This window comes from Staphylococcus sp. HMSC069E10, from assembly GCF_001809205.1.
GTDB classification, from domain to species: Bacteria; Bacillota; Bacilli; order Staphylococcales; family Staphylococcaceae; genus Staphylococcus; species Staphylococcus hominis.
On sequence record NZ_KV796474.1, the window covers coordinates 57,672 to 103,474 of the forward strand.

A 45,803-nucleotide genomic window follows, 5' to 3' on the forward strand; every position below is an offset into this window, starting at 1 on the left:
GAAGTTTTAACTAAATAATTCATATTTTAATTTCTATATAATAAGGCTGAGATAGTAAGTTACTTAACTCTCAGCCTTTTTTAATTTATTTTAATCATTCATTCAAATGTTTTAACCTTGGATACATTTAACTAAAATCATATAATCAATCACACTATAACGCTATTGGGATTGACTGTACAGGAGGTACTACAATTGAATTTAATAGAAAAACAATTTCAAGAAAGTAAACAGTTTTTTAAAACACATCAAACTAAAGATATCAAATTTCGTAAACAACAATTAAAACAATTAAGTAAAAGTATTAAAAACCATGAAACAGAATTATTAGAATCGTTAAAAATAGACTTAGGGAAAGGTTCAGTAGAAGCGTATGCTACTGAAATTGGTATACTTTTAAAAAGTATAAAAACAGCTCGTAAAGAATTAAAAAGCTGGGCTAAAACTAAGCAAGTAGATACACCCCTATTTATGTTTCCATCAAAGAGTTATATTAAACCTGAGCCCTATGGGACAGTATTAATTATCGGTCCCTTTAATTATCCTGTACAACTTTTATTCGAACCTCTTATTGGTGCTATAGCAGCTGGTAATAATGCAATCATTAAACCTTCTGAACTTACTCCTCATGTTGCACAAGTAGTGCGAAAAGTGATTGAGGATGTATTTGCAAGCGATTTTGTAGCTGTCGTTGAAGGTGGCGTTGAAGAAACTCAAACATTAATCAATCTTCCATTTGATTATATATTCTTTACTGGTAGCGAAAATATAGGTCGAATTGTTTACGAAGCAGCAAGTAAAAATTTAGTTCCTGTCACACTTGAACTTGGTGGTAAATCACCAGTGATTGTAGATGAAACTGCTAATATTAAAGTAGCAAGTGATCGTATTAGCTTTGGTAAATTCACCAATGCTGGTCAAACTTGTGTAGCACCAGATTACATTTTAGTGAATAGAAAAGTTAAAAATGAATTAATTCAAGCATTTAAACAATCTATTGAAGAATTCTATGGCAAAAATATTCAAAATAGTCCTGATTTTGGACGTATTGTTAATAAAAAACATTTCAATCGACTTTCTGAATTATTAGCAATACATCGTAACGAAGTTATTTTTGGGGGACATACTGATGAAAATGAACAATATATTGAACCTACAATTTTAGACGGTATTACCCCACAATCTAAAATTATGGAAGAAGAAATATTTGGTCCATTATTACCCATCATCGTCTACGATGATTTTAATGAAGCGATTGATATTATTCAGAGCAAATCTAAACCTCTAAGCTTATATTTATTTAGTGAAGATGAAAATACAACGAACTGTGTGCTAGAAGAATTGTCATTTGGTGGCGGTGCAATCAATGACACTTTAATGCATTTAGCTAACCCAAATTTACCTTTTGGTGGCGTAGGTGCTTCAGGAATTGGCGCATATCATGGCAAATATTCATTTGATACATTTAGTCATATGAAATCATATATTTTTAAATCTACTCGACTAGATTCGAGTATTATCTATCCACCTTATAAAGGTAAATTCAAATATATTAGAACATTTTTCAAAAACTTATAAAAAACCCCCTATAATGGCTTACTTTACAAGTGTTTACATTATAGGGGTATTTTTTATCTATAACGATGAATTCGAGAAATCAACAAATACACCTTCAGGTGCAGTATACTGATTGTCAGTAGCAATCAACATACCACTATTTGTATCACGTCTAAATACCGTTAACGCGTAATTTCCTTCTTGATGTGCACATACAAGGTATTCATCTGACTCAGTAATATTAAAATCTCTTGGAAATTCTCCCCCACTTTTTACTATTTCAACCGGGTTAATTCCTTTTCCATCATCAACTACTGTAAATATCGCTATACTATCATGTCCACGATTGCTAATATATAGATTTTGTTCATCATGAGATAGTCTCACAGCTGCTAATTTAGTTTCTCCAGTAAAATCTTCAGGAATCGTTAAATGACGTTCAATTTCTTCAAATTTTCCATCATGATATTGTACGACGCTTACTCTATTAGATAATTCATGAACAACATATGCGTATTTCCCATTATTATGGAACTCAATATGACGCGGTCCATCTTCAGTATGGAATTCTGATACCGCATGTTCTTTAAATCCTTCAACTCCGAATGTATATGTTACAATTCTATCTGCACCTAAATCAGTCACAGCTACATATTTATGGTCAGGAGTTTCTCTAATGAAATGAACATGGTTATGATCTTGACGTTCATGTGTTCCAGTTGGATAACTATGTTCTAACTCTTCAATTAAATTTACCACTTCGCCTGTGTCAGGATTAAGTTGATATATACGTGCTATTCCAGCAGTATAAACCGCTTCGAATAAGAAGTTATGATCACTAGAAACGGAAATGTAACACCCTGTTCCATTCTCTGAAGCTAAACATTTGTTAATGAGTGTAAGCTGACCACGCTCATCTTTTTTAAATGCAGCTACACCACATGCCTCATTTTCTTTAGTAATTGCATATAAAAATTGTTCAGTTTGAGCAAGATAAGTTGATGCTTCGATATCATATCCTGTATCTACTGATTGTATTTCTCCATTATCTTCATTAAGTTCGAATATATAAATACCCTTACCTTCTTTTTTTGTATAAGAACCCACATAACCTTTAGTTGTCATTTTAATACCTCCATTATATTCAATATCATTAACATGTATACTAGCCAATTGTATTTATTTAAGAGTAATAAAAAAAACCAGTAACTTCAAATGAAATTACTGGTATATAGTACATCGTTGCATTAAGCATTATTGCTTTCAATATCAGATACGATTTCTTTTGTTTTTCTTTCGATATCTTCAAAGTCTTTTTTGAAAATAAAGCCAAATACTACTACTACTACACCAATAACTAGTGCTGTAATAGCTGTAAAGCTTAATAAGAATTTAAATAAACCTTTAATGAAATCCCACATTTATGTTTCACCCCTGTACTTAAAATAAATACGTTTACATTAAATCATTTTAACATAGTTAACGTTATGATTAAATACATACCTTTTTATATATTATTTCAAACCTAAAATTAAAGATTTTTAAAAAATCAAATATTTTTTCTTTATTTATAATGAATGACATTTGTCTTATTTACACAGTGAATTACTATCATATATAAATAAACATTATAAGGCTTTAAATTTAATATAAATTATTGTTCAATATAAATAATAAAACAAATGATAGGAGGATTTTTCATGCAAGAAGTTAAGTCAGATATTATGACCTTTCGCGGATCACATTTTGATTTAGGTATCAAAACTGCTCAGTGGTTAAAACAGACGCCCTTACTAGAAAATAGAGAACGTGAATGGAAGAAGCGTATACCTCGTTTTGACATTGATGTTAATGAAACATATAGCATTTTCCAAACGTATGCACCAGAAATCTGGGAAGAATTATTAGGAATGCAAGAGATATTAAATTTACCGACTAAACAAATGATTTTAAATTTCGGTCACTATCGTTTTACTGATTTAAATGAAAGTGGATGTACAGTTTTTCAAGGTAAAGATTATATGGTTCGTAATTATGACTATCATCCTGCTACATATGATGGCAGATATCTTCTTTATCAACCAAATGATGGTGGACTCGCGCAAATAGGACCAACCTCTAGAGTAACTGGTCGTATGGATGGTATGAATGAAGCAGGTCTTGTGATGGGATATAATTTTATGCACCGTAAGCATCCTGCAAATGGATTTGTATGTTATATGGTAGGACGACTTGTCTTAGAATATTGTAAAGATGTAAAAGAAGCAATTCAATTTCTAAAAGAGTTACCCCATAGAAGTTCATTTAGTTATATTTTAATGGATAAGCATTTAAATCATGCAATTGTTGAAATTACGCCACGCTCATTTGATGTTAGATATGATAAAGTTTGTACTAATCACTTTGAAATATTAACACATGAAAATCGTAACTATACCAAAGAATCTAAAGAACGTCTTGCTCGCACAATTAGTCAAACGTCAGAAGATATAGATAAATATACTGCGTTTAAACTTTTTAATGATCCTAAATATAATATTTATAGTAAGTTATTTAAAAGTTGGTCAGGAACGATTCATACATCAATGTATGAACCTAAGCATTTAAAAGCTTGGATGACATTAGGTGAGAATAGACCCCCTCTATCTATCGACTTTCAATCATGGTTAGAGGGTCATGAACTTGATTTAATAGAATTTACTGGAAAGCTAGATACTGATTTAACATTTGCTACGTATTAATAAAAAAAGATTAGATAAACGTTTTAAAATTTAATTAATCAACGTTTTGTCTAATCTTTTTCATCCTATTTAATATTTATATCACCTTTAACGTTATAACACTCTATAATATTATAACTATTACCTACTTTGCTATCTTTAAAATAAGGATTCTTAATGTTATTGTCACCCATTCCTGGATGTAGTTTTAACAAGGTGTCTTTAGGCTTGGTTTTATAATCAATGTTTATATCACCTTTTTTACTTGAGCTCTTCATATCAATTTGACTTGGCATGTTTTTAAAGTCAAGCTTTCCTTCATTTGTAATGAACAATCCATTTTTTAAGGTACAATGATTAACCACAATATTAGAATGTATTACTTTAAATTGACTATTTTTTATATCACTATTTTTTATATTAATTGTGCCATGATCACTATAATAATCAATACGATCAAGTTTAGCTTCTTTGATATTTAAATTTTCTCCGTCTTTTCTAATTCTAGCTTTTTTGATATCTATGTTATTAATATTTAATTTTCCTAATTTAGCATCAATATTTAATTGTTTTAATTTATCAGGTGGAATGGTTATATGTATGTTGAACTTGCTTCTTTTAAAAGGGTTTAAATTAAAGCTATATCCTCTTTTAGAAGAACGTGATTCTTTTACATTTAAGCTGTCTTTTTGAGTGTTCACTTTTATACTATTGTCCCCATAATATTTCACTCTAAATGAAGAACCTTGAGTAATAGTGATATCAGAACTATAACTATCTATATTCAATTTAGAGATAGATGATTGATGAAACGTTTCATTATATTTCAGTCGTTTATAGATATCTTTATCATGAACAAACCATACTAACGTGGCTGCTAGAAAAAAAACAACAAATATAACTAATCCACTTATTGTTAATTTTTTCATCACTGGATTCTTCCTTTAATTATTTTTATATACCATGATAAATATTTTAAAACAAGTTTATATAAATTCTGAACAATTTTTATTATTGCAACGAACACTAATATACCTATACCAGCATAAGAAATACTATAAAGAAAATTACTTAAAGAGTCAGGAGTACCTTTAAGAATACTAATAATAATTAATAAGATAGGTAAACAAATAAGCACAATTGAAATGACGAAAACAAAGGCTAGAAATATTAAGAATATTATCATTGGGATAACAATTAAGAAGAAAGAAATAACGCCCAAACTTAATGATGCCATAATAGCTTTTACAATATTACGAAAGTTAGGTGTAACTTTAGCATGTGAAATTGCTTCTTTAGCTTTTATTTCTTTTCCAATAGTATAAGGATTTTTCAAATCATCTAATATTTGAGCATCTGTCTTGCCTTTTGTTTCTTGATTATAAAAGATATCTTCATATTCATTCATAACTTTATCTTTTTCTTTACGTGGTAAATCATCAAGTTCCGTTTCCAGTTCATTCAAAAAAGTAATTTTATCCATTTCTCTTTCACATACTTTCTTAAAACATAAATTTATTTTTATTAACTATCAACGACTAAAGAATTCAATTCGCTTAACAATATTATCTTTATATAAAATTGATAATTTCATGTGATGATCTTTATCAAGATACACTAAAGCATCATAACCTTTACCTACCTTATCTTTGTCATAGTTATAACCTAGATTATCTATAACAGCATCGATTTGGTCACCTATATGAACATCAAAATTTGTGTTAACAAAAGTATCTTTAACTAAGATAATTCCTTTAATTTTGTGATGTTTTTTCTTGACTTTTATTGTTAAATTTTTATATTTATTATGATTATAAAAAACATACCTATCTAATTTCACATGCTTATTTAAACTATATTCTGAGTTATCAAACGTTTCATTAAGCTTTAAATGATTAATTTCTACATCACTTAAATCAACCGTTTTTTCATTTTTATAAATTGTCAATCCTAGTACAACTAATAAAGAAATGACAATAAATAAAATTGAGATAACCCATCTATTTTGAATATGCAATAGGACCACCACTTATATACTTATTTTTTTTAATATATCATAACTATGATTATATTCAAAAAATATTAAAGTATCTTTCAATGCAAATAAAACTGGCGACAAAAATTGAACGTATCGTCGCCAGTTTTATTAAAAAGTTATTAATTTAAATGTCTCGTTTAGCAGCATAAAGTACATCAGCGATAAATAAAATAACAATAGATGCAATAGAAATGAACCATTGCCAATTCGTAAATTTAATACTACCTGATGATGATTTTTCTGTTAAGTAACTAAAAGGTATATATTTGAGTGATTTTTGAATATTATCGCCCCATTCAGGGATTAAACCTAAAAATGGTTGTAAAAATGGTACGATAAACACTAAAAAGATACCTAATGTAAAAATGACTGCTGGTTTTTGGACAATTAAAGTAATTAAGAATAATAATAGTCCAAAAAATAGTAAGAAGATAAGATAGAACCAAATATTCGTTAGGAATTTATCTCCATTTAAATTTTTACCATCTGTAAAAGTCTGAATAACTAAAAGTGTAACATACGTGATAAGTGTAAATATGAACGAAAAAATAATAATCGAAATCGTTTTCGCTATCACATAACCTACTCTATTTTTCACTTTATTCATATAAAGTTGAATCGTTCCTTGAGAGTAGTCACGTGTAATTGTTTTAATAACAACGAGTAAACCAAAGAATAGAAACATCCAATTTGCCATTGGTAATATCATTGAATAATCGACTTTATCATTATTTTTTGCTAATAGTACAGTCATTGCTGTGATGATACCCCAGATACATATAAGCGCGATATATGTTAAATAACTTTTAAAAAAACTTAATATATCATATTTAACTAATTGTAAACTCTTCATCTAATGGTCACCTCTTTGATTAATATTAAAGTACGTATCTCGAAGCGAATTTTTACGTGTTTCAATATATTTAGGATACACATTAATATGTGCGAGCGCTTTAAGCAATGTTCGATAATCTCGTTCTGCTTTAATAAGAATTTCTCCATTTTGTTTATAAGAATGAATAACATTAAAATGTTCTTGTAAATAATTTAGCGCTTGATCAAAATCATCATTGTCCAACGTAATAGAGGTACTTTCTTCTGCACTACCATCTTTCATATTGACATCTTGAACGAAATGTCCATCTCTTAAAAAGACAGCTCTATCACAAATCAATTCGATGTCTTCTAATTTATGACTTGAAATAAGAATTTTCATATTTAATTCATTTACTAAAGATTGTATCGTTTCTAGAACATCGATTGAGCCATCTGGATCCATACCATTCGTAGGTTCATCCAAAATAAGATATTTTGGTTTGTTCATTAATGATACGGCAATCGCTAATTTTTGTTTCATACCCATTGAATATTTTTTAACTTTTTTCTTAATATAAGGACGCATACCAAAAGCATCTATAATTTTATCTGAATAGGCTTTATCAAATCCTTGACCAAGCACCTGAGCAAAGAGTCTTAAATTATAAAGCCCCGTTTTATTATCATAAAGTTTTGGATGTTCAATGAGATAGCCAATATTTTCATCATCTTTTAAATTAACTTTACCTTTGTAATTAATAATATTTCCATTCATCACTTTCATCAGTGTAGTTTTACCTACACCGTTTTTACCAATGAGTCCTACAATTTTGCTATCTCCAAAATCAAAATCTATATTGTCTAAAACATTATGATTACCGTATGTTTTAGTAATATTTTCTAATTTCATAAAAGTCCTCCTTTTTTCTAGCGACGATTAATACGTGCTATTTGAATAAAATAATTTATAACTAGCCAAATCACACTTATAATAACTAATCCAATACTTAAATATTTATTAAATACATTTGGATCAAGTGCATTATGAAAGATAAATAAATTAATAGTCAAAAAGATAAATGCAATTGCCATCGGTATAGCAAGTACCATTAAAATAATATAAACAGTGTAAGAAATATATTCTCTTTTTCTTTCTGTACTTTTACTAAAGGCAATAGGAATGCTAAATAAATTTACACTTAAAAATGAAAGTGCTGTTGAATAACGCAACTCATTTACCTGAATATTTGTTGATTGAAAATTATATAATCCAATAATCAATGTTCCTAAAATCGTTAATATAATACATGTCAGATAATTTGCATTAAGCAATTCTTTCTTAGTTATTGGTAAACTTTCATAAAAAAGATACGCCTCTTTTCCACCTAACCGTCTATGTACTCTAAATAATTGTCCTGAATCTAAAATGCTTATAATCATTAATGTAATGGCAAGTGGAATATATACAACGAAACCATAGCTTGTTTTTGAAAAAAATAGTGTATAAATAGGATTAATAACAATAAGCACTAAATAAATGATAAGCGTCCAACGTCTTAACTTAAAATTTCTTATTATTAGTTGCTTCATGTCATCAACCCGTTTCTATTTTGAGTTTCAACATCATTAGTTTCTTTCATTTTCTCAAGGTAAATCATTAATTCTTCAATCGTTGGATGTTTTATTTCAACTTGTTTTCCAAATAGTTCCTTAAATGTTTGACCATGTTTTGTAAAACCAACATAACCTGTCTGCTTTTCTTCTTTATATAAAAGGAGTTGATTTAATTCATCATCTAAATCTTTGTTATCACCTTTTACGATAAAATATTTCTCTTTTATATCATCACAATAGCCTTCAAGTACAAGATTGCCTGTTTTTATATATACAAGATAATCTGCTATTTTTTCTAAGTCTGAAATAATATGAGTCGAAATAAAAACCGTTTTATTTTCATCTATTAATTCTTGCTGCAATATTTCTAGAACTTCATTTCTTACAATTGGATCTAAACCTGCTGTTGGTTCATCTAATATAAATAACTCAGCGTGATGACTTAAAGCAATGGCTAAAGATAACTTCATTTTCATTCCACTAGAGAAATGCTTAATTTTAAGATGACTTGGTATATTGAATCGCTCTAAATACTGATGGAATATATGACTATCCCACTTAGAATAAAAAGGAGAAATCATATTTTCTAGTTTTTTTATATTCCATTGTTGGTTGAAATACATTTCTGAGTAAACAAAACCAATTTTATTTTTAATCCATTTTGCTGATTCTTTCATTTGTCGTCCTAAGATTTTAATTTCTCCAGTATTAGGTTCAAGTAAATCCATCATTAATCGAATCATTGTTGTCTTGCCAGCACCATTACTCCCAATAAAGCCCGTAACAAACCCTTGAGGAATACTGAATGAAAGATCTTTGATTTGGAAAGTTTTAGTGTTATAACTTACGTGTTTAACTTCAATCGCTTTCATTCATCTTCCTCCTCGTAAATTAAAGCTAAAACTTCATTTAATTCTTTTAGAGGCATACCAATTGTTTTTGCTTCTTTTACCATGGAACGTGCAAGATGTTCAATTACAAAAAATTGTTTTTCTTTTAAAATTGAACTGTCTTGTTCTTTTACGAATGTTCCTTTACCTCTTATTGTTGTGACAAACCCTTCTTTTTCCAAATCTTCATAGGCACGCTTTGTTGTAATTAAACTGACTTGCAAATCTTTCGCCAGTTCCCTCATAGATGGTAAGTGACTTCCAGCTTCAACGTAACCTTTTAATATATTTTCTTTAATTTGTTGTTTAATTTGTTCATAAATGGGCTGTTCACTGGTGTTTTTTAGAATAACTTTCATTTATGTCCCCCTTTACAACTGTATATAAATAATATATACAGTATATACAAATTTGTAAAGTGAAATAATAAAAATAAGATAAAATCAGTATTCTTAAGACATAAGTTGTATATACACTATAAACATAGTTAAACAAAAAAACTATGATACAGTATTACAGTGGTAATTGCATCATAGTTTTCATATGTTACTTTTTATTTTTACGTCTGTCATTGCTACGATTAATAAATGCACATATCATAAACATAATGGCAGCCAATAATAACTTTATACCTTGACTTTCATGTCCAGTGGCTTGTAGATAATATCCAATGACAAACAAAACAATAGCTAAACCTACAAAAATTTTTGTTAGGTGTTTCATCATTTTTAGTCACCTCATTATAATAATTATATCAAATTTTTTATTTTATATGCATTAATCATTTATTTAATTAAAATTGAATTGTATATGTTCTATGTTAAGATAGTGTTATATCCACAAATTGCATTACACCCCCTAACTTGCCACATCAAGTTAAGGGGTTTTTGTGTAAGGTCATCTTATTTATTTTTCCACTTAGTTTCTAACCAAACTCGAAATATAATTAGCATACTCCCTGTTATAAGTGTGACTAAACCTTCTAATAACCACGACATTACACTACACCTCCACAAAGTAAAGTGTCATATCTCATGATGACCTATATATATTTTAACACACAAACAGAACATACGTTCCGTTTTCTAATAAAAACACTTCTCTGCTTTATTTTTATTAGAAAACTTTATATTTTGTTTAATTCAAGATAATATATAATGTGAATAACAATTTAAAGCGAGGTTATGAAAATGAATCCTTTAGCACAACATTTAAACGATCAACTAGGCGATGACCGTCCTGAAATATTAAGCATGTTATCGACATTAGGTCAATCTATGTTTTATCCCAAAGGTATTCTGTCTCAGTCTGCAGAAGCTAAATCAACAAAATACAATGCAACAATTGGTATGGCAACTAATGATAAAGGAAAAATGTATGCAGACACATTATTTGATGTCTACAATCATCTTTCGCCTGATGAGATTTTCCCATATGCTCCGCCACAAGGAATTGAAACTTTAAGAGATTTATGGCAACAAAAAATGTTAAAAGAAAATCCTAGTTTAAAAGCTTCATCTATAAGCCGTCCGATCGTGACGAATGCATTAACCCATGGTTTATCTTTAGTTGCTGACTTATTTGTAAATGATGAAGATACAATTTTATTACCAACACATAACTGGGGAAACTATAAACTTATTTTTAATACAAGACATAAGGCAAATATTGAAACTTATGCTATTTTCGATCAAGATGGACATTATACAACAAACTCACTTGTATCTACTTTAGATAATTTTAAACAAGATAAAGCTATTATTATCTTAAACTATCCTAATAATCCAACAGGCTATACACCTACTAAAGAAGAAGTTCTTACAATTGTCTCAGCAATTGAACGCTTAGCAGAAAAAGGAACTAAGGTGATTACAGTCGTAGATGATGCATACTATGGTTTATTTTATGAAGATGTCTATACACAATCTATTTTTACTGCAATTACTCAATTAGATTCAAAAAACATTTTACCAATACGCCTTGACGGTGCAACTAAAGAATTTTTTGCTTGGGGTTTACGTGTTGGCTTTCTTACATTTGGATTAAGTAATCAAAAAGCTAAAGACGTATTAGAGGCTAAAGTTAAAGGATTAATTAGAAGTAATATTTCAAGTGGAGCAATGCCTTCTCAAAGTGCAATTAAATATATACTAGAGAATCATGAACAATTTGATAAAGAAATTCAAGCTAATGTAAAAACATTACAAGAACGTTATGAAGTAACAAAAGAAGTGGTTTATGATGAAAAATATAAACAACATTGGCAAGCATATGATTTTAACTCTGGATACTTTATGGCACTTAAAGTAATCGGTGTTAACCCAGAAGAACTTCGTGTTCATTTAATCGATAAATACTCAATTGGTATTATTGCACTTAATGATACAGATATTCGTATTGCTTTTAGTTGTGTTGAAAAAAACGATATTCCACATGTTTTTGATTCTATTGCTAAAGCAATTGATGACTTAAAATAACATAAAAGTATAATAGCGAGAGACCTAACCAGGAAGGCTCTCGCTATTTTTTAATGACTTGTAATAAAATCTAATAATTTAAACATTACTTCTTTATTCTCTTTTGGTACTTCTTGGTTAAGAATCTGTTCTGACGTTTGATTTAATACGGAATCAACCGCGTATGAAGCATCATTCATGACAATCTCTTTTATATCATGAGCATCTGGTTCAAAATGAAATTGTAGTCCAATAATATTATTATTCAAAATAAATCCTTGATTTTTTAAATATTGACTTGAAAATAATAATTGTGCATTTTTAGGTATATAAAATGTTTCTTCATGCCAATGTAATGCCATCAATACTTTTGGAATATTAGGAATGATCGGTGACTCAAGATAAACTTTATCCCAACCGACTTCTTTTACTGGAGATTTTCCTACAGTATATCCTAGTGCTTTAGTAATTTGTTGAGCGCCAAAACATATACCAAATATTGGCTTATTTTGCTGTATTAAATTGCGAATTAATTCTCTTTCTTCAAAAATCCATTTATCCTCATTATTAGGACTCATGGGTCCTCCTAAAATAATAAGTAAATCTGTTTCTTTAACATTGGGAATGATACCGCCATTAAAATAAGGATGATAAATATATAATTCATGGTGATGCTCGGTAGCCCAATCTCTGATAACTCCAGGACCTTCATTAGGGGTATGTTGTAAAATATTAATCCTCATTGTTGATTCTCCTTTAAAAGTCAATGTTTATTTATATCTTTGATATCATTATACTTCGAAACACTTAAAATAAATATCATAAAAATTATATAATTTTTATATTTAAAAACTTTTATAAGCAATCCAATATATATAAAGAATCTAAGACAATCATTTTTTGCCATAGACTCCAATATAAAACTCATACTTTTCTATTTCCTATTAAGTCACTATAGTATTTAATAGGGTTCATTCCATCTTTCCATGTAGTATAAATCAGTGTTCCACCTTGTTTTTTGAATTTTTCATTACTAGCACCACGTTCAAATGAAGACGCTAGTTCAATATTCATATTAGGATTAACATTTAATAAATTTGCATACTATTTAGCCCACACATCACCTTTAACTGGATCATTTTGAATTAACTAATCAATATTTCAGTACAGATTCACTCTATAATCAAAACCGTCAGAAAATTAAATAACAACATAAATATAAAAAGCAAGAATTCTTTTATCACTATATTAATCTATATTATTATTTTGATTATTAAATTTAGCATTTTTATTTATTATCTTTTTCTTTTTTTCAATTTGTATATTAAATAAAATTGTTGAAAATCAAAAGATGTAAAATTTCGACAAGTTTTATGTAAAAAATATTTAAATTATATTTAAAGATATCAGTGAAGCTAAACAAATAATTAAAGAATATGTCCATTTTTTTAATATAAAAAACTAACATTAAAAATGGCTGATTTTGCATAAAACAAAACCAACCATATCTTTTAATTATTTACTTGTCTATTTGACAAAGCACACTTCAAAATGAACTTATCAGTCTTTTTATTATATTTCCTAAATTTCTATAACTAAATTATGACCAGTAAAAACACAAAACATTGATATATCAACATTTATAGGCGTTTTTACATCATACCTGGCATACCGCCCATTGCAGCATTATCATTACTTTCAGGCTCTGGGATATTTGCAACTACCGCTTCAGTAGTTAAGAACATTGCAGCAACACTTGCAGCGTGTTGTAAAGCTGAACGTGTTACCTTAGTAGGATCTACAATACCTTCTTCAAGCATATTCACCCACTCGTTTGTAGCAGCATTGAATCCGACACCTGCATCAGCATGTTTAAGTCTTTCAACAATAACTGAACCTTCTAATCCAGCATTTTCAGCAATTTGACGTACTGGTGCTGATAAAGCTTTAAGTACAATATTAACACCTGTCGCAACATCGCCTTCCGCTTCTATTTCTTCAACTTTATTATAGATATTAACTAATGCTGTACCGCCACCTGCAACAATACCTTCTTCAACTGCAGCGCGTGTAGAATTTAATGCATCTTCAATACGTAATTTACGTTCTTTTAATTCTGTTTCAGAAGCAGCTCCTACTTTTATCACTGCTACGCCACCAGCTAATTTAGCAAGACGTTCTTGTAATTTTTCTCTATCAAAGTCTGAATCAGTTTCTTCAATTTGTGCTTTGATTTGACTTACACGTGCATCAATACTGTTATCGTCTCCATCACCATCAACAACAGTTGTATTATCTTTTGTTACTTCTACTTTATTTGCAGTACCTAACATATCAATAGAAGCATCTTTTAATTCTAATCCTAAATCATCTGTAATCACTGTTGCGCCAGTCAATATTGCTAAATCTTCTAACATTGCTTTACGACGATCACCAAAGCCAGGTGCTTTAACAGCTACAGCAGTGAATGTTCCTCTCATGCGGTTTAATACAATATTTGTTAATGCATCACCTTCGACTTCATCTGCCACAATTAAGATTGGTCGACTTGATTGAACAACTTGTTCTAATAAAGGTAGTATATCTTGGAATGATGAAATTTTCTTATCTGTAACTAAAATATATGGTCTTTCTAATTCCGCAATCATTTTATCAGAATCTGTTACCATATATGGAGATTGATAACCTCTATCAAATTGCATACCTTCTACAACTTCTAGTTCCGTATCAAGTCCATTAGATTCTTCAATTGTAATAACACCATCATTACCTACTTTGTCCATTGCTTCAGAAATATATTTACCAATTTCTTCATCAGCAGCAGAAATTGCACCTACTTGTGCGATTTCATTTTTATTTTCAACTTTTTGAGAAATATCATGTAATGCTTCAACTGCTACTCTGACTGCTTTATCAATGCCTTCACGTAAACCAACTGGATTTGCACCACTTGTTACGTTTTTCAAACCTTCTTGAATCATTGCTTGTGCTAATACTGTAGCAGTTGTAGTACCATCACCAGCAATTTCATTTGTTTTATTTGCTACTTCTTGAACTAATTTAGCACCCATATTTTCATATGGATCTTCTAATTCAATTTCTTTGGCAATTGTTACACCATCGTTTGTAATTAAAGGTGCAACATATTCTTTATCTAATACAACATTTCGACCTTTAGGACCAATTGTTACTTTAACAGCGTTTGCTAGTTTATCCACACCACGTAACATCGCTTGTCGAGCATCTTCTGAAAATTTAAGATCTTTAGCCATCTATACGACCTCCATTAATATTAATCATTTTTTTGACAATTTTTATATAGTTATTTTTACTTTTCTATAATTGCTAATATATCTTCTACATTTAAAATTAAATAAGTTTCTTCTCCACGTTTAATCTCTGATCCAGCATATTCTTGAAATACTACTGAATCACCTTCTTTTACTTCGGGAGCAACTGTCTCACCATTATCAAGAAGACGTCCGCTGCCTACCGCAACTACAACACCTTCGTTAGATTTTTCTTTTGCGCTATCAGTTAAAACGATTCCACTTTTAGTTGTTTCTTCTTGTTCTTTTCTTTCGATAATCACACGGTTTCCTAATGGTTTAAGCATGATTGTTCCTCCTTAGCAGGGTCTATTTAGCACTTTAATATAATGAGTGCTAACCTAATTTTTATAATAATCAAATTTGGTCAATATTTCAAGTAAAAACATTCTCTTACTTTTGTACATCTGAGTTTTTTACGATAAAATAAGAATTATTGATATTTAATCTGGAGGTTTCAAATGGCAAGAATTTGGGTGGCAATACTAACATTATTTATATACGCTTTAGCACAATTTTTACCCTTAGTTCTAGCACAGACGCCTATATTTAATCGTTTATCAGGTATGGCTTTAGCTAGGGCTGGAGTGTATACTCAAGTTATCTTATTTATACTTGCAGCAATTTTAATCATCTTTCTTCATTTCAAAATTAAGAATCCTACAAACTTAGAGCAAGAACATAAAGAATCAAAACGTTATATTATCCCATGGGCTGTACTTGGCTTTTTCATAGTTATGTTATATCAAGTTATTGTAGGTGTGATTAACATATGGATTTTCGGTCAACCACAACAAAGTCCAAATACTCAACGAATAATGGCTGTAGCAAAACAACTCCCTATTTTTATTATATTAATTTCTGTTGTAGGCCCTATTTTAGAAGAATATGTATTTAGAAAAGTGTTCTTTGGTGAACTATATGATCGAATTAAAGGAAATAGAATCATTGCCTTCTTAATTGCTTCTATCGTAAGTTCTTTACTTTTTGCATTAGCTCATAATGATATTAAATTTATTCTTATTTATTTTGGTATGGGGATGATACTTTCATTAGCTTATACTTTAACAAAACGAATTTCTGTTCCGATACTTATTCATATGTTTCAAAATGGCTTCGTTGTAGTAATGCAAATTTTCCTTGGCGATTCATTAAATCATTTAAAACAACAAACTCAATTTATTATTCATTTGTGTAACTAGCACATAATTTATCTTAATAAATAAAAGCATCGAATGCTCTAGACATTTGATGCTTTTACTTTTTTTTCGTTTTTAACTTTTGATATACATAAATTATCATTACAGTGGAAGATATTAAAATTAAAGTAGGAATCAGTATCATATTCAAAGTTTTTATATATGATTTTGATTCTGATTTTTTATGAGAAGAAGTAATGACTTTTTTGTGTTGTTCTTCTTCCACTTCATCCTTATGAATTGTTTTTGGCTTTTTTAAATCAGGCATAGAGCCAATGTCATTTGTAATTAATGATAAAACTTGCTCATCTAAATTTTTATAATATTCTTTAGCATTAAGTGGATTAAAATATTGAAATCTAAAGTATTGAGAATCCTCTTGTAATATATTTAGATTTTGATTATCAAATTTTTGTTTCTTAATTAAACGATTAAAATCTTTATTTGTTATTTTTTCACCATTATCATCTAAATGATTAACCTTATTAATAATATATGGGTTGTACTTATAAGCACCTTTTGCATATTGATTAAACCTATTTAAGATATTTTCTGAAAATCTTGACTCTATTTGATATATACTTGGATAAGTGGATTCTTTTCTTCTATCACTTTGAAAATATAGATTACTTTGCTTTAAATGTGTTGGTTCAAAGTTATTATGATTGTTTTCAACTAGTTGTCGTGAAAACAATTGGTTAAACATTGTTTTTGAAACACTATTTTGAGACTTACCCTTTTGATAATTAGTATTTGAGTAAACATTGGATGAAGTATTATCATTATATGGTTGTATGATTTGATTTTGTTTCGACTTCATTGATTTAGACATTACATTTTGATGTTCTTCTTGCTTAAAAATAGTTGAATCATCATTTTTACTTTTTTGTGTTGTTTTATATTTATTATGATTTTTTTCTTTAGAAGATGACGTGTTATTTTTATGGATATGTTCTATTCCACTCTTTTGTTGATTCTTATCATTAACTTTTTCTTTTTTTGGTTCTTCTATGCTATCAGTTTTCTTGTCCGCTTCATGTGCTTTCTCTGTTTTTGGTTCTTCAGGGCCATTAGTTTCATTACTTTTTTGTTGTGACTCTTCTGCTATTGATTCTTTTGTACTATTAGGCTCTTCGCTTTCTTCTTGTGATCCCTCTGCTGTTGATTCTTCCTTACTGTTAGTTTCGTTGCTTTCTTGTTGTGATTCTTCTGTTTTTGATTCTTCCTTACTGTTAGTTTCGTTACTTTCTTGTTGTGATTCTTCTGTGTTGCTAGTTTCATCGTTGGTATGATTAAATTCTTTTATGTTTTGATTTTCATTACTTAGTTCAATTTTAGAATGCTGAGTGTCAGAAGTTTTTTGTAGGTTTACTTTCTGATCTACGTCTTCACTCTCTATATTAGAAGAGGTTTCAGCATAACTATAGTGACTGAATATAGTTGCACTTATAGCAAAAATAAGACTTGTTCGAATAACATTTTGTTTTATCATTCTGAGACCTCCTCTTATTTTTAACAGTTTTAGTATAAAGAATAAAAACATATCATGCATGCATATAAACAAATTGATAAAGAATATTAATATTTATGAAATTTTTTGTTATATAATAATTTACTTATTCCAGTATAAATTTTATACTGGATATATATTAAAAAAAGGAGATTATTTGATGGGACTATTTGATAAAGAAAACACAAAACCATTTTTAACTGAAGTTGAAAACAGACGTACAATTTATAAAACTAAAACATCTATTTCTATTAGTGATGAAGAATTAGAGAAAATGATTGAACATATTGTAAAATTATATGCCTTCAGCTTTTAATTCACAATCAACACGTATCGTTTTATTACTTAATGATCAACATATTAAATTCTGGGAAAATGCTAAAACTGTACTCAAAGATGTAATGGGACCAGATCGCGACTTTGAACCTACTAATCAAAGAATTAATGGTTTCGAGCATGCCTACGGAACTATTTTATATTTTGAAGATGAAGATGTTATAAAATCATTACAAGAACAAATGCCATCATATGCTGATAATTTTGCTAACTGGGCTGTTCAAACAAATGCTATGCATCAATACGCAATTTGGACTGCACTAAGTTCAAAAGGTATCGGCGCATCGTTACAACACTATAATCCACTAGTTGATCAAGTTACAACACAAACATTTGATATTCCAGCATCATGGAAACTTGTAGCACAAATGCCATTTGGTGATATTGAAGAACAAGCTGGTGAAAAAGAAATTCACCCTACTGATCAACGATTTATTATTAAAAAATAATAAATTTAAATTTATCAATGAAGCATATTACAGTTAAGTCATTTTACCTTAATTGTAATGTGCTTCATTTTGCTTTTCATAGCCAAATTTAGTAAATTGAAATTATTAAGCAGGTTGAGGAGTGGTTAAAGTGAAAATACAAATATTCCAATTTTATGTCGAATATGGAAATGTTGAGAAAAATGAACAAAAAATTTCAGAATGGTTTAATACTCAATTAGATGCTGATACTGAAGTTGTTGTGTTGCCAGAAATGTGGAACAATGGCTATGCTTTAGAAGAATTAAATGAAAAAGCAGATCAAGCATTATCACGTAGTTTTCCTTTTATTTCGAATCTTGCTCAAACATATCAAGTTGACATCGTCGCAGGATCTGTTTCAAATAAACGAAATAATAAAGTTTATAATACTGCTTTTACTGTATCTAAAGAAGGTCGTCGTATTAACAAATATGATAAAGTTCATTTAGTTCCAATGCTAAATGAACCAGAATTTTTAGAAGATGGAAAAACAGTTCCAGAACCATTTGCTTTATCATCAGGTGCTCTCGCCACTCAAATTATATGCTATGACTTAAGATTTCCTGAATTACTAAGATACCCCGCTAGAGAAGGTGCTCAAATCGCATTTTATGTCGCCGAATGGCCAACATCTCGACTTAATCATTGGAGAAGTTTACTTCAAGCTAGAGCGATAGAAAATGATATTTTCATCGTCGCATGTAATGGTACAGGTCATGATGGAAATACTGAATACGCTGGACATTCAATGGTTATCAATCCTAATGGAGATATTCTTGTTGAGTTAAACAGAGAAGAAGCTACTATTTCAGTTGATATCAACATTCAAGAAGTATCACGCCAAAGAGATGCTATTCCAATCTTTAGAAATTTAAAACCTCATTTATATAAATAAAAAAAGTCGTGAGCTTGGGAGAGACTCACGACTTTTACTTAAGGGAATGTTTTACAGTTATTTTTCAATCTTTTGGGGATGTTATTAATTATGAAAAATTACATTGCATAACAATGTTATGATAGCTTGCATATTGAAAATAATTACCTTCTATTCAGAATAGCTAAGTTAATTATTTTCTACTGAGTTAACACTTCAACGAGTATTATGCATTTTTCATCAATAAGTTGGGATAGCTTATTAATGAATAGAACTACACGAAGAAATAAATAAATGAAATATTTCACTATGAAAATCGATATTATCGAATAACCCATTGTTCTCGATCATCACAAATACATAGTCAAACTACACAAACATTCCTTACAACTCATCGATAAATCAACTTTTAATTTCGCAACTACTAACAAAATCAAAAAAAGATTTATTCGAATAAAACAAAGACTAACAATTTAAAGACTAAGATTATTAAGTTTATATCACTTTAATGTGATATGAGTATATTAAAACATAACATTCATTTAAGTTATTAAAAATTTCTTAACTTGCATCTTTTTCTACTAAACTGTTTATTTTTATATGGTAAAATATGAGTTATCGAATTACTTTTACAGTTAAGTATTAAATTTTAACAGTTAAGCATTATTTTACAGACTAATTGCACAAAATTGTATAATATAGTCAAGGAGAGTGGCACAATATTGAAAGCAATTGATGATAAAATTGAGCACTTTGCATCTTATTTACAAGAGAAAAACAACCTTGATCATATCCAATTCTTAAAAGTACGATTAGGCATGCAAGTGGTTGTTAGTAATATTGCTAAAACAATTGTGACTTATGGTGCTGCGCTCATATTCCATACATTTTTGTATACTTTAATCACACACATTAGTTATTTTTTAATTCGACACAATGCACACGGAGCGCATGCAAAGTCTACTTTGCTATGCCATATTCAAAATTTAATTTTATTTGTTGGTTTACCATGGCTCATTGCTTACTATCATATTAATATGGGTATCATGTATAGTGTTAGTGGTATTGCATTATTACTGATTATTATTTATGCACCAGCTGCCACTAAGAAACAACCCATACCCGAACGACTAAAACCTCGTAAAAAAATAAAGTCTATTATTTTAGTAGTGGTTTTAATCATTATTTCTATTATAGCAACAGAGCCATATAAACAATTAATTTTATTAGGTATGATACTTGAAAGTACAACACTATTACCATTCTTTTTTCCTAAGGAGGATTATTAATTATGACATTTATTACTCAATTATTTATTAAATTATTCTCATTCTTTTTAGAAACAATTGGCAATATAGCAACAATTAATACTTGTGGTGGATATTTTGATGAACCAGAAGTCCCACAAGAATTAACAGATTTAAAAAAATAATAATTTTTATTTAATAAGAAAGTGTGTGTCGTATGGATTTTTTATCAAACGTACCCTTAGCTTTGTTTCAAAGTTTTCTCTTTTTTTTAATTGCAAAAATTATTCTAGACATAAAATACACAGTAAGGGATTATTTAATCATTTTAGCGATTATAATCCCTTCTACTTTTTTATATTATTATTTTGGTAGTATTTCATTATTATTTTTACTCACTAGTTGTGCATTATTTTTATATTATAAGGTAAAACTATACTCTATCTTAACTGTTTTAGGTAGTGCAATACTTATGTTTTTAAGTAATTTTATTAGCTTTTTTATATTGATTTTTTTTGATAACTATATTCAAAATATCACTATAAGTAATATCGCCTATGTATTAGTTTTCTTAAGTATTTCAATTTTTTTAGGTTATTCATTTAGAAAATTATTTAGAAAATTAAAGCAATCGTATTTAGCCATTAACAAGACATATTTGACTGTTATATCAATTGTTTTAGTATCATCATTTTTAGTCCTTTCTCTTTATTCTCAAATTCCCAAAAGTGGATTTCATGCTTTAAAAGGTTATGCTTTAATTTTTATTAGTATACTTCTCTTTTTCGCCATTGTTATTATATTAATATCGATAAACACATTAAGAGAAATGCGTTATAAGCAAAGTTTGGAAGAAATTGAAACGTATTATGAATACACACTACAAATAGAATCGATTAATAATGAAATGCGTAAGTTTAGACATGATTACGTCAATATTCTTACTACAATGTCAGAATACATAAGAGAAAATGATATGGATGGTTTAAAGACATATTTTAATGACAATATTGTTCCTATGAAAGATAACCTTCAAATGAACTCAATCAAAATTAATGGTACGGATAATTTAAAAGTGCGTGCTATTAAAGGATTAGTAACAACTAAAATTTTACAAGCTCAAGAAAAAAATATACCTATTAGTATTGAAGTGCCAGAGTTAATTGATCATATTGAGATGAATACAGTTGATTTAAGCCGTATCATTGGGATTATCATTGATAACGCTATTGAGGCTTCAGAAGAATTAGAAGATGCCTTAATTAGAATTGCATTCATCAATGTCGAAACGTCAGTCATGTTTATTGTTATGAATAAATGTAAAGAAGATATGCCGAAAATCCATGAATTATTTCAAGATTCCTTTTCAACTAAAGGAGATAACAGAGGACTTGGTCTAACGACTTTAAAAGACATTACTGATACTACTGAAAACGTGTTACTTGATACTACTATAGAAAATGGCTACTTCGTTCAAAAAGTAGAAATTATAAATAATATGCCATAAGGATGTGAAAAAATGAAAATATTCATTTGTGAAGACGATGTGAAACAACGTGAAAATATGGTTTCAATTATTAATAACTATATAATGATTGAAGAAAAACCGATGGAAATAGCGTTAGCGACAGATGATCCTTATGAAATTATTGAACAGTCAAAAGAAATGAATGATGTTGGATGTTATTTTTTAGATATACAATTAGAAGCTGATATTAACGGTATTAAACTTGGAAGTGAAATTCGAAAGTATGATCCTATTGGGAATATCATCTTTGTTACAAGTCATAGTGAACTCACTTACCTAACATTTGTCTATAAGGTATCTGCAATGGATTTTATTTTTAAAGATGATCCTAATCAACTTAAAACGCGAATAATAGATTGTATTGAAACTGCTCATACACGTTTAAAATTACTTTCAAAAGAAAGTAATGTTGAGACAATTGAATTAAAGCGTGGTAGCAATTCAATATATGTACAATATGATGATGTCATGTTCTTTGAATCGTCTACAAAATCCCATCGTTTAATTGCGCATCTTGATAACCGTCAGATTGAATTCTACGGAAATCTTAAAGAATTAGCACAACTCGATGATCGTTTTTTCAGATGTCACAATAGTTTTGTTGTAAATCGCCATAATATCGATTCAGTCGATTCTAAAGAACGAATTGTAACTTTCAGAAACGGTGAGCATTGCTATGCCTCTGTACGTAATGTTAAAAAGATATAATATTAAAACCCCTTCATTTTAATATCTGAAGGGGTTTCTTAATCTCTTTTTTAAAGTTCTTCAATAACTTCTTCTAAACTTGGAATACTTTCGATAGCGCCATACTTAGTAGTTACTTTTGCAGCTACTAAATTACTAAATTTTAAAATTTCTTCTCCTTTTCCTTTAAATAGAGAAGTAATGTCTGTTAATTCTGTATTTAAAATTCTATTAATGACTGCACCAATAAACGCGTCTCCAGCACCAGTAGTGTCAACAGCTTCAACTTTATACCCTTGATGATGAATAATTGTCCCATCTTTTAAATAAGCTGTTGCTCCTTTGTCTCCTTGTGTATAGATAACTACTTCAACATTTCCTTTAAATAAAGATTGAATCGCTTTATGTTCATCACTTATTCCAGTAACAAATTCAATTTCTTCATCTGAAATTTTAATGATATTTGCTTTGGGAAGAAATGATTGAATAGTTACTTTACACGCTTCTGCGCTATCCCATAGTGGTAATCTAACATTTGGATCAAATACTATCATCCCATGAGCCGCTTCAAATTTTTCAATCATAGCAAGATGTGCATTTTTCATATCACATTCAATTAAATCAACAGAACAAAAATGTAGAACATCTTGATTAGAAACATTGATTTCATCTAAATTCGAAGCATGATAAAGCATGTCAGCTGATGGTTTACGATAAAAAGAAAAATCTCGTTCTCCATTTTCTTTTAAACTAACGAAAGCGAGTGCAGTATTAGCTGTATTTGTTCGTTTAATATATGTTGTACCAACGCCTATTTTTTCTAACGTCTCTACAATAATATCTCCAAAAGCGTCATTACCTAGTTGTGTAACCAGTTCTGTACTACTACCTAATTTTTTAGCCACACTTGCCACATTAGCAGGTGCCCCGCCAACTTGTCGACTAAATTGCGTTACATCTTTAAGTTCAATATTTGTTCTATTTGGAATAAAATCGATTAATGCTTCACCAATAGCGTATAACTTTCTCATTTATTTATCTCTCCCTAAGTCATATTTAGTAAATTTCAAATAAACTTGACCTGTTTCTGTAGATGTGCGAATTGCTGTAGCATTTTCATCAGGAAAAATTCTTGACGTCAAGACACGCTCTCCATCATTACAAAAAATTTCAATACTTGAAGTATCCACAAAAATGTGTAATTGCTTTAATGGCGAATCTAAATATGTAGATCTTGTCACACCTTCAACATTACTAGGTAATGCACCACTTTCTGATCGATCTAATGTAATCTTTTGCTCCCTAGTATTATAAGAAATTAATGTTGAATTTAACTTAGATGCTCTTAATTCAAAATATATTTCTGTTGCTTCATTTTCTAAAATATCAATAATAAGCTCATATTGCGTACCTTCATAAGGATGAAGTGTTGTATTATATTTGTTAGCATAACCTAATGCTGTTTCTTTATTTTGACGTAACGTCTCTAACGCTTTCAAAGGACGTTGGCGTAACCGTCCTTCTTCGATTGTTAACTCTCTAGGTATCGTTAAACAATGTGCCCAACCTTCTTCATCTGTAGGATATTGAGTATCTGGTAATCCCATCCACCCAATTAAAATACGCTTACCATATTCATCTATAAATGTTTGTGGCGCATAAAAATCAAAACCATTATCAAGTTCCATAAATGTATCATGTTTGAATTCTAATGTATCGAAATTTAAATGACCGATTAGATATCCAGATTGATAAATATTTCTATATTTTTCATCTTTTGCATCAATACCTTGAGGACTAAAAATAATTACATCTTGTCCATTTAAACTAAAATAGTCTGGACATTCCCACATATAGCCAAAATCTTCTAGTTCGGTTGTAATTTCTCCAATATATTCCCATTGATCAATCTGTCGATGTATCATTTTGTACAAAAGTAAACGTCCTAATTCTTGTTGGGTTTGGACACCTAATATTGCATAATATTCTTCATGATGTTTAAATACTTTTGGATCTCTAAAATGACTTGTATATCCTTCAGGTTGATGAGCAATCACAGGCTTATTTAATTTTTCGATTGAACCATCTTGTTTTACTTTTGCAATCATTTGACTCGCATATCTTTTCCATTCTTCATCTCGATGATTACCTGTATACATATAATATAAGTTTCCTTCAAATTCAAAAGCACTTCCACTGTATACCCCATGACTATCATAAATCGTATCAGGTTTTAATATGGGACCATTTGGTTCAAATGTCACTAAATCTTTACTAGTATAATTAAACCAATATTTCAGTCCATGCACGGCACCCAATGGAAACCACTGGTGAGATACATAGTATGTTCCGTTATAAAACATTAATCCATTAGGATCGTTTAATAAACCTGTTTCAGGTTGAATATGAAAGTGTTGACGATAGCTTGATTGTTCTATTCGATGCTTTAACGCTTCTAATTCATCTTTGTTCACATCTTCAATACGACGATAGCGTTGTTCTCTTGACCACTCAGTCATATTAGGCCTCCTAAATCATTAGTATTAATTTTATCATTTAATATCGTAACGGTAATTAGTCTTAAGACTTTACAATCCATGATTTAAAAAGCGGGAAATTGTATTTACAATACTCCCGCAAACTTTGCAATATCTGATATATTTTTTTAATAGACTAATCATCTAAATTAATATCAACATAATATTAATTTTATCATATCGTGATTATCTTCAAGTACTGTTTTACTAATGAAACTTCAACATTTTAAATATATATCAATACCTTTTATGTAATTTATTTAATTCTCCATAAAAATATGCCTTTTCACCATGCACAAGTTGATCTAAACCTGTCTTATCTTCTTCAACAGTCGTAGCAAGGGACATAAAAATTGATAATGTCTTTCCAATAATAAAAGTTATAATAATCGAGTAAAGTACTACTACTATAACTGCAATACATTGTATCCATATAGTATGTAAATGACCAGTATAGATTAATCCATCTAATATATCTTTATTAACTTTATGTGATTGAAATACACCAGTCAATATTGCACCAATCACACCTCCAACACCATGAATACCAAAGGCATCAAGTGTATCATTATATCTTAATTTTTCTTTTATAGAATTGACCACAAAATAACATGCTATACCACCAATCATAGAGATAATGTATGCACTTAAGTAGTTTACAAATCCAGCTGCTGGTGTAATGGTTACGAGTCCTGACAGTACACCTGATAATAAACCAAGTAAGCTTAACTTTTTATTAGAAAAGTATTCAAGAATCAACCAACTAAATGCTCCTCCACTCGCAGCAATGATAGTATTTACAAACGATATCACTGCTATATCATTTAAAGTAAACGCACTTCCTGTATTAAAACCGTACCATCCTATCCAAACAAAAATACCACCTATAAGTGTAATAAGTAAATTATTCGGCTGTAGTTTCTCTACTTTTTTTCCGTGACCTATCATTATTGCTAATACTAATCCTGATACTCCCGATGTAATATGTACTACGGTACCTCCAGCATAATCTAAAGCATCAAGTTGTTGAATCCAACCACCGCCCCATACCCAATGAGCTACAGGACTGTAAATCATAATTACCCATATAAATATAAAAATAGTAAAAGGAATAAATCTCATTCGCTCAGCAATTGAACCTGATAAAATGGAAACCGCAATAGTACAAAACATCATCTGAAATAACATAAATAAGGCAAACGGAATATGTGGACTAAATTGAACATTCGTATTAAATCCTACATGTTGCAAACCAATAAAATCAAAATTACCTATCCAATCATTTCCATGACCAAAACTCAAAGAAAATCCAATGACCACCCATGTAAACGTAACAATAATTATAGCAGCCATACTTTGCATCACTGTATTTAAAACATTTTTAGATTGAACTAAGCCTTCATAAAATAAACTCAATCCTGGTGTCATTAACCAAACTAATAAAATACATAGAAATAAAAAAATTGTGTCATCCATCTTCATTTTTACCACTTCCTTAAAAACATCATATTAATAGTTTTTAAGAATAGCAAAAACACGTAAGATTAAATGACACAATTTGTCATATTACATTACATTTATAAAAAAAACTTAAGCTTTTTGAACTGTGATTGTCCATGAAGCATCATCAAGTTGTTCATAGTTTGTTACAGGATACCCTTGTTCAGCTGCCCAGTTTGGAATGGCTTCAGTTGCTTGAGTGCAATCAAAGTCTATTTTTAATTCGTCACCATTTTTTAATGTTTCCATTTTCTTTTGTGCTTCAATAAGTGGAAATGGACATACCATTCCAACAGTTCCTAATTCGTATAACATATTCAGTCCTCCAATAATTAAGTTGTTTGAGTTTGTTTAGATATTTGAGTAGATTGAGCTGTTTGTTTTTGAATTTGTTTCATTGGTCTTACGAAAATAAAGTAACTCATAAACCATGTACCTAATATCATCGATGCTAAAGCAATCCAACCTTGCCAACTTAGTGTTGCAGTCGCCACTAATCCATTACCAATGGAACAACCGCCAGCAACTGAAGCACCAAATCCCATGCATATACCACCAATAGCACTATTTCTAATAGTAATTTTATCTGGTAAACGCCATTTAAATTCTTTTGCTCCTCTAGCAGCAATATATGATCCAATAAATATACCTAATACTAAAAAAACGCCCCAATCGATAAATTTTAAATCTCCACTCATTAAGAATTGAACAATATGTGCTGATGGAGTAGTGATACCTAATCCATCTTCACGTCCAGTAGAATAACTCATAGGCCATGCTAATAAAGCAATCAATCCTACAATAATTCCAGCTACAAATGGATGATAGCGCTTTTCAAATAAATAATGTCGTATTCCTGAATATCTTTGCTTTAATTTGGGCACAGCAATTTTGGGTTTTGGTTTACGTAATGTACGGATAACTAAGAATAATGTTACTGCTGTTAATATAATAACTAATATCCAACTTGGTATGCCTGTCGTTTGTGACATACTAGCATTTACATTCGTTGGTTTATTAATTTTATTCATTAAAGGTAATAGAATTCCAGCTTTGGTAATTGTTGCTGATAAAGCATACATAATTAAAGCAACCCAACTACCAATTAATCCTTCCCCAGCTCGATACCATGTGCCAGTTGCACATCCGCCAGCTAATACTATACCAATACCAAACACAAATGAACCAATAATCGTACCTATTACCGGAAATGTTTGATAAGAAACTGTTAATACATCAAAACCAGTTAAAACTAGTAAGCCTATACTTTGTACTGTAATTGCCACTAACAAAGCATAAAACATTTTATTATTTTTTTGGACATACATATCTCTAAATCCGCCAGTAAGACAAAAACGTGTACGTTGCATAACAAAACCTAATAATAGGCCAACGATTAATCCACTAATAATCATCCAAATCAAATAAAACACCCTTTCCCGATTGATTTACTAAGGTATTATAATTGATTAACTAACCTATTTCAATATTTTCCATTGAATTAATATATTTATAAAAAAAGCTATAATGCAAATGCATTTTAGCTTTAAAAAATAATTTAATATTAATTTGAAGAGTTTTTCATAAAGAATAATAGTGATTGTAATTCGATACCTAAATCGATATGATGAACTTGAACATCATTTGGCACATCAATTCTAGCAGGAGTAAAGTTTAAGATACCTTTTACATCAGCCTTAATAAGTCGATCTGAAACAGATTGTGCCACACTTCCTGGTGTAGTAAGAATCACTACATTAATATTTTGTTTTTGAAGTTCAGATGAAATATCATCAATATGCTTTACTGTCACTTTTCCAACTTTTGTACCAACAATATCTTTATCAATATCAAATGCAGCTGTAATTGTCATTTCATCATGTATTGAAAAATTGTAAGTAAGTAATGCACGTCCTAAATTCCCTACGCCAACAATAGCAATATGAATATTATTACTATCGCTAATCTCCGTTTTAAAGAATTCTAAAAGACTCTCAACGTTATAGCCATATCCTTTCTTACCTAACTCACCAAAATAAGAAAAATCTCTTCTTATCGTAGCTGATTCAATATCTAAAGCCTCACTAATTGTTTTAGAACTCACACGATCAATACCTTTGATTTTCAATGAATTAACAAATCGATAATATAAAGGTAAACGTTTTAATGTAGCGCGAGGTATTTTTGATTGATTTTGAGGCATATGCAATGTCCCCCTTTTGTTTGAACTTTTTAATCTATATATTCAAACTAACTAGAGTGCAATTAGTTATTTTAGTGAAATATATATAATGCCTATTATGGATACTGCAATATTATACCGTAACCTATTTCAAAAATAAATATCTTAGTTTCCTAAGCATACCTTATATTGTAAAATGATATAATAATGTCAAATTTAAAGTTAAATAAATGTGATTGTTACATAGATAGAAAGGTGAAACTTGAATGATACTTTTACAATTAAATGATATTTCAAAATCGTTTGATGGTGAAGATATATTTAATCATGTTAATTTTGAAGTTAAAACTGGAGAACGTATTGGCGTAGTAGGAAGAAATGGCGCTGGAAAATCAACGTTAATGAAGATTATTGCAGGTGTTGAAGATTATGATAGTGGCCATATTTCAAAAATCAAGAATTTACGCATTGGTTATTTAACTCAACAAATGACACTTGATTCTTCTCTGACTGTAATTGAAGAAATGTCAAAACCATTTGAACATATTAAGCATATGGAAACGCTTATTAATGATGAAACTGATTGGTTAGCCGCTCACGTTGATAGTTATGATTCAGAAGATTATAAACAACATATGGAGCGTTATGAATCATTATCTAATCAATTTGAACAACTTGAAGGTTATCAATATGAAAGTAAAATTAAAACAGTATTGCATGGTTTAAACTTTACTGAAGAAGAATTTGATAAACCCATTAATGATTTTAGTGGCGGACAAAAAACACGCTTATCTTTAGCACAAATGCTTTTAAGTGAACCCGATTTATTACTATTAGATGAGCCTACAAACCATCTTGACTTGGAAACAACTAAGTGGTTAGAAGATTATTTAAAATATTTTAAAGGTGCCATCATTATTATTAGTCATGACAGATACTTCTTAGATAAAATTGTAACTCAAATATATGACGTTGCTTTAGGAGATGTGAAGCGTTATGTAGGTAATTATGAGCAATTTATTACTCAACGTGATAAATACTATGAATTAAGAATGCAAGAATATGAAAAACAACAAGAAGAAATTAAACGCCTTGAAACTTTCGTGGAAAAAAATATTACTCGAGCTTCAACAAGCGGTATGGCTAAAAGTCGTCGAAAAACATTAGAAAAAATGGAACGTATCGATAAGCCAATGATGGATGCTAAAAGTGCTAATATCCAGTTTGGATTTGATAGAAATACTGGCAATGATGTGATGCATATCCGTAATCTAGAAGTAGGTTATCAATCCTCTATCACTGCTCCTATTAATATTGAAGTTACAAAAGGAGACCATATTGCTATTATTGGACCTAATGGAGTTGGAAAGACTACACTTATCAAAACAATTGCAAATCGTCAAAAAGCATTAGGTGGAGAAATTACTTATGGTGCTAATTTAAACATAGGATATTACGATCAAAAACAAGCAGAATTCAAATCTAATAAAACAATATTAGATTATGTTTGGGATCAATATCCTATGATGAATGAAAAAGATGTCCGCGCTATTTTAGGACGATTTTTATTCGTTCAAGATGACGTCAAAAAAGTTATTAATGATTTATCAGGGGGCGAAAAAGCACGTTTGCAATTAGCTTTACTTATGTTACAACGTGATAACGTTTTGATACTCGATGAACCTACTAACCATCTTGATATAGATTCTAAAGAAATGTTAGAACAAGCGTTAAAAGATTTTGAAGGTACAATTTTATTTGTTTCCCATGATCGATATTTTATTAATCAACTAGCAAATAAAGTATTTGATTTAAATAAAGATGGTGGTCAACTGTATTTAGGTGACTATCAATATTTTATTGAGAAAACAGAAGAAGCTTCTGTGTTAAAGGAATTTGAAGCGGAAAACAATAAAGATGAAACGCTTGATTTAGAAGACACCGATTCGTCAACAACTAATACGTATGCTTCTCAAAAACAATATAAGAGAGAATTACGAAAAATTGAGCGTCAAATTGAGCAATGTGAAGAACAAATCGAAAAATATGAAGAACAAATTACTCAAATTGATCAACAATTGACTCAGCCTGATATTTTTAATGATCCTATTAAGGCAAATGAACTTGCTGAGCAGAAATTAAGTACCGAACGACAATTAGAGAATGTTATGGCTGAATGGGAAGAATTGCAAGAAAAAATTTAATATATCTAAGAAAAACTAGTAAAAGTATCAAATTTTTACTAGTTTTTTTATTTATTTCATTCACAAATTTATAAACAACTAAAATACCGATATATCAGTTATCCACGAACTTATCCTAGTTATCCACAACACGAATGATAATAATTTACATAACTTTTACACAACATTCAAACTATATTCACACCTTTACCCCCTTTTTATCCACAAGATATTAACTATTTGTTGATAAGTACACACGTTCTCTATTGACATATATCATATATCAATACATTAATCTAATTAAATAAAAAAGTAATTGAAACTTATTTGATTTTAAGTTCAATTACTTTTTACTTTATTATTCAACTGTTACATCTTCAATATCTATATTATTTTTTCCATTTAAATCTAGAGATGAAGTTACTCCAGCTTTATAGTAATAATATCCAGCAGCCCCAATCATAGCAGCATTATCTGTACATAACTTTGAATTAGGTATTGAAAGTTTAATGTTATTTTCTTTACACAAATGATTTAATCGTTCTCTTAATCCTTTGTTACTAGCTACTCCGCCAGCTACAATAAGGTGTTCAACATGATAAGATTTACAAGCATTAATAGCCTTTGTACTTAATACATCGACAACACTATTTTGGAAACTGGTAGCAACATCTTCTTTTTTTATGTCTTCATTTTTTTGTCGTTGATTGTGTAACTTATTAATCACTGCACTTTTTAATCCACTAAAACTAAAATCATAACTATCTTTTTCAAGCCATACTCTAGGAAAATGATATGTGTCCTTTCCTTCCAAAGCAAGTGCATCTATAGCTGGGCCACCTGGATATGGTAAATCAATTGTTCTTGCTACCTTATCATAAGCCTCTCCTACAGCATCATCTCGTGTTTCACCAATGACTTCAAAATTTAAATGTGATTTCATATAAACAAGTTCTGTATGTCCACCCGAAACGATTAATGCTATTAAAGGAAAGGTTAGCGGTTCTTCAAGATGATTAGCATAAATATGTCCAGCAATATGATGAACAGGAATGATTGGCTTATTATAAGCAAATGCTAAAGCTTTTGCTGCATTAATTCCTATTAGAAGTGCCCCTATTAATCCAGGCCCTTGTGTAACAGCTACGGCATCGATATCTTCCATAGTAGCATTAGCTGAAGATAACGCTTCATCAATTGTAGTCGTAATTCCCTCTACATGGTGTCTACTTGCAACTTCAGGGACTACTCCCCCAAAACGTTTATGACTTTCTATTTGACTAAGTACAATATTAGATAAAATCGTATTTCCATTTTTTATAACACTTACACTTGTTTCGTCACAACTTGTTTCAACCGCTAATATTAATATGTCTCTATTCATTTAAATTCACCCACATCACTAATGCATCCTCGCCTTCTCCATAGTAATTTTTTCTTTTACCGCCATATTGAAACCCTAATTTTTTATATACATGTTGAGCTATCACATTCGTAATTCTCACTTCTAAACTCATCACATCACAAGTATGCCTAGCATAGTCCATCACATAATTTAGTAATAGCTGACCTAATCCATAGTCTCTGAATGATTCTTTGATTGCTATGGTTGTAATTTGAGCTTGATCAATTACTATCCATAATCCTAAATATCCAATAATTTCTTCTTTAAAAATAACAACAAAGTACTTTGCGAAGTTATTTTCATTTAATTCATGGTAAAATGCATCAATGGTCCATGAACTATCGTTGAAGCTTTCTCTCTCAATATCGAAAACACTTGGTACATCATCGACTTGCATCGCTCTAATAGTTAACTGTTCTTCTGTTGGTTTAACCAATTACGTTCCGCCTCTGACAATTTTATATAATTTGGTACAAACGTATGAATGTTCTCAGGTTGATGAATCAAATGTTTCATGACAGTTGCATTAGGCAGTTTAGTCTCAATATCTCCATGTAGTAATTCAGATAATTTTTCCGTGTCCTCTCCTACAAACACATAAGGTTGATTTAAAGCATTGAGTTTTTTATGCAACGCTTCTAAAGAAATATATTGGTCTTTTTCAATTGTATTTAATTGATTATTTTCATATTGATATAATCCTGTATATACCGCTTCACGACGAGCATCAAATATTGGTACAATAATTCTTTTATCATTCGTATCTATAGTAGCCGCTAATGCTTTTAACGATGAGACACCATATAATTTAGTATTCAAAGCATAGGCTAATGTTTTCGCTACAGTAACGCCTATTCTCACTCCTGTATAAGAGCCAGGTCCTTTTGCAACAACAATCCCATCTAATTCTTGTTTTTTTAAATTCGATTCATTAAATAAGGATTGAATACCAGGCATAAGTTGGCTCGAATGATCTTTTTTACTATTTGTTGTTTTTATTGCTAAAACCTCATCATCGTTCATCAAAGCAATTGACATGGGTTGATTTGAAGTATCAATTAACAGTAAGTTCATTGTCTATCTCTTCCTTTATTTTAGTATAATGATAGCCTTTTGCTGCTATATTAATTTGTCGTTGACTTTCATTTATAGTCGTAATATTAATCACTAAATACTCTTCTGGAAGGAACTCCTGTATAAATTGACTCCATTCAATTATTGTAACAGCGTCATCTTCAAAGTATTCATTAAATCCTAAATCTTCATCTGAATCTTCTAAGCGATAACAATCCATATGATGAAGTTTTAACTCCTTACCTTTGTATGATTTTATGATATTAAACGTAGGAGAATTAATATTACGCTTTACTCCTAGATATTTACCTATAAATTGAGTCAACGTTGTTTTACCAGCACCTAAATCTCCATTCAATAAAATGACATCTTTTGAACCAACATGCTTCATTAAAATTTTAGCAAAATGTTCCATCTCATCTAAATTTTTGATAGGTATCATGTATTGTTCTCTCTCCTCATGTTTATTTTACACTTCGTTATTTCATCTAAATTTAACTTAATAATTGTAACAAACTTTACTAAAAATTTCTCATTAATAAAACATAAATCATTCTTCTAAATTGTTAGAAAATTCTAAAAAGAGTATTGACTTTAATATCTGTTTAGTGTAAATTAAATTTATCAAATTTTTAAACAATTCTAACTATTCAAATAATCATCCATTCAAGAAAGGAGTATAATACCATGCAATCATTTACATATTCACTGTCACCACTAGAAAATTTAATTATTTTATTATACTCTTCAGGGCTGGAACTTTAGTAGCTTAATTTACTAAATGTTTAAGTCCTATTTCTCATTGAATGGGACTTAAAAACGTCCCAACTTTATTGGGGCGTTTTTTTATTTTAATAATTAGTAATTTATGGGGGAATGAATAAATGAGAAGTGACATGATAAAAAAAGGTGATCACCAAGCACCAGCAAGAAGCCTATTACACGCGACAGGAGCACTTAAAAGTCCTACTGACATGAATAAACCTTTTGTAGCAATTTGTAATTCATATATCGATATCGTTCCTGGACATGTTCATTTAAGAGAATTAGCTGATATTGCAAAAGAAGCGATTCGTGAAGCAGGTGCAATTCCTTTTGAATTTAATACAATTGGTGTCGATGATGGAATAGCAATGGGACATATTGGTATGAGGTATTCCTTACCGTCACGTGAAATTATTGCAGATGCGGCTGAAACTGTTATCAATGCTCATTGGTTTGATGGTGTATTTTATATTCCTAACTGTGACAAAATTACACCTGGCATGTTATTAGCAGCTGTTAGAACAAATGTCCCTGCTATCTTTTGTTCAGGTGGCCCAATGAAAGCTGGTTTATCTGCTCAGGGAAAAGCTTTAACTCTATCATCTATGTTCGAAGCAGTCGGAGCTTTTAAAGAAGGTTCAATTACTAAAGAAGAATTTTTAGATATGGAACAAAATGCTTGTCCAACATGTGGATCATGTGCAGGAATGTTCACAGCAAATTCTATGAACTGTTTAATGGAAGTCTTAGGATTAGCACTTCCCTACAACGGTACAGCTTTAGCAGTAAGCGATCAACGTCGTAAAATGATTAGACAAGCAGCATTCCAATTGGTAGAAAATATAAAAAATGATATTAAACCTCGTGATATTGTTACGAAAGAAGCAATTGATGATGCATTTGCTTTAGATATGGCAATGGGTGGTTCAACAAATACTGTACTTCATACATTAGCAATTGCTAATGAAGCTGGAATTGAATATGACTTAGAAAGAATTAATGAAATTGCTAAAAAAACGCCTTATTTATCTAAGATTGCACCAAGTTCTTCTTATTCTATGCACGATGTTCATGAAGCTGGCGGATGTCCAGCAATCATTAATGAATTAATGAAAAAAGAAGGAACCCTACATCCAGATCGACTCACAGTTACTGGTAAAACATTAAGAGAAAATAACCAAGGTAAAGAGATTAAAAATTTCGATGTTATTCATTCTTTAGATGCTCCATATGATAAAGAAGGTGGATTGTCCGTCTTATTCGGTAATATTGCTCCTAAAGGTGCAGTAATTAAAGTTGGTGGTGTTGATCCTTCAATCAAAGTATTTAAAGGAAAAGCAATTTGCTTTGATTCACATGATGCAGCTGTAGAAGCAATTGATAATAAAACAGTTCGTGAAGGTCACGTAGTGGTCATTCGATATGAAGGACCTAAAGGAGGTCCGGGTATGCCAGAAATGTTAGCTCCTACATCATCTATCGTCGGAAGAGGTTTAGGAAAAGATGTTGCTTTAATTACGGATGGACGTTTTTCTGGAGCTACTCGTGGTATCGCTGTAGGTCATATTTCACCAGAAGCAGCCTCAGGAGGTCCTATTGGTCTGATTAGAGATGGTGATGAAATTACTATTGACTTAGTAAATCGAACTTTAGATGTTAATCAGCCTCAAGAAGAATTGTATAAACGTAAAGAAGAACTTGAGCCTTTTAAAGCTAAAGTAAAAACAGGTTATCTTGCAAGATACACTGCTTTAGTAACCAGTGCAAATACGGGTGGTATTATGCAAGTCCCAGAAAATCTTATTTAAATTTAAGGAGCGATAAATATGTCAAAAACAAAGGAAAGTAATAAACAAACTGAAACACTTACAACTCGAAGCGGTTCTGACTTATTAGTAGAAGCACTCGTACACGAAGATGTTGATTTCATTTTTGGATATCCAGGTGGTGCAGTTTTACCATTATACGATACATTTTATGATGAAAAAATTAAACATATTCTGGCACGTCATGAACAAGGTGCTACCCATGCCGCTGAAGGATACGCACGTGTTTCTGGCAAACCAGGTGTCGTCGTCGTAACAAGTGGTCCTGGAGCTACAAATGCTATCACTGGTATTACTGATGCTTATTGTGATTCTCTACCCTTAGTCGTATTTACCGGACAAGTGGCAACCCCTGGTATTGGTAAAGATGCATTCCAAGAAGCTGATTTATTATCAATGACGACGCCAATTACAAAAGCTAATTACCAAGTTAAACATGTAGATGATATTCCTAGAATTGTTCACGAGGCATTCTATTTAGCAAATACTGGACGTAAAGGACCTGTAGTTATTGATTTCCCAAAAGATATGGGCGTTTTAACTTCTTCTGCTCCACTTGAAGAAGAAGTTCATTTACCTTCATATCAAGTAACTGAAAATCCAAATAAAGAAGATATTCAACAACTTTCTCAATATTTAAATCATGCAAAACAACCTGTTGTTTTAGCTGGAGCAGGTATCAATCACTCAAAATCAAATGATTTATTAACCGAATTTGTTACTCACCATCAAATTCCTGTTGTTACAACTTTATTAGGTCTAGGTGCTATTCCATATGAAAATCCCCTTTTCCTTGGTATGGGCGGTATGCATGGCTCTTATGCAAGTAACATGGCACTCACTGAATGTGACTTACTCATTAATTTAGGTAGTCGATTTGATGACCGTTTGGCTAGTAATCCTAACGAATTCGCACCAAATGCTAAAGTGGTACACATTGATATTGATGAATCAGAAATTAATAAAGTGATTCCTACAACACTCGGTATTGTTGCAGATTGTAAAAAAGTATTAGAAACATTAGTTACTGAACATCAAAGTCATGCTACATACAAAGAATGGGTAGACCATTGTTTAGATAATAAATCAAAACATCCATTTAAATACAAAGAAGCTAATGATACATTTTGTCGTCCACAAGAAGCGATTGAATATATTGGTAAAATCACAAATGGTGAAGCCATCATCACTACAGATGTAGGTCAGCATCAAATGTGGTCAGCACAATTTTATCCGTTTAAACATCATAGTCAATGGGTTACAAGTGGTGGATTAGGAACAATGGGATTCGGTATTCCTTCAGCAATTGGTGCACAACTCGCAGCTCCAGATAAAACAGTTATTTGTTTTGTAGGTGATGGTGGATTCCAAATGACCAATCAAGAAATGGCGTTATTACCTGAATATCATCTAAATGTAAAAATTGTTTTAATTAACAACGGTACATTAGGAATGGTAAAACAATGGCAAGATAAATTCTTTAATCAACGTTTTTCACATTCTGTTTTCAATGATCAACCAGATTTTATTAAAATGGCTGAAGCTTACGGTGTTAAAAGCTTCTTAATCGATCACCCTAATAAATTAAAAGCGCAATTAGATGAAGCTTTTAATTATGAAGGTCCTGCTTTAATTGAAGTAAGAATTTCTCCAGCGGAACCTGTAAACCCTATGATTCCTAGTGGTAAAGCTAATCATGAAATGGAGGGCCTAGAATGAACCGAACTTTAAAATTAAAAGTAGCTGACCAAGTCAGTACGTTAAATCGAATCACAAGTGCTTTTGTAAGATTACAGTACAATATCAATGAATTATATGTAAAACCTGCTAGTGAAGATGGCATATCTGATATGACAATCAAAGTTCATATTGAGGATGAAGATGTATATCGAATTTTAATTACTAAATTAAAAAAACAAGTCAGTGTTATTAATGTTGAAGATGTGAATGATTAATTCTTAGATGATGCGCTAGCATTTTACATCAATTATCATATTTAATGTCTAACATCATAAAGTTAATTATTACCTTTTTAATATTCGCAATTTTTGAAATTTTTTAACTAATGGAGGAAAGTATTATGACAAAAGTTTATTATGATCAATCAGTAGAAAAAGATGCACTACAAGGTAAAAAAATCGCTATTATCGGTTACGGTTCTCAAGGCCATGCACATGCTCAAAACCTTAAAGATAACGGTTACGACGTAAGAGTTGGTATTCGTCCAGGTAATTCATTTAATAAAGCTAAAGAAGATGGATTAGATGTTTATCCAGTGGCTGAAGCAGTTAAACAAGCAGACGTTATTATGGTATTACTTCCTGATGAAATTCAAGGTAATGTATATAAAAATGAAATTGCTCCAAATTTAGAAGCTGGTAATGCATTAGCTTTTGCACATGGATTTAATATTCATTTTAACGTCATCGAACCACCTAAAGATGTAGATGTCTTCTTAGTAGCACCTAAAGGTCCTGGTCATCTAGTAAGACGTACATTTGTTGAAGGTTCAGCTGTGCCAGCATTATTTGGCGTTCAACAAGATGCTACAGGTCATGCACGTGATATTGCTTTAAGTTATGCAAAAGGTATTGGTGCTACACGTGCTGGTGTTATTGAAACAACATTTAAAGAAGAAACTGAAACTGACTTATTCGGTGAACAAGCTGTACTTTGTGGGGGAATTCATAAACTGATTCAAAGTGGTTTCGAGACATTAGTGGAAGCTGGATATCAAAAAGAATTAGCATATTTTGAAGTACTACATGAAATGAAACTGATCGTTGATTTAATGTATGAAGGCGGTATGGAAAATGTACGTTATTCAATTTCAAATACTGCTGAATTTGGTGACTACGTATCTGGTCCACGTGTCATTACTCCAGATGTTAAAGATAATATGAAAGAAGTACTTAAAGATATTCAAAATGGTAATTTCGCTAATCGCTTTGTTAAAGATAACGAAAATGGATTTAAAGAATTTTATGAATTACGTGAACAACAACATGGTCATGAAATTGAAGCAGTGGGTCGTGAACTAAGAAAAATGATGCCATTCATTAAATCTAAAAGCATTCAAAAATAAAATGTAAGGAGATGTTAAAAATGGAAAGCCATATTCAAATATTTGATACAACGTTAAGAGATGGAGAGCAAACACCTGGTGTGAATTTTTCATTTGATGAACGTTTAAGTATTGCTAAGCAACTTGAAAAATGGGGAGTCGATGTTATTGAAGCAGGCTTCCCCGCTTCAAGTACTGGAAGTTTTAAATCTGTAGAAGCAATCTCTAAAGCATTAACTACCACTGCAGTGTGTGGATTAGCAAGATGTAAAAAATCTGATATTGATGCTGTATATGAAGCAACAAAATGTGCTGCTAAACCACGTGTTCATGTATTTATTGCTACTTCCCCTATTCATTTAGAGCATAAGCTAAAAATGACTCAAGAAGAAGTCTTAGAATCAATTAAGGAACATGTCAGTTATGCTAAATCATTATTCGATGTAGTACAATTCTCACCAGAAGATGCATCAAGAACAGATCAAGCATTCCTTATAAAATCTGTTCAAACAGCTGTTGATGCAGGAGCTACAATAATCAATATTCCAGATACTGTTGGATATAGTTATCCAAGTGAATATGGTGTCATTTTTAAATCTCTTATTACAAATGTTAAATCAGAAAAAGAAATTATTTATAGTGCACATTGTCATGATGATTTGGGTATGGCAGTAGCAAATAGCTTAGCTGCAATTGAAAATGGCGCGAAACGCATTGAAGGTACTGTAAATGGTATTGGTGAACGTGCAGGTAATACTGCATTAGAAGAAATTGCATTAGCACTATACGTTCGCAAAGATCATTATGGTATTGAAACAAAATTAAAATTAGAGCAAACTAAATTGACTTCAGATTTAATTTCTAGATATGCAGGCATTCGAGTTCCAAGAAATAAAGCAATTGTTGGTCAAAATGCTTTCAGTCATGAATCAGGTATTCATCAAGATGGTGTTCTTAAAAATCCTGAAACGTACGAAATCATGACGCCTCAACTTGTTGGAATAAGCAAAAACGAATTACCTTTAGGCAAACTTTCTGGTAAACATGCTTTTGCTGAAAAACTTAAAACGTTAGGTTATGACATTGAACCTAAACAACAAATCGAGTTATTCAAACAATTTAAAGCAGTAGCAGATAAGAAAAAATCAGTATCTGACCGAGATATTCATGCGATTATTCAAGGTTCTGAACATGAACAAAATGCAATTTATCAAGTAGAAACTTTGCAATTACAATATGTTTCAAATGGTCTACAAAGCGCTGTTGTTGTCATTAAAGATAAAAAAGGTCATATTTATCAAGATTCAAGCATTGGTACAGGATCAATTGTTGCAATTTACAATGCTGTTGATCGTATTTTTAAAAAGGATAGTGAACTCATCGATTATAGAATTGATTCAGTTACTGAAGGTACAGATGCACAAGCTGAGGTTCATGTTGAGCTTGTTATTGAAAATCAACATGTTAATGGTATAGGTATCGATCATGATATACTTCAAGCTTCTTGTAAAGCATATGTAGAAGCTCATGCTAAATATATTGCCCAAGATTTAGAGAAAGTAGGTAATAAATAATGACATATAAAATTGTTGCTTTACCCGGAGATGGCATCGGACCTGAAATTTTAAATGGAAGTTTAGAGTTATTAGAAATAATAAGTAAGAAATACAATTTCACCTATAATTTAAAAAGTTATGATTTTGGAGGAGCCGCCATTGATACACATGGCACTCCCCTTCCTAATGAAACACTCTCTGCCTGTCAAGAAGCAGATGCGATTTTATTAGGAGCAGTTGGAGGACCAAAATGGACAGATCCTAATAATCGTCCAGAACAAGGATTATTAGCGTTACGTAAAAAGTTAGGCTTATTTGCTAATATTCGTCCTACTAAAGTGACTGAAGGTACCAGTCAATTTTCACCTTTAAAAGAAGAGCGTGTTAAACATACAGACTTAGTTATAGTTCGTGAATTAACGAGTGGCATTTATTTTGGTGAACCTAGACATATGAATCATTCTGAAGCATTAGATTCTCTCACTTATACTAAAGCTGAAATAGAACGTATTGCTAAAGTTGCATTTGAATTAGCACGTACTCGTAGTAAAAAAGTAACTTCTGTAGATAAAGAGAATGTCCTTGCTTCAAGTAAACTTTGGAGAAAAACTGTTACTGAAGTAAGCAAGTCTTATCCGGACATCGAATTAAATCATTTACTCGTTGATGCGTGTAGTATGCATTTAATTACTCATCCTTCACAATTCGACGTCATTGTTACTGAAAATCTCTTTGGTGATATTTTAAGTGATGAAGCTTCAGTAATACCTGGTTCACTCGGTTTATCACCTTCGGCAAGTTTTAGTGAACACGGTACTAGACTTTATGAACCTATTCATGGTTCAGCGCCTGACATTGCTCATCAAAATCTTGCTAATCCATTTGGAATGGTATTGTCACTAGCAATGTGTTTAAGAGAAAGTTTAAATCAAAGTGTCGCAGCAGAAGAATTAGAACATGCTGTATATCATTTAATTAAAATTGGTAAAACAACAAAAGATCTTGGAGGACACTATAAAACTTCAGACATCTTTGAGTTACTAAAAAAAAGTTATCAATAAAGGGAGGTACATAAATAATGGCTCAAACATTATTTGATAAAGTTTGGAATAAACATGTCTTAACTGGTAAAGAAGGCGAACCTCAACTCTTATACATAGATTTGCATCTTATACATGAAGTGACCTCTCCTCAAGCTTTTGAAGGATTAAGACTTCAAAAAAGACAACTTAGACGTCCAGATTTAACCTTTGCAACTCTTGATCATAATGTTCCTACAATCGATATATTTAATATTAGAGATGAAATTGCTAATAAACAGATTACGACTTTACAGAAAAACGCCAAAGATTTTGGTGTACATATTTTTGATATGGGTTCAGATGAGCAAGGTATCGTTCATATGGTAGGTCCTGAAACTGGATTAACACAACCAGGTAAGACAATCGTATGTGGTGATTCACATACAGCAACTCACGGGGCATTTGGTGCTATTGCTTTTGGCATTGGAACAAGTGAAGTAGAACATGTTTTTGCAACTCAAACATTATGGCAAACAAAACCTAAAAATCTTAAAATTGAAGTTTCAGGTAAATTACAACCAGGTGTGTATGCTAAAGATATTATTTTACATTTAATCAATCAACATGGTGTAGATTTCGGAACAGGCTATGCACTTGAGTTTACTGGAGAAACCATTCAATCACTATCCATGGAGGGTCGAATGACAATTTGTAACATGGCAATTGAAGGTGGAGCTAAATACGGTATTATTCAACCGGATGAAACTACATTTGAATACATCAAAGGTCGACCATATGCACAGAACTTTAATCAATCTATTGGAGAATGGCAGAAACTATATTCAGATGAAGATGCTCATTTTGACAAAGTGATTACACTTGATGTAACCAATTTAGAACCTCAAGTGACATGGGGCACAAATCCAGAGATGGGTGTGAATTTTAGTTCTCCATTCCCAGAAATTCAAAATATTAATGATGAACGTGCATACAACTATATGGGACTAAAACCTGGTCAAAAAGCAGAAGATATCGATTTAGGTTATGTCTTTTTAGGTTCATGTACTAATGCTCGCCTATCAGATTTGATAGAAGCAAGCCATATCGTAAAAGGAAAAAAAGTACATCCTAAAATTACTGCTATTGTTGTTCCTGGCTCACGTACAGTAAAAAAAGAAGCAGAATCTCTAGGGTTAGACAAAGTATTTAAAGAAGCAGGCTTTGAATGGAGAGAACCTGGATGTTCCATGTGCTTAGGAATGAATCCTGACCAAGTACCAGAAGGTGTCCATTGTGCCTCAACAAGTAATCGAAATTTTGAGGGTCGACAAGGTAAAGGTGCACGTACACATCTTGTTTCTCCGGCTATGGCTGCAGCCGCAGCAATAAATGGTAAATTCGTTGACGTAAGAAAGGTGGTTGTATAAGTAATGGATATTCAACCTATCACCCAATACACAGGTAAAGTAGTCCCTTTGTTTAACGACAATATTGATACAGATCAAATTATTCCAAAAGTTCATCTTAAACGAATTACTAAAACTGGTTTTGGACCCTTTGCTTTTGATGAATGGCGTTATTTACCTGATGGATCAGATAATCCGGATTTTAATCTAAACAAACCAAAATATAAAGGTGCTTCAATTCTTATTACTGGAGACAACTTTGGTTGTGGTTCAAGTCGTGAACATGCTGCTTGGGCTTTAAAAGATTTTGGCTTTAATATTATTATTGCTGGTGGTTTTAGCGATATCTTCTATATGAATTGTACAAAAAATGGAATGTTACCTATTGTTTTAAATGAACAATCTAGAAAATATCTAGCCGATCAAAATAATATAACGGTTGATTTACCAAATCAAACTGTGTCAGCAAATCATCAATCTTTCCACTTTGATATAGATGAAACTTGGAAAGATAAACTTATAAATGGATTAGATGATATTGCTATTACATTAAAATATGAAGAATTAATAGAGAAATATGAGAAAACAATGTAAGGATGATAACAAATGGTTTTAAAGACAACGATAACAGCTACTGATGTAGACGAAGCTTATTTACGTATAAAAGATGTTGTGAAAGAAACACCATTACAATATGATCATTATCTTTCACAAAAATATAATTGTAATGTTTATTTAAAAAGAGAAGACTTGCAATGGGTACGCTCATTTAAATTGCGTGGTGCTTATAACGCTATTTCAGTATTAGACACACAAGCTAAATCAAAAGGTATTACTTGCGCAAGTGCTGGTAATCATGCCCAAGGAGTAGCTTATACTGCTAAAGCATTAAATTTAAAAGCTGTTATCTTTATGCCAGTGACAACCCCTCTTCAAAAAGTAAATCAAGTTAAATTCTTCGGTGCAGAAAATGTAGAAATCGTTCTAACTGGCGATACATTTGATGATTGTTTAAAAGAAGCTTTAGTTTATACAGATGAGCATCATATGACATTTATTGATCCATTCAACAATGTTTATACTATCGCTGGTCAAGGGACATTAGCAAAAGAAATTTTATTAGAAGCAAAAAAAGAAAAGATTCAATTTGATTATCTCTTTGCAGCTATTGGAGGCGGAGGTCTAATATCCGGTGTAAGTACATATATGCATGAACATAGTCCACATACACAAATCATTGGCGTCGAACCTGCCGGAGCAAGTAGTATGTATGAATCAGTAGTAGTTCAAAATAAAGTTGTAACTTTAGAACATATAGATAAATTTGTTGATGGCGCTTCAGTAGCACGTGTTGGTGATATTACCTTTAATATTGTCAAACAATACGTCAACGACTACTTACAAATTGATGAAGGCGCAGTATGTTCTACAATTTTAGATATGTACTCTAAACAAGCAATAGTAGCAGAACCAGCAGGTGCATTAAGTGTATCAGCTCTTGAATTTTATAAAGACAATATTATAGGAAAAACTGTAGTATGCGTAGTCAGTGGTGGAAATAATGATATTAATCGTATGAAAGAAATTGAAGAACGTTCACTTTTATATAAAGAAATGAAACATTATTTCATTTTAAATTTCCCTCAACGTCCAGGAGCTTTAAAAGAATTTGTTAATGATGTTTTAGGTCCTCAAGATGATATTACTAAATTTGAATATCTAAAAAAAGCTTCTCAAAATACGGGTACTGTTATTATTGGCATTCAGTTAAATAATCATCAAGATTTAGAACAATTAAAACATAATGTCGATGAATTTGATCCATCAAATATTTATATTAATGAAAATAAAATGTTGTATTCATTATTAATTTGAAATAATATTAAAAACTTCTTCAGTATATTATTGAAGAAGTTTTATTATTTTTATCATTTTTTAGTTTAATACATTTACTCCTCAATTCATTAGTTTCAAAAGATTTATCTAAATTTCGACATAAAAAAAGAGACCTC

General features: G+C 30.6%; 45 protein-coding genes and 2 pseudogenes (1 of these 47 only partly in view). 21 read left to right on the plus strand and 26 right to left on the minus strand.

Going from position 1 to position 45,803, the window contains the following annotated elements; genetic code table 11:
• A protein-coding gene (locus HMPREF2561_RS03610) for a manganese-dependent inorganic pyrophosphatase (RefSeq protein ID WP_070443975.1) crosses the window boundary here: on the plus strand, nucleotides 1–18 show its final stretch. It extends 912 nt beyond the left edge of the window; the window shows 18 of its 930 coding nt (coding positions 913–930); its start codon lies off the left edge, out of view; the stop codon is at nucleotides 16–18.
• 177 nt (nucleotides 19–195) lie between these two features.
• Nucleotides 196–1,578, plus strand: a complete 1,383-nt coding sequence (locus HMPREF2561_RS03615) for an aldehyde dehydrogenase (protein WP_070443978.1) — start codon at nucleotides 196–198, stop codon at nucleotides 1,576–1,578.
• Between the two features lie 57 nt (nucleotides 1,579–1,635).
• On the opposite strand, the gene HMPREF2561_RS03620 is transcribed toward HMPREF2561_RS03615, so the two are convergent.
• Nucleotides 1,636–2,682, minus strand: a complete 1,047-nt coding sequence (locus HMPREF2561_RS03620; protein WP_070468344.1) for a 6-phosphogluconolactonase — start codon at nucleotides 2,680–2,682, stop codon at nucleotides 1,636–1,638.
• A 122-nt stretch (nucleotides 2,683–2,804) separates the two neighbouring features.
• Entirely contained in the window at nucleotides 2,805–2,978 is a 174-nt protein-coding gene (locus tag HMPREF2561_RS10710) for a hypothetical protein (RefSeq protein WP_019835503.1), read from the minus strand.
• Nucleotides 2,979–3,257: 279 nt separating this feature from the next.
• On the opposite strand from HMPREF2561_RS10710, the gene HMPREF2561_RS03625 reads away from it, so the two are divergent.
• Nucleotides 3,258–4,298: a C45 family autoproteolytic acyltransferase/hydrolase gene (locus HMPREF2561_RS03625; protein ID WP_017175259.1), complete on the plus strand. Its 1,041-nt coding sequence runs from the start codon at nucleotides 3,258–3,260 to the stop codon at nucleotides 4,296–4,298.
• 65 nt (nucleotides 4,299–4,363) lie between these two features.
• On the opposite strand, the gene HMPREF2561_RS03630 is transcribed toward HMPREF2561_RS03625, so the two are convergent.
• The 9 genes from HMPREF2561_RS03630 to HMPREF2561_RS03670 form a co-directional block, all read right to left on the minus strand.
• Entirely contained in the window at nucleotides 4,364–5,206 is an 843-nt protein-coding gene (locus tag HMPREF2561_RS03630; RefSeq protein ID WP_048761669.1) for a DUF4097 family beta strand repeat-containing protein, read from the minus strand.
• Entirely contained in the window at nucleotides 5,206–5,760 is a 555-nt protein-coding gene (locus HMPREF2561_RS03635) for an HAAS signaling domain-containing protein (RefSeq protein ID WP_048679601.1), read from the minus strand. Before HMPREF2561_RS03635 ends, HMPREF2561_RS03630 begins: the two co-directional genes overlap by 1 nt.
• A gap of 48 nt (nucleotides 5,761–5,808) precedes the next feature.
• Complete coding sequence (locus tag HMPREF2561_RS03640; RefSeq protein ID WP_002450066.1) at nucleotides 5,809–6,294, minus strand: hypothetical protein; 486 nt, start codon at nucleotides 6,292–6,294, stop codon at nucleotides 5,809–5,811.
• Between the two features lie 145 nt (nucleotides 6,295–6,439).
• Complete coding sequence (locus HMPREF2561_RS03645; RefSeq protein WP_017175262.1) at nucleotides 6,440–7,168, minus strand: phenol-soluble modulin export ABC transporter permease subunit PmtD; 729 nt, start codon at nucleotides 7,166–7,168, stop codon at nucleotides 6,440–6,442.
• On the minus strand, nucleotides 7,169–8,041 hold the full coding sequence (locus HMPREF2561_RS03650) for a phenol-soluble modulin export ABC transporter ATP-binding protein PmtC (protein WP_017175263.1): 873 nt from the start codon (nucleotides 8,039–8,041) through the stop codon (nucleotides 7,169–7,171).
• Between the two features lie 17 nt (nucleotides 8,042–8,058).
• Nucleotides 8,059–8,721, minus strand: coding sequence for a phenol-soluble modulin export ABC transporter permease subunit PmtB (locus HMPREF2561_RS03655; RefSeq protein WP_017175264.1), 663 nt, complete (start codon nucleotides 8,719–8,721; stop codon nucleotides 8,059–8,061).
• Complete coding sequence (locus tag HMPREF2561_RS03660) at nucleotides 8,718–9,617, minus strand: phenol-soluble modulin export ABC transporter ATP-binding protein PmtA (protein ID WP_019835507.1); 900 nt, start codon at nucleotides 9,615–9,617, stop codon at nucleotides 8,718–8,720. The genes HMPREF2561_RS03655 and HMPREF2561_RS03660 overlap by 4 nt, the downstream gene beginning before the upstream one ends.
• A complete protein-coding gene (locus HMPREF2561_RS03665; protein ID WP_002450053.1) occupies nucleotides 9,614–9,994 on the minus strand; it encodes a PSM export ABC transporter transcriptional regulator PmtR in 381 nt (126 codons plus the stop codon). Before HMPREF2561_RS03665 ends, HMPREF2561_RS03660 begins: the two co-directional genes overlap by 4 nt.
• Before the next feature lie 187 nt (nucleotides 9,995–10,181).
• A complete protein-coding gene (locus HMPREF2561_RS03670; RefSeq protein WP_002455099.1) occupies nucleotides 10,182–10,358 on the minus strand; it encodes an SE1626 family protein in 177 nt (58 codons plus the stop codon).
• 467 nt (nucleotides 10,359–10,825) lie between these two features.
• Here HMPREF2561_RS03670 and HMPREF2561_RS03675 point away from each other — a divergent pair, with 467 nt between their 5' ends.
• Nucleotides 10,826–12,112: an aminotransferase class I/II-fold pyridoxal phosphate-dependent enzyme gene (locus HMPREF2561_RS03675; protein WP_070443990.1), complete on the plus strand. Its 1,287-nt coding sequence runs from the start codon at nucleotides 10,826–10,828 to the stop codon at nucleotides 12,110–12,112.
• Between the two features lie 50 nt (nucleotides 12,113–12,162).
• Here HMPREF2561_RS03675 and HMPREF2561_RS03680 read toward each other — a convergent pair whose 3' ends face one another.
• The 4 genes and pseudogenes from HMPREF2561_RS03680 to groES form a co-directional block, all read right to left on the minus strand.
• Complete coding sequence (locus HMPREF2561_RS03680) at nucleotides 12,163–12,834, minus strand: type 1 glutamine amidotransferase (protein WP_048678809.1); 672 nt, start codon at nucleotides 12,832–12,834, stop codon at nucleotides 12,163–12,165.
• A 181-nt stretch (nucleotides 12,835–13,015) separates the two neighbouring features.
• Nucleotides 13,016–13,225, minus strand: a pseudogene (locus HMPREF2561_RS03685) (hypothetical protein); the annotation flags it as partial.
• Nucleotides 13,226–13,743: 518 nt separating this feature from the next.
• Nucleotides 13,744–15,363 carry a chaperonin GroEL gene (groL, locus tag HMPREF2561_RS03690; RefSeq protein WP_002450059.1) on the minus strand — a complete coding sequence of 540 codons (1,620 nt, stop codon included), beginning with the start codon at nucleotides 15,361–15,363 and terminating at the stop codon, nucleotides 13,744–13,746.
• A 56-nt stretch (nucleotides 15,364–15,419) separates the two neighbouring features.
• Nucleotides 15,420–15,707: a co-chaperone GroES gene (gene groES / locus HMPREF2561_RS03695; RefSeq protein WP_017175272.1), complete on the minus strand. Its 288-nt coding sequence runs from the start codon at nucleotides 15,705–15,707 to the stop codon at nucleotides 15,420–15,422.
• A 174-nt stretch (nucleotides 15,708–15,881) separates the two neighbouring features.
• Here groES and mroQ point away from each other — a divergent pair, with 174 nt between their 5' ends.
• Nucleotides 15,882–16,622, plus strand: coding sequence for an intramembrane glutamic endopeptidase MroQ (gene mroQ, locus HMPREF2561_RS03700; RefSeq protein ID WP_037541691.1), 741 nt, complete (start codon nucleotides 15,882–15,884; stop codon nucleotides 16,620–16,622).
• 55 nt (nucleotides 16,623–16,677) lie between these two features.
• Here mroQ and HMPREF2561_RS03705 read toward each other — a convergent pair whose 3' ends face one another.
• Nucleotides 16,678–18,111, minus strand: a complete 1,434-nt coding sequence (locus HMPREF2561_RS03705) for an SdrH family protein (protein WP_070468346.1) — start codon at nucleotides 18,109–18,111, stop codon at nucleotides 16,678–16,680.
• 178 nt (nucleotides 18,112–18,289) lie between these two features.
• Here HMPREF2561_RS03705 and HMPREF2561_RS03710 point away from each other — a divergent pair.
• From HMPREF2561_RS03710 to agrA, 6 genes and pseudogenes are all read left to right on the plus strand, one after another.
• A pseudogene (locus tag HMPREF2561_RS03710) lies at nucleotides 18,290–18,914 on the plus strand (nitroreductase family protein).
• Between the two features lie 130 nt (nucleotides 18,915–19,044).
• Nucleotides 19,045–19,830 carry a carbon-nitrogen family hydrolase gene (locus tag HMPREF2561_RS03715; RefSeq protein ID WP_061815725.1) on the plus strand — a complete coding sequence of 262 codons (786 nt, stop codon included), beginning with the start codon at nucleotides 19,045–19,047 and terminating at the stop codon, nucleotides 19,828–19,830.
• 701 nt (nucleotides 19,831–20,531) lie between these two features.
• Nucleotides 20,532–21,098: an accessory gene regulator AgrB gene (locus HMPREF2561_RS03720; RefSeq protein WP_070468348.1), complete on the plus strand. Its 567-nt coding sequence runs from the start codon at nucleotides 20,532–20,534 to the stop codon at nucleotides 21,096–21,098.
• A gap of 2 nt (nucleotides 21,099–21,100) precedes the next feature.
• Complete coding sequence (gene agrD / locus HMPREF2561_RS03725) at nucleotides 21,101–21,241, plus strand: cyclic lactone autoinducer peptide AgrD (protein ID WP_049413902.1); 141 nt, start codon at nucleotides 21,101–21,103, stop codon at nucleotides 21,239–21,241.
• A gap of 32 nt (nucleotides 21,242–21,273) precedes the next feature.
• Complete coding sequence (agrC, locus tag HMPREF2561_RS03730; protein ID WP_070468350.1) at nucleotides 21,274–22,563, plus strand: quorum-sensing sensor histidine kinase AgrC; 1,290 nt, start codon at nucleotides 21,274–21,276, stop codon at nucleotides 22,561–22,563.
• 12 nt (nucleotides 22,564–22,575) lie between these two features.
• Nucleotides 22,576–23,292: a quorum-sensing response regulator AgrA gene (gene agrA / locus HMPREF2561_RS03735; protein ID WP_002455088.1), complete on the plus strand. Its 717-nt coding sequence runs from the start codon at nucleotides 22,576–22,578 to the stop codon at nucleotides 23,290–23,292.
• 50 nt (nucleotides 23,293–23,342) lie between these two features.
• On the opposite strand, the gene HMPREF2561_RS03740 is transcribed toward agrA, so the two are convergent.
• The 6 genes from HMPREF2561_RS03740 to HMPREF2561_RS03765 form a co-directional block, all read right to left on the minus strand.
• Nucleotides 23,343–24,302 carry a carbohydrate kinase family protein gene (locus HMPREF2561_RS03740; protein WP_070468352.1) on the minus strand — a complete coding sequence of 320 codons (960 nt, stop codon included), beginning with the start codon at nucleotides 24,300–24,302 and terminating at the stop codon, nucleotides 23,343–23,345.
• Nucleotides 24,303–25,790, minus strand: a complete 1,488-nt coding sequence (locus HMPREF2561_RS03745) for a sucrose-6-phosphate hydrolase (RefSeq protein ID WP_017175281.1) — start codon at nucleotides 25,788–25,790, stop codon at nucleotides 24,303–24,305.
• 255 nt (nucleotides 25,791–26,045) lie between these two features.
• A complete protein-coding gene (locus HMPREF2561_RS03750) occupies nucleotides 26,046–27,290 on the minus strand; it encodes an ammonium transporter (protein WP_070468354.1) in 1,245 nt (414 codons plus the stop codon).
• Nucleotides 27,291–27,398: 108 nt separating this feature from the next.
• Nucleotides 27,399–27,623: a sulfurtransferase TusA family protein gene (locus tag HMPREF2561_RS03755; protein ID WP_002448268.1), complete on the minus strand. Its 225-nt coding sequence runs from the start codon at nucleotides 27,621–27,623 to the stop codon at nucleotides 27,399–27,401.
• Nucleotides 27,624–27,640: 17 nt separating this feature from the next.
• A complete protein-coding gene (locus HMPREF2561_RS03760) occupies nucleotides 27,641–28,729 on the minus strand; it encodes a YeeE/YedE family protein (RefSeq protein WP_172952305.1) in 1,089 nt (362 codons plus the stop codon).
• A 143-nt stretch (nucleotides 28,730–28,872) separates the two neighbouring features.
• On the minus strand, nucleotides 28,873–29,511 hold the full coding sequence (locus HMPREF2561_RS03765; RefSeq protein WP_017175284.1) for a redox-sensing transcriptional repressor Rex: 639 nt from the start codon (nucleotides 29,509–29,511) through the stop codon (nucleotides 28,873–28,875).
• Nucleotides 29,512–29,756: 245 nt separating this feature from the next.
• Here HMPREF2561_RS03765 and HMPREF2561_RS03770 point away from each other — a divergent pair, with 245 nt between their 5' ends.
• Nucleotides 29,757–31,694: an ABC-F family ATP-binding cassette domain-containing protein gene (locus HMPREF2561_RS03770; RefSeq protein ID WP_070468356.1), complete on the plus strand. Its 1,938-nt coding sequence runs from the start codon at nucleotides 29,757–29,759 to the stop codon at nucleotides 31,692–31,694.
• Nucleotides 31,695–32,031: 337 nt separating this feature from the next.
• Here HMPREF2561_RS03770 and tsaD read toward each other — a convergent pair whose 3' ends face one another.
• From tsaD to tsaE, 4 genes are read right to left on the minus strand one after another with little or no spacing between them, the layout of a single operon-like run.
• Nucleotides 32,032–33,057, minus strand: coding sequence for a tRNA (adenosine(37)-N6)-threonylcarbamoyltransferase complex transferase subunit TsaD (tsaD, locus tag HMPREF2561_RS03775; RefSeq protein WP_019835766.1), 1,026 nt, complete (start codon nucleotides 33,055–33,057; stop codon nucleotides 32,032–32,034).
• Nucleotides 33,050–33,475 (minus strand): ribosomal protein S18-alanine N-acetyltransferase, encoded by a 426-nt coding sequence (gene rimI / locus HMPREF2561_RS03780; RefSeq protein ID WP_371089563.1) that lies wholly within the window; start codon nucleotides 33,473–33,475, stop codon nucleotides 33,050–33,052. Before rimI ends, tsaD begins: the two co-directional genes overlap by 8 nt.
• 11 nt (nucleotides 33,476–33,486) lie before the next feature.
• The gene (gene tsaB / locus HMPREF2561_RS03785; protein ID WP_048761685.1) at nucleotides 33,487–34,152 is read right to left on the minus strand and encodes a tRNA (adenosine(37)-N6)-threonylcarbamoyltransferase complex dimerization subunit type 1 TsaB; all 666 of its coding nucleotides are present in this window, start codon (nucleotides 34,150–34,152) and stop codon (nucleotides 33,487–33,489) included.
• On the minus strand, nucleotides 34,133–34,594 hold the full coding sequence (gene tsaE / locus HMPREF2561_RS03790) for a tRNA (adenosine(37)-N6)-threonylcarbamoyltransferase complex ATPase subunit type 1 TsaE (RefSeq protein ID WP_017175288.1): 462 nt from the start codon (nucleotides 34,592–34,594) through the stop codon (nucleotides 34,133–34,135). Before tsaE ends, tsaB begins: the two co-directional genes overlap by 20 nt.
• A 442-nt stretch (nucleotides 34,595–35,036) precedes the next feature.
• On the opposite strand from tsaE, the gene ilvD reads away from it, so the two are divergent.
• The 9 genes from ilvD (at nucleotide 35,037) to ilvA (ending at nucleotide 45,666) form a co-directional block, all read left to right on the plus strand.
• Nucleotides 35,037–36,725: a dihydroxy-acid dehydratase gene (gene ilvD / locus HMPREF2561_RS03795; RefSeq protein ID WP_017175289.1), complete on the plus strand. Its 1,689-nt coding sequence runs from the start codon at nucleotides 35,037–35,039 to the stop codon at nucleotides 36,723–36,725.
• Between the two features lie 18 nt (nucleotides 36,726–36,743).
• The gene (gene ilvB, locus HMPREF2561_RS03800; protein ID WP_017175290.1) at nucleotides 36,744–38,462 is read left to right on the plus strand and encodes a biosynthetic-type acetolactate synthase large subunit; all 1,719 of its coding nucleotides are present in this window, start codon (nucleotides 36,744–36,746) and stop codon (nucleotides 38,460–38,462) included.
• The gene (locus tag HMPREF2561_RS03805; protein ID WP_017175291.1) at nucleotides 38,459–38,698 is read left to right on the plus strand and encodes an ACT domain-containing protein; all 240 of its coding nucleotides are present in this window, start codon (nucleotides 38,459–38,461) and stop codon (nucleotides 38,696–38,698) included. The genes ilvB and HMPREF2561_RS03805 overlap by 4 nt, the downstream gene beginning before the upstream one ends.
• Before the next feature lie 125 nt (nucleotides 38,699–38,823).
• Complete coding sequence (gene ilvC, locus HMPREF2561_RS03810; RefSeq protein WP_002455079.1) at nucleotides 38,824–39,828, plus strand: ketol-acid reductoisomerase; 1,005 nt, start codon at nucleotides 38,824–38,826, stop codon at nucleotides 39,826–39,828.
• A 20-nt stretch (nucleotides 39,829–39,848) separates the two neighbouring features.
• Nucleotides 39,849–41,381: a 2-isopropylmalate synthase gene (locus tag HMPREF2561_RS03815; RefSeq protein ID WP_017175292.1), complete on the plus strand. Its 1,533-nt coding sequence runs from the start codon at nucleotides 39,849–39,851 to the stop codon at nucleotides 41,379–41,381.
• On the plus strand, nucleotides 41,381–42,424 hold the full coding sequence (gene leuB / locus HMPREF2561_RS03820; protein ID WP_017175293.1) for a 3-isopropylmalate dehydrogenase: 1,044 nt from the start codon (nucleotides 41,381–41,383) through the stop codon (nucleotides 42,422–42,424). The genes HMPREF2561_RS03815 and leuB overlap by 1 nt, the downstream gene beginning before the upstream one ends.
• Before the next feature lie 17 nt (nucleotides 42,425–42,441).
• Nucleotides 42,442–43,812: a 3-isopropylmalate dehydratase large subunit gene (gene leuC / locus HMPREF2561_RS03825; protein ID WP_037541697.1), complete on the plus strand. Its 1,371-nt coding sequence runs from the start codon at nucleotides 42,442–42,444 to the stop codon at nucleotides 43,810–43,812.
• 3 nt (nucleotides 43,813–43,815) lie between these two features.
• Nucleotides 43,816–44,385: a 3-isopropylmalate dehydratase small subunit gene (leuD, locus tag HMPREF2561_RS03830; RefSeq protein WP_017175295.1), complete on the plus strand. Its 570-nt coding sequence runs from the start codon at nucleotides 43,816–43,818 to the stop codon at nucleotides 44,383–44,385.
• Nucleotides 44,386–44,397: 12 nt separating this feature from the next.
• Complete coding sequence (ilvA, locus tag HMPREF2561_RS03835; protein ID WP_070468358.1) at nucleotides 44,398–45,666, plus strand: threonine ammonia-lyase IlvA; 1,269 nt, start codon at nucleotides 44,398–44,400, stop codon at nucleotides 45,664–45,666.
• Nucleotides 45,667–45,803 lie beyond the last annotated feature (137 nt).

Bases quoted from the DNA above. Each gene is read 5' to 3' on its own strand.
- HMPREF2561_RS03620 (WP_070468344.1), bottom strand. From the start codon at position 2,682: ATGACAACTAAAGGTTATGTGGGTTCTTATACAAAAAAAGAAGGTAAG.
- HMPREF2561_RS10710 (WP_019835503.1), bottom strand. From the start codon at position 2,978: ATGTGGGATTTCATTAAAGGTTTATTTAAATTCTTATTAAGCTTTACA.
- HMPREF2561_RS03625 (WP_017175259.1), top strand. From the start codon at position 3,258: ATGCAAGAAGTTAAGTCAGATATTATGACCTTTCGCGGATCACATTTT.
- HMPREF2561_RS03630 (WP_048761669.1), bottom strand. From the start codon at position 5,206: ATGAAAAAATTAACAATAAGTGGATTAGTTATATTTGTTGTTTTTTTT.
- HMPREF2561_RS03635 (WP_048679601.1), bottom strand. From the start codon at position 5,760: ATGGATAAAATTACTTTTTTGAATGAACTGGAAACGGAACTTGATGAT.
- HMPREF2561_RS03645 (WP_017175262.1), bottom strand. From the start codon at position 7,168: ATGAAGAGTTTACAATTAGTTAAATATGATATATTAAGTTTTTTTAAA.
- HMPREF2561_RS03650 (WP_017175263.1), bottom strand. From the start codon at position 8,041: ATGAAATTAGAAAATATTACTAAAACATACGGTAATCATAATGTTTTA.
- HMPREF2561_RS03655 (WP_017175264.1), bottom strand. From the start codon at position 8,721: ATGAAGCAACTAATAATAAGAAATTTTAAGTTAAGACGTTGGACGCTT.
- HMPREF2561_RS03660 (WP_019835507.1), bottom strand. From the start codon at position 9,617: ATGAAAGCGATTGAAGTTAAACACGTAAGTTATAACACTAAAACTTTC.
- HMPREF2561_RS03665 (WP_002450053.1), bottom strand. From the start codon at position 9,994: ATGAAAGTTATTCTAAAAAACACCAGTGAACAGCCCATTTATGAACAA.
- HMPREF2561_RS03670 (WP_002455099.1), bottom strand. From the start codon at position 10,358: ATGAAACACCTAACAAAAATTTTTGTAGGTTTAGCTATTGTTTTGTTT.
- HMPREF2561_RS03675 (WP_070443990.1), top strand. From the start codon at position 10,826: ATGAATCCTTTAGCACAACATTTAAACGATCAACTAGGCGATGACCGT.
- HMPREF2561_RS03680 (WP_048678809.1), bottom strand. From the start codon at position 12,834: ATGAGGATTAATATTTTACAACATACCCCTAATGAAGGTCCTGGAGTT.
- groL (WP_002450059.1), bottom strand. From the start codon at position 15,363: ATGGCTAAAGATCTTAAATTTTCAGAAGATGCTCGACAAGCGATGTTA.
- groES (WP_017175272.1), bottom strand. From the start codon at position 15,707: ATGCTTAAACCATTAGGAAACCGTGTGATTATCGAAAGAAAAGAACAA.
- mroQ (WP_037541691.1), top strand. From the start codon at position 15,882: ATGGCAAGAATTTGGGTGGCAATACTAACATTATTTATATACGCTTTA.
- HMPREF2561_RS03705 (WP_070468346.1), bottom strand. From the start codon at position 18,111: ATGATAAAACAAAATGTTATTCGAACAAGTCTTATTTTTGCTATAAGT.
- agrD (WP_049413902.1), top strand. From the start codon at position 21,101: ATGACATTTATTACTCAATTATTTATTAAATTATTCTCATTCTTTTTA.
- agrC (WP_070468350.1), top strand. From the start codon at position 21,274: ATGGATTTTTTATCAAACGTACCCTTAGCTTTGTTTCAAAGTTTTCTC.
- agrA (WP_002455088.1), top strand. From the start codon at position 22,576: ATGAAAATATTCATTTGTGAAGACGATGTGAAACAACGTGAAAATATG.
- HMPREF2561_RS03740 (WP_070468352.1), bottom strand. From the start codon at position 24,302: ATGAGAAAGTTATACGCTATTGGTGAAGCATTAATCGATTTTATTCCA.
- HMPREF2561_RS03745 (WP_017175281.1), bottom strand. From the start codon at position 25,790: ATGACTGAGTGGTCAAGAGAACAACGCTATCGTCGTATTGAAGATGTG.
- HMPREF2561_RS03750 (WP_070468354.1), bottom strand. From the start codon at position 27,290: ATGAAGATGGATGACACAATTTTTTTATTTCTATGTATTTTATTAGTT.
- HMPREF2561_RS03755 (WP_002448268.1), bottom strand. From the start codon at position 27,623: ATGTTATACGAATTAGGAACTGTTGGAATGGTATGTCCATTTCCACTT.
- HMPREF2561_RS03765 (WP_017175284.1), bottom strand. From the start codon at position 29,511: ATGCCTCAAAATCAATCAAAAATACCTCGCGCTACATTAAAACGTTTA.
- HMPREF2561_RS03770 (WP_070468356.1), top strand. From the start codon at position 29,757: ATGATACTTTTACAATTAAATGATATTTCAAAATCGTTTGATGGTGAA.
- tsaD (WP_019835766.1), bottom strand. From the start codon at position 33,057: ATGAATAGAGACATATTAATATTAGCGGTTGAAACAAGTTGTGACGAA.
- rimI (WP_371089563.1), bottom strand. From the start codon at position 33,475: ATGCAAGTCGATGATGTACCAAGTGTTTTCGATATTGAGAGAGAAAGC.
- tsaB (WP_048761685.1), bottom strand. From the start codon at position 34,152: ATGAACTTACTGTTAATTGATACTTCAAATCAACCCATGTCAATTGCT.
- tsaE (WP_017175288.1), bottom strand. From the start codon at position 34,594: ATGATACCTATCAAAAATTTAGATGAGATGGAACATTTTGCTAAAATT.
- ilvD (WP_017175289.1), top strand. From the start codon at position 35,037: ATGAGAAGTGACATGATAAAAAAAGGTGATCACCAAGCACCAGCAAGA.
- ilvB (WP_017175290.1), top strand. From the start codon at position 36,744: ATGTCAAAAACAAAGGAAAGTAATAAACAAACTGAAACACTTACAACT.
- HMPREF2561_RS03805 (WP_017175291.1), top strand. From the start codon at position 38,459: ATGAACCGAACTTTAAAATTAAAAGTAGCTGACCAAGTCAGTACGTTA.
- ilvC (WP_002455079.1), top strand. From the start codon at position 38,824: ATGACAAAAGTTTATTATGATCAATCAGTAGAAAAAGATGCACTACAA.
- HMPREF2561_RS03815 (WP_017175292.1), top strand. From the start codon at position 39,849: ATGGAAAGCCATATTCAAATATTTGATACAACGTTAAGAGATGGAGAG.
- leuB (WP_017175293.1), top strand. From the start codon at position 41,381: ATGACATATAAAATTGTTGCTTTACCCGGAGATGGCATCGGACCTGAA.
- leuC (WP_037541697.1), top strand. From the start codon at position 42,442: ATGGCTCAAACATTATTTGATAAAGTTTGGAATAAACATGTCTTAACT.
- leuD (WP_017175295.1), top strand. From the start codon at position 43,816: ATGGATATTCAACCTATCACCCAATACACAGGTAAAGTAGTCCCTTTG.
- ilvA (WP_070468358.1), top strand. From the start codon at position 44,398: ATGGTTTTAAAGACAACGATAACAGCTACTGATGTAGACGAAGCTTAT.